A 57,671-nucleotide genomic window follows, 5' to 3' on the forward strand; every position below is an offset into this window, starting at 1 on the left:
AGCCGCGGGCGGGCTCAGGGCCCCATCGGGCGCAGGCGCGCGTAGAGCGCCTGGTCATGCACGGTGCCGTCCTTGACGGCGCTGCGCCGCAACAGGCCCTCGCGCTGGAAGCCCGCCTTCTCCAGCACCCGACACGACGCGACGTTGTCGGCGAAGGGCAGCGCGAACAAGCGGAGGAAGTCGCTGTTCGCGAAGGTCCAGGATGAGAACGCGTCGAGCGCGCTGCTGACGATTCCCCGGCCCCACAGCGACTGCCCGAGCCAGTACCCCACCTCCGCCGAATAGCACTCGATGTCCTTGCCGGGAATCAGCCCCATGGAGCCCACCGCGGCGCCGTCCACCTCGATGGCGAAGTCCGTGGGAGGCAGCACGGCTCCCGCGTAGCTCACCCACCCCGCGGCATCCTCGGCCGTGTAGGGGTGGGGAAACCGGTCACGGAGGTTGCGCCACACCTCGCGGTTGTTGGCGTGCTGAACCAGGGACGCCTCGTCACCGCGTCGCCAGGGGCGCAGGACACAGGGACCACACTCGATGCGAAGCGGCAGGGACATGGGGGGAATACGATTCCAAGAGCGTCGTGTTGCCTCAAGGGAATAGACGCGCCACGCGCCCTGGAGCGGCCAAGCGGGCATGACGCGCGGCCGCTGTCCGATTCGTGCAAGACGCGCGCGGAAGCCATGGAGAGACTCCCACATCCACGCTCCTTCCCAGGACATCCGATGCTCATTTCCGCCAAGGACGCCGCACGCCGGTTCTACCCGCGGCTCGAAGAAGCCATCCACTCCGGCGACTTCAGCCTCCTGGATGACGTCATCCAGCACGACGCCATCGACCATCATCCGGACCCCGACATGAAGCCCGGGCGCGAGGGCATCAAAGAGGCCTTCGCCGGCTTGCGGACCGCGTTTCCCGACGTTCGCTTCGTGCTCGAGGACCTGGTCGCGGAGGGTGACAAGGTCGCCTGTCGCGTCCTGACCCGAGCCACCCACCTGGGACCCTTCATGGGATTCGCGCCGACGGGACTCCCGGTGGCCTACACCGTCCTCGACCTGCTGCGCTTCTCCGCCGACGGCCGGCTGCTCGAACGTTGGGGGCTCGTGGAAGAGTCCCACCTGCGTCAGCAGCTCGCACGCGCCCCGCGCCGCTGAGGCGAATCGCAACAGCATGCCGGCAACCGCGCCCCCAGGGCGCTGCGTCAGCACACCCTCAGGGGCTTGCCTGACAAAGCGCACCGGGGCAGTTCGAGGGGCTCAAGTCCCCTCCCCGCCAACGATTGGCCTCGGCCGAGCTATCGTCGCTTGAGCTTCGCACGATAGGACACGTAGCGAGGAGTGACACCGCTCTCGGGCGTTGCTCCCGGTGGCAGGAACCCGAGCTCCAGCTCGGACGTCTCCAGGGCCTCTTTCTTGAGCGCGGAGCCTCGGATGACCACCTCGAGAATCAAGGACTTTTCTCGCGGCGAGAGCTTCTTGCCTCCCATGAGCTTGGGAAACTTCTGGGCGAACTGCGGAACGTCGTAGATGGCGATGTCTGGTGAGAATGGCTTCGATGAGGTCGCATTGGTCACGGGGTTGTACAGCTCCCCTCCAGCGGTCAGCTTCACGTCGCCAATCACAGGCATACTCGTCGGCGGTGCATCCGTGGGTTCGACGAGCCACACCAGCCTACGGCCTCCCGAAGCGGTGCTATGCCGTGTCTGACGCTCAGCCTGGGTCAGCTCCGTGACTGACAACAGGGTCACTTGGGCGCCTTCCAGGAACCCCAGATGCGCGAAGGCGACAGTACACTCGGAACCGCCTGCTAGTGCCCCCACCAACGAGTTCGAGCCCGACGGGCGCCTGGAACAGGTGGCTGCTCGAACACCCATTGGGGACGCGAGGCCCATGTCCAGCGTCCTTCGCGGCTGGCGGCTCACCGCCTGAAACGCGCGGTTCACCGACGCCTGACGGGGCTTCGCAGATATGCCCCGCGCGGGGCGGAGGGCTCGGGAATCCTCCCTCTCGTCGCGGGGCGGCTCGACGTCCCGCTCGAGGAGCCTCCTTCGCATGCGACTTCCCCGTTCCCTACTCCTGCTGGCCCTCGTCGTTCAGTGGGTCCTTCCCGGAAGCATCGCCAGTGCCCAGACGCCACGAGGCTCTCGGGCCCAGCGTCATTCACGCGTCGACGCCATCTTCTCGCCATGGATCGGCAAGGCCACGCCCGGCTGCGCGGTGGGTGTCTCTCGCGACGGCGTGGTGGACTACGCGCGGGGCCACGGCATGGCGAATCTGGAATACGACGTCCCCCTCACGCCGCGCTCCGTCTTCAATCTGGCCTCTGTCACCAAGCAGTTCACCGCGTACTCCATCGGGCTGCTCTCACAAGACGGCAAGTTGTCGCTGGACGACGACATCCGCAAATACCTGCCGGAGATACCCGACTACGGCAAGACCATCACCATCGCGCACCTGATGCACCACACCAACGGGTTGCGCGAGCAGGGTCAGTTGCTGAGCCTTGCCGGCTTGCGCGGCGACGACCTGAACACCGAGGCGGACATCCTCGAGGTGCTGACCCGGCAACGCGGTGTGAACTTCGAGCCGGGGACGGAAATCCTGTATGGCAATGCCGCGTACACATTGCTGGCGGTCATCGTGCACCGCGTCTCCGGCAAGCCCCTGCGGGCATTCGCCGACGAGCGGCTCTTCAAGCCGCTCGGAATGACCGACACCGGGTTCCAGGAAGACCACAACGCGGTCGTTCCCAGGCGCGCCATGGGCTACTTCCCCCGCGAGAGCGGCTGGGGAATCAGCATGCCCAATAACGACCACTACGGCGCCAGCAATCTGCTCTCCACTGTCAGTGATTTGCTGAAGTGGGAGCAGAACCTGCTCGATGGGCGCGTCGGCGGGCCGGCCTTGAAGGCGCTGATGCAGACCTCCGGCAAGCTGAACAATGGCACCGAGACGCGTTATGGCGGTGGCTTGCATGTGGCGGAGCATCGCGGTCTGCGCACGGTGCGACATGACGGCACGGGTTCCGGCTTCCGCACGGAGGCCGTCCTCTTCCCCGACCAACGGCTGGCCATCGTCGCGTTGTGCAACAACGGCTCGATTGCGGTCACGGACCTCGTGTGGAAGGTGGCCGAGGTGTATCTGGGTGACCTCCTGAAGGACACCCTGCCGCCCGCCGTTGCATTTCCGGAGGCGGAGCTGTCCGCGCTCGCCGGCAACTACTGGAGTCCCCTGACGGATGAAGTCGTGCGACTGGAGGTCAAGGACGGAGCGCTGCGCGAGGTCGGCATGCCCAAGGCCTTCGTCCATATTGGCGATGGCGCGTTCCGCCCGGGCGAGTCGACGCATGTCTGGCGCTTCGTGGCGCCGACGCCCCAGGCCCCACGCGAGCTGCGCATCCGGGATGCCTGGCCTACGACGAGGGACTTCATCCGCCTGAGCGCGCCCATGCCCACGCCCCCAGACCTGGCGGCGTTCGTCGGCCAGTATCGCGGCGAGGAGGTCGCCATGACCTACACGGTGCGCATCGCGGACGGAAAACTGGCCGTGCGCTGGCCCCGTCGGGACGAGGTCGTGCTGGAGCCCGTGGGTGGGGACCGGTTCATCGGCTCGCTCGGAGCGGTGACCTTCACACGGGCGGCCTCCGGAGGCGTGGATGGATTGCTGGTCAGCAGCCGACGCCTGCGCCGGTTTCGCGCGGAGCGGATGGAGGCACCGCGACCCACGGGGGCGGCTCGCCAGGCTTCCGGCCCTTGAACAGAGGAGCCCTGGCCGGGCCACTTCGCTCGAGGCTCAGGGCCGTCCCGCGCGGTCCAGGATGGGCACGAGCACCGCGGCCAGGTCTCCCAGCACATTGATGCTCCCCGTGACGTAGCGGCCCGTCGCGGGGACATGGAGCATGAAGCTCTGGTAGCCCGCCGTGCCGCCCAGATGCCCGACGGCGACAACGCCTTGGGACTCGAGCCGCATCACTCCGAGCCCGTAGCCGACCAGTCGGGACTCGGGGTCGGGCGCCGATTGGAACGCGACCATGGCCTCCAGCGTCTCCGTGCGCTCGAAGAGCGCACCAGCGCGCAGCTTCTTCCAGAAGGTGAGGAGGTCGGAGACGGTGGTCACCAGGGCGTGACCGCCAGAAGCCCCGGCCATCGACGGGTCGACGACGGTGAGGTCCGCCAGCGCACCGTCGAAGGGAACGTAGCCACGCGCGCAGGGCGCCGGGCAGTCCAGGTCTCCCGGCTCGGGCACGCGTGTGTGGGAAAGCCCCGCTCGCTCGATGACCCGCTCTCGGACAATCTCGCGCCAGCTCCGGCCTTCCGCGGCCGAGAGGATTTCGCCGAGGAGCACGTAGTTGGTGTTCGAGTAGCCATACTGGGAACCGGGAGGGAACGCCGAGGGCCGCGCTCCGGAGATGCCGAGAATCTCCTCGAGCGTCCAGCGGTGCTCCGGGTCCGCCATGATGGCCATGTTCGTCTCGTCGGTGACCCACTCCGGAATACCCGAGCGGTGAGCGAGCAGCATGGCCACGGTGATGCCCCCCGCATTCTCGATACGGTCCGTCACGCTCGCCGGCAGTCGCTCCGTCAGGGTGTCATCCAGCGCGAGCGTGCGCCGTTCGACGGACTGGAGCACCGCGGTGGCGACCAGGCTCTTGAGGATGCTGCCCGCACGGAAGCGGTGCTGCGCGGACATGGGCTGATTCCGCTCAACGTCGGCGACGCCAGCGACACCCAGCCACATCGGGCCTTTGTCCGAGGCAACGGCCAGCGAGACCCCAGGCGTCACGCCCTTGGCGACGGCGTCCTCGAGAATGGCTTGAAGGTCCGCGTGCAGCGTCGTGGGTTCTTCTTCGTCGTCGCCGCAACCACTGACGGCTCCGGCCAGGGCGAGGAACAGGACGAGGGAGAGCGAGGTGAAGCTCGGCCGTCGCGCGGGCCCCTGTTCGAGTGAATCACCGTGGCGGACTTCGAGACTCCGGGTGTGGATGTTCATGCACAGGGAACACCGCTCGGCTGCGGAGGTGTCACCCCCCTCTCTGAGGTCGAACATGACAAACCCAATCATGGACCGGGAGAATCCTGACTCATGCAGGGTAGAACCTACCCTGCCAAGGAATTGCTAACACCTGCCATCCAGCCATCACATACTGAAGCCAGCCACATCCCTCCTCCATTTCAGAAAGGCCCGCCACGTGACATACCCGGCCCTGGCAGACCTACGCCCTCGTCTCGCGTCACTCCTGGCTTTCATCCTCATGGCTCTCGGCTGCGGTGAACCCACCGTGGTCGCGCAAGCGGATGAACACCTCGGCTCGAAGCCCCAGTCGCTCAGTTCGGTGCGGGTGACCCAGGCCCTGGCGGCAGGGGCCTACCACTCACTGTTCCTGAACAAACATGGCGAGGTCTGGGCCTGGGGACAGAATGGAGCCGGACAGCTTGGCACGGGGGCCACCAGCAGCACCGCCCAGCCAACTCTCGTCCATGGAATTCCTCCCATCAAGGCGCTGGCGGCTGGAATTGCCCACTCCGTCGCGCTGGATGTGAGCGGCAACGTCTGGGTCTGGGGACAGAATGCCAACGGGCAGGCGGGGCTCGGCAGCACGGGAGGCAGCGTCCTGATTCCGACGCGCGTCGCCGCGCTCTCAGACATCCAGGCCATCGCCGCCAACGGCAACTACTCCCTGGCGCTGAGCGCCGATGGGCGGCTGTGGGCGTGGGGGCAGAATACTTCTGGCCAGATAGGCACGGGGGCGACGAGCGCCGCGGTCGCCACGCCCGTGGTGGTCCCCCATTTGCCGACCCTCCGGGTCATCGCCGCTGGCATCAATCACGCGATGGCGTTGGATGCGGATGGCGGGGTGTGGGCCTGGGGCCAGAACACCTTCGGTCAGGTGGGCACTGGCGCGACCAGCGCCACCGTGTTGTCGCCGGTGTTGGTGACTGGAATTCCCCGCGCGACCGCCGTGGCGGCGGGATCGGGGCACTCCCTCATCGTCGATGCGCAGTTCGGTAACGTGTGGGGCTGGGGGCAGAACAACTTCGGACAGGTGGGCACCGGCATCGCCTCCACGTCGCCCGTCCTGGCGCCCACGCCCGTCAGTGGAGTCTTCGCCGTCACGGCGCTGGTGGCCGGACACAACAGCTCCTTCGGCATCATCGGTAACGGGGTGGCGATGGCCTGGGGCCACAATGCCTCCGGCCAGCTCGGCAACGGCACGACGACCCATAGCGCCACGCCCGTGAATGTCGCGGGCCTGTCGGACGCGAGGGCCCTGGCGGCGGGGGCCCAGCACGTGCTGGCGGTGCGGCCCGGATGCCCGGTGTGGGCCTGGGGAAACAATGGCCAGGGGCAGCTGGGCACGGGCAGCACCACCCCTTCGACGTCGGCGGCGCCGGTCTCCACGACGCTGACCCAGACGTTCTACTTCGACGGCGATCAGGACGGCTTCGGGGACGAGTTCCTCACGGAGCAGGCCTGTGAACCCTCCCCTGGCTTCGTCCAGGAAATCGACTGCAATGACTACATGTCCACCACCTACCCCGGCGCACCGGAGGTCTGCAACGGGACGGACGACAACTGCGACGGGGAGGTGGATGACGACAATCCGAGTGGAGGCGAAAGCTGCGCGACCGGCCAGTTGGGGGTCTGCGCGACCGGCACCACGGCCTGCACCGAGGGCAACGTGGTGTGCCAGCAGAACCAGTCCGCCTCCGAGGAGCAGTGCGATGGGCTGGACAATGACTGCGATGGCTCGGCGGACGACGGCAATCCAGGCGGTCTCGCGGCGTGCACGACGGGCGCCGAGGGCGTCTGCGGCGCGGGAGTGACGTACTGCACGCACGGCGCCATCGAATGCGCGCCGGTACAGGGGCCCTCGACGGAGTCCTGCGACAGCCTGGACAACGATTGCGACGGAACCATCGACGAGGGGGTGAAGACCACCTTCTACCGTGACGCGGACGGAGACAGCTTCGGCAGTCCCAGCCAGACCACTCAGGCCTGCTCGGCGCCCGCTGGCTACGTCGCCAACGCCAGCGACTGCGACGATGGAAATGCCGGCACCCGGCCTGGCGCCTCGGAGACGTGCGACGGCGTGGACAACAACTGCGACGGCACCGCCGACGAAGGGGCGAAGACCACGTTCTACCGTGACGCGGACGCGGACGGCTTCGGCAGTCCGAGTCAGACCACCCAGGCCTGCTCGGTCCCCGGCGGCTACGTCGCCAACGCCAGCGACTGCGATGACGGCAATGCCGGCACGCGGCCCGGAGCCTCGGAGGTGTGCGACAGCGTGGACAACAACTGTAACGGCACCACCGACGAAGGGGTGAAGACCACCTTCTACCGTGACGCGGACGGCGACAGCTTCGGCAGCCCCGGACAGACAACCCAGGCCTGCTCGGTGCCCGGCGGCTACGTCACCAACGCCAGCGACTGCAACGATGGCAATGCCGGCATCCGCCCAGGCGCCTCGGAGGTGTGCGACAGCGTGGACAACAACTGCAACGGCACCACCGACGAAGGGGTGAAGACCACCTTCTACCGTGACGCGGACGCGGACAGCTTCGGCAGCCCCAGTCAGACGACCCAGGCCTGTGCGGTGCCCGGCGGCTACGTCACCAACGCCAGCGACTGCGACGACGGCAATGCCGGCACCCGGCCCGGAGCCTCGGAGGTGTGCGACAGCGTGGACAACAACTGCAACGGCACCACCGACGAAGGGGTGAAGACCACCTTCTATCGTGACGCGGACAGCGACAGCTTCGGCAGCCCCAGCCAGACCACCCAGGCCTGCTCGGTGCCCGGTGGCTACGTCGCCAACGCCAGCGACTGCAACGATGGCAATGCCGGCATCCGCCCAGGCGCCTCGGAGGTATGCGACAGCGTGGACAACAACTGCAACGGCACCACCGACGAAGGGGTGAAGACCACCTTCTACCGTGACGCAGACGGCGACAGCTTCGGCAGCTCCAGCCAGACCACCCAGGCCTGCGCGGTGCCCGGCGGCTACGTCACCAACGCCAGCGACTGCGATGACGGCAATGCCGGCACCCGCCCCGGAGCCTCGGAGGTGTGCGACGGCGTCGACAACAACTGCGACACCCTGGTCGATGCGAATCCGGGAGGATTCGTCTGCGCAGCTACCGACCTGCCGCTCGTCGCCACTGGAGCTTCGCACTCCATCGTGGTGCGCCAAGATGGCACCGTGAGGGCCTGTGGCCGAGTCAGTGACGGACAACTCGGCGATGGAATCATTCCCCGAAGCTTGACCCCCGTACAGACACGGAATTTGACCGGCGTCGTCGCGCTCGCGGCGGGCGACGCACACACCGTCGCCGTGCGACAGGACGGCACCGTCTGGGCGTGGGGCTACAACACCACCGGTTGGCTTGGAGATGGAACGAGCGGCTGGCGCTCGTCACCAACACAAGTGCAAAACCTCTCCGGCGTCACGGCCGTTGCCGCCGGCCTCCGTCATACCGTGGCACGTCGACAGGACGGCACTGTCTGGACATGGGGCAGCAACAACTATGGCCAACTCGGAGATGGGACAGGCTCCGGCCGGCCCACCCCCGTACAGGTCCAGAACCTGACCGGCGTCACCATGATTGCCGCGCACTGGAACCACACCCTGGTACTCAGACAAGATGGAACCGTCTGGGCATGGGGCGACAACTACTACGGTCAACTCGGTGATGGAACGACAACCGAACGTCCAACGCCGGTGCAAGTCCACACCCTCTCCGGCGTGACAGCCATTGCTGCTGGCTGGGAGCACAACATGGCGTTGAAAGCGGATGGCACCGTATGGGCTTGGGGCGACAACGGCGACAACCAACTCGGCGACGGGACGACCATCGACCGCCTCACACCCATTCAAGTGCCTGGCCTGTCCGGAGTCACCGCTCTTGCCGCGGGCTGGCGTCACTCCATGGCACTGAAGGCAGATGGCACAGTGTGGACCTGGGGTTCCAACTTCGATGGCCAACTCGGCGACGGGACGGGCACCAGCCGAACGACGCCGGTGCGAATCCAAGGATTGTCCGACGTGAGAGCTATCGCAACAGGCGCAAATCACAGCCTGGCACGGCGACAGGACGGTACGACCTGGACATGGGGTGACAACGCCTATGGCCAAATCGGCGACGGGACGACCACGGACCGCTCCGCACCGGTGCGGGTACAGGGGGTGTCCAGCATCATGGTCCTCGCCGCGGGAAGGGAGTACTCCGTCGCACTGAGACAAGACGGAATCCCCTGGGCCTGGGGCAACAACGTAGATGGACAACTCGGGGATGGATTCACGCACTGGCGCACGCACTTCGTCCAGGCGGCTGGGCTGACCGGCGTGACGACCGTTGCGGCGGGCGACGACCACTCCCTCGCGCTGCGGCAGGACGGCACGGTGTGGGCCTGGGGCTCCAACGCATTCAGCAGTCTGGGCGACGGAACAGGCATTGACCAACCAACCCCCGTGCAGCTCCAGGGCCCGTCTGGCCTGACAGCCATCACCGCGGGCCGCTGGCACAGCGCGGCGCTGAGAAATGACGGCACCGTCTGGGCCTGGGGTCTTGACGAGACTGCGTCCGGTTGGCGTCGCACGCCGACGCAAGTGCAGGGCTTGTCGGGAGCGACAGCCATCGCCGCGGGTGACTCGCACACCGTGGTGCTACGGCAGGACGGGACCGTCTGGGCATGGGGCTATAATGGGTTCGGTCAGCTCGGCGACGGGACGAAAACCAACCGCTCCTCGTCCGTACAAGTCCAGGGAGTGTCCAGCGTGAAGGCCATCGCTGCGGGCAATAGACACACCGTGGCGCTGCGTCAGGACGGCACCGTTTGGACCTGGGGCTACAACATCGACGGGCAACTCGGCGACGGAACAACCATCAACCGTTTGACGCCAGTGCAGGTGCAGGCTTTGTCTGGCGTGGTCGCCATCGCAGCCGGCGATTCGCACACCGTGGCGTTACGACAAGATGGCTCGCTCTGGGCATGGGGAGAGAACTTCTCGAGCCAGCTCGGCGACGGCACGACCACCGGTCGCACCACCCCGGTCAAGGTGCTGGGTGTTCACGGTGTCATCGCTCTTGCGGCGGGTCACAATCACACCGTGGTCATGAGGCCTGACGGGACGATCTCGACGTGGGGAACCAACGGCTATGGCCAGCTCTGCGACGGGACGATCACCTCCAGGTCCACACCCGTCCACGTGCCAATCCCGTGAGGACCGCCCCGTCCTCACTTCGGTCCTGAACAGGCGGGTCGACACCTCGGTCGACGTCGGACCGCCTGCCGTACGGGCGAAGGGACTCTCGCTTCAGTGACATGAGGGGCGCCCGTGAAGTCGCGGGCGCCCTGAATGTCCTCGGCACGCTGGCCCGCGCGAAGAACGGACAGGTCTCCACCACGACGCACGGAGCCTCGCGATAGAAGCCAGGGCATGTCGCGAACGTATGAGGAACTGGAAGCCGAGGCCGCGAGTGCCTCCGTGGAAGGCTGGGACTTCTCCTGGCTGAACGGTCGCGCCACCGAGCAACGCCCCTCCTGGGGCTATCAGCGACAACTGGGTGAGCGAATGGCCCGTGCCTCCGCCGCGCTCGATATCCAGACCGGCGGTGGCGAGGTGCTCGCGGGTGTGCCGAAGCGGCCTCCCCTCACCGTGGCGACCGAGTCGTGGCCACCCAATGTCGCGAAGGCAACAAAGCTGCTGCACCCGCTCGGCGTGGTCGTCGTCGCCGACTCCGACGAGCCGCCCCTCCCCTTCGCCGACAGCGCCTTCGACCTGGTCGTCAGCCGCCACCCGGTGACGACGTGGTGGACGGAGATTGCCCGCGTCCTCCAACCCGGCGGAACCTATTTCTCCCAGCAGGTCGGCCCCGCCAGCGTCTTCGAGCTCGTGGAGTTCTTCCTCGGCCCCCTGCCCGCCGAAATCCACCGCAGGCGCCACCCCGACGACGCACGTGCCCAGGCGGAGTCCGCCGGACTCCATGTCACCGACCTGCGGCTGGAGTCCCTGCGCACCGAGTTCTTCGACATCGGCGCGGTCATCTACTTCCTGCGCAAGGTCATCTGGATGGTCCCGGACTTCACCGTCGAGCGCTACCGCCCCCAGCTCCGGGCCCTCCACGAGCGCATCCAGCGCGACGGCCCCTTCGTCGCCCGCACGACACGCTTCCTCATCGAGGCACACAAGCCCAGCACATCCTCCAACAGGTAAGGATTCAGGGACGGACGTCGCCACGGACCTCTGGCGATAGGGAAACGGGGCAGGTCATTTACACGCCCAGTGCGAATTGGCGATATTCCAGAGAAGTCCTGATAGTCAGACCTATCTGGACTCAGACCGCGAGGCGCACATGTCCCGGAAGAGTGCATTGGTTTCAGGCAGTTCCTTCGTCCAAACAACGCTCCTGCTGCTCACCCTGAGCGCGAGCCCCGTGTATGCGGCGGGCACATTCATGGGGGCGTGGGACCTGAATGGAGATGGCACGCTGGAGTCCGTCTACAACAACCTGAGCTACATCGAGGTCCAACAAACGAATGGCGGCAATCGCACGTACCCCATCTCGACGGGCGCCTGGACGTTCCTTCAGGCGACGGACATGGATGGCTCGCCGGGCGCCGAGCTGGCCTTCAACGCGGGAAACCTGGTCCGGGTCATCACCCACCGGACCGCGGCGACACGCGACTATCCCATCTCCGGCGGGGCCTGGGCTCCGATTGGCTTCAGCAACATGGATGGACTCGCGGGCCAGGAGCTGGCCGTCAACGCGGGGAGCTTCGTCCGGGTCATCACCCACCGGCTCTCGGCGACACGCGACTATGCCATCTCCGGGGGCGCGTGGACGCCGCTGGGCTTTCATGACCTGACCGGCGACGGAGCGACTGAACTGCCCATCAACACGGGTGCCGCCATTCGAATCATCGACCACCAGGCGTCAGGGACTCGTGACTACCCCATCTCCAGCGGCACCTGGGCGCTGATGGGCGTCGCCGACACGAATGGACAGCCGGGCGCCGAGTTGATCATCAACAACGTCTCGTACGTGAGGATCATCCGGGACGCCAGCCGCGCCACGCGGGACTACCCCATCGCCGGATTCTGGACCCTGCAGATGATCGCCAACATCGATGGCCTGGCCGGGGACGAAGTCGTCATCAGCACCAGCTCCTCCACCAAGACCATCTACGACGCCCAGGGAATCATCCGCTAGTCATTAACGAGAACATCCGGCGGCACCGGCGCGGAGGATATCCAACCCCCACGCCGGGCCGCCGGTGTGACCTGCACCGCGGCTTCGGACCTCATCTCCGTCCGGAGAGAGATGAACCTCAGGGGCGCTGCTGCGCGAGCATCCAGCTCAACACCTTCGGGTCCTGGTAGACGCGGTCCCAGATTTCATGGCCGCCGTCATGAAAGAGGGTGAAGAGCACCGGGCGCTCGGGAGGATTCCCATTCGCATCCTGGGCCGTCTGGCCGTCGACCCAGTCCCACCGCCCCAGTGCCGGGCGGAAGAACGCGGTCTGCGCCCGAGGCGGATAGGTGTACGTGTCCATGACGGTTCCCGTGGCCCCCATGGCCTGTCCCAGCCGGGTGAACCATTCGCGTGTCCCCGAATACGAGACGGGGTCGTTGATGGCGTGTGAGCCCCAGACCGGGAGGTTGGCGTCCACCATGGCCTGCGCGCGAGCGGCGGAGGCGCCGTAGCCTCCGTTGCACACGGGAACCGCGGCCGCCAGCTTCGCGGGGAAGCTCTGCGCATAGGAGAACGTGCCCGCGCCGCCCATGCTGAGGCCCGTCAGGTACACGCGCTTCCTGTCCACCTTGTACGTCGACAGGATTCGCTCGATGAAGGGGTTCAGGCTGTCCAGGGCCTCCTGGTCGTTCCAGTAGCTGCTGGTGCTCGTCTGGGGCGACACGAGGATGAAGGGATAATCCTTCCCGTTCTTGTCGATGTACGACTGGAGCCCCATGTTCCGGACGCGCTTGAGCTGGTTGGTGCCGCCGTCGCCTCGCTCACCCGCGCCATGCAGGAAGATGACGATGGGCCAGTTCGTGGCCGCGTTGTAGCCCGGCGGCAGGTACACGACGTAGCCATAGTTCCCCGGGAGCGTGCTCGTGGTGTCCCTGTAGATTTCAGTGGTCGTGCCTCGCCCGGTGCTGGCGGGCTCCACCCGCACCTTGGTGCGTGAGGTGGCCGTGGCCCCCTGGTCATCCGTCACGAGCAGGTCGAACTCGTAGAGCCCCGCCACCAGGCCCGAGGCCGTGGCGGTCAGGGTGCTCGCGCCCGTCAGCGTGGCGGTGTTCGGCCCGGAGAACTGGGTCCACTGCCGGGAGACCACCGTTCCGTCCGAGTCGCTCGCCGTGCCGGTGAGCTGCGCGGACGACGTGGGCAGCACCACCGTCTGGTCCAGGCCCGCCGAGGCCGTGGGAGGCACGTTGGCGGGCGGGCCCACCGGCGCGCCATAGATGACGATTTCGTTCGACGCTCCGTACATGGTGCGCGCGAAATGGATGTAGCGCGTGCGCTGGCCCACGGGCACCAGTTGCCACGTCTCCCACAGGGTGGTGTTGATGGTGAAGGTGGAGGTCCATGCACCCGGCGTCCCCACACGGAAGGAGACCGAGCCGTTGTGGTCGTACGTGTCGAACACGCCGACTTCCGTCACGTCGTGGAGCTGGCCCAGGTCGATGATGAAACCCATGGGGTACTGGGTCTCGTTGTAGACGACGTTGCCCCAGGTCGTCGCGGGCTTGAAGGTCGAGCCCGCGCGCGGGTCACCTATCAGCGCCTGCTCGTCGTAGAGGTTTTGATAGACGCCCAGCGTCGGGCGGACTCCGTCCGGTTGAACCATCGCCGGAGCGATGACCAGCTTCTGTCCCACGAGCGGCGAGGCACTGGAGGAGAGTGCCTGCTCGGCGCCACCGTCCTCGGGAACTCCACATCCGACCAGCAACACGCCCAGCGAGGCGAAACCACGCATCCATACGTCACGAAGCCGCGAACGAATCACAGAGCCTCCTCATTCAGAGATGGTGAGGAAGACAAAGCAATACTGACTAATCATGAATGTCCAGATTAATCAATTTCTGATGTTCTTGTTCTTCGGAAGGCACCGTCTGCCCCGGTAATTCGTGGTCATTCCGCAACCATATTGCTGTGGTATAACATATTCTCTTGACGAGACGGCTCTCCGACCTCCCGGGACCTCCCGGCCACAGCCGAGAGGTCCCTTGGGATGCCCGCAGTGACAGCTCAGCAGGTCTTTCTGATGAGCGCCTGACAGTGCTTGATGGCCTGGGCGATGGTGCAGCCGGTGGCCGTGCAATGCGGCCGCCCCGTGTTCGGATGTCTGCAGTAATTGAGCACCACCCAGCAGGCGAGGTTGTCCTCGTCCACGCTCATATTGGCGACTTCGGCGTCCGGAGCCTGCTCGCCCGGCTCAGCCGTCCGCTGTTCGATGACCAGCTCGCGACCATCCTCGGTGGTCATCACCTGGCCGGTCTCCGGCAGGCTCGCCTCATCGGTGCCACAGCCGACGAGCGGCATCGTTGCCAGGAACATTCCCAGGAGCAGCTTCTTCATGGTCAGGCCTTTCTCTTGGACGAGAGGACGCCCCACGGGCGCCACCGGAGGTTCGGATGAAATCCGGCCTTCGATGCCTAAACCGCGAAACAATAAAACACAAACACCATGACCCAATCGACAGACATGAGACATTCAGGATGTAGCATTCTGGCGGTATGAGCCAGGAGAGCCCAGACAGGTACCCCGCTCGCTGCGGGGAGAGCATGCGGGGTCTGGCCCCAACGACTCGGCACCGCGATGCGGGCGGTGCCGGAGGGAACAAGCGGGCCCGCCATGTTCCCCGCACCCGTCGGATGGGCGGACTCAGCCCTTCTGGGAGTTCGCGGGCGCGGAGGAGATGTCCGCGTCCTCTCCCTCGCCACCCACGGTGCCGTCCGCTCCGTAGGAGATGACGACGGGCCGGCCTCCCTCGTTGAGATACACGTAGTCGTTCTGCCACGGGTCCTTGGGGAGCTGCTCCAGGGTCCGACTCTCCACCAACGCGCCGAGCCCGGACTGCGTGTCTGGGAAGCGGCCCTTCTTCGAGTAGTGGAGCTTGAGCGCGGTTTCGATGGTCTTGATATCCAACGAGGCCCGGTCTCCCCTCGCCTCACCCAACGTCGGAATGACAGCCACCCCGACGGCCGCGGCGATGAGGCCGAGGATGGTGATGACCACCATGATTTCAATGAGCGTCATGCCGCGATTGCGACGGCGCTGCTGCCTGGACTTGTTCTGGTTCATGCCTGTTCTTCACCTCATGTGACGTAATGGCAGGCCCCCACCTCGCCACGCGTGTCGCCCTGTCCTTCGGCACCCTGGCTTCGCGCATGGCGCTGCCCTGAAGGGCCCTCTTCCGACCTCCGGCGTCGGGCCCGGGGGCCTCCAGTGCAGGCCACGTGCCGCCATGAAGTTCGTCAGGGCCGCGAGCCCGGTGGTTACCGCGTCGCCGCGAGGACCGCGGCCAGCCGCCGTACGCCTTCGTCGATCCGGTTCACGGGAATGCTCCCGTACCCGAGGACGAGCCCTTGGGGAGGTGTGGGGGCGGTGGAGAAGCGAGACAACGGATACACCGCGATGCCCTCCGCGTTCGCGGCGCGAGCGACTTCGTCGGCGTGCAATCGCTCGTCCCGGAACAGGGCACACAGGTGGAGCCCAGCCACCGATGGAGCGGGCTCCGCCCAGGTCCCCAGGTGGCGCTCGATGGCGCTCACCAGTCGATCACGGCGGGACTGGTACTCCTTCCGGGCCCGGCGGACATGCCGCGCCAGCAGCCCTTCTTCCATGAACCGCGCCAGAGCGGCTTGAGTCGTGAGGGGACTGTGCCAGTCCGTCAGGGCCTTGGCGGCTCGCAGCGCGGGACGAATCGAGGGCGGGGCTATCAGGTACCCCACCCGAAGTTCCGGCAGCAGGGTCTTGGAGAACGACCCCACGTAGATGACTCGCCCGCCTCGGTCCAGGCTCTGGAGTGGCTCCAACGGTCGGTCGTCGAACCGGAACTCGCTGTCGTAGTCATCCTCGATAATGGCTGCCCGACGACGTTCCGCCCAGGCGAGCAGCGCCATCCGCCGCGCCAGGGACATGGGCATGCCGAGTGGAAACTGATGGGACGGCGTGGTGTAGACCACCGCCGCGTTCTCCGGCAATGCGTCCACCTCCAGCCCTTCCGCATCCAGCGGCACCGGATGAACCCGCGCCCCCTGTGACTGAAACAGCAGTCGCGCCATGGGGTAGCCAGGGTCTTCCATGGCCACCACGGCGCCCGGCTCCCACAGGACGCGGCCGATGAGGTCCAGCGCCTGCTGGGTTCCGTTGGTGATGAGGATGTCCTCGGCTGTCGCCTGAATCGACCGGGCGACTCCTACATGCCGCGCGATGGCCTGCCTCAGTCGGAGCAGCCCGGAGGGCTCCTGGTAGAGCGCCTTGCGGTTCTCCGCTGAATGCAACTCCCGAGTCACCAGCCTGCGCCAGGCGGCGAACGGGAAGAGTCGCGCATCCGGAATCCCGGCGCGAAAGTCGAAGGCGGGTTTTCGCGCCGGGCGTTCCGGTCCCACGGTGACTCGGTCCCAAACGGGCAGAGGGCGGAGCCCCGTTCCGGACAGGGCGTTGCGTCGCTGTTCGGCTGGCGCTATCGGCGACCGAACGAAGGTGCCCGAACCCACGCGAGCGGAGAGGAAACCCTCCGAGGTCAGTCGTTCATAGGCGGCGGTGACGGTATTGCGCGAGACCTTCAGTCGGTCAGCCAGCTCTCGCGTGGGAGGAAGGTTGTCGCCACTTCGAATGCGCCCCTCGAGAATGGCATCCCTCAACTGGCGATAGAGCTGCGTGGCAAGCCCGTGTCGTCCGGAGACCGTCAAGTGGAGGTCCATCGCGGCCATCCTCATTGGACCCTTGGAAAGGGTCAATGTGTGGACACCTATGGGTCCACTGCGTCAGGAGCGTGGGTCCTCCGTTGAATCCAGAGTGCGGCCCGTGCCCAGGTTGCCCGGCGGTCGAACTCCTCCGCCCGCCACTGGGTGGAGACCATCGTCCCTCGGCCCTGGAACCGTCGAACCACTCGCACGTGGGGGGCCCAGCGCACGAAGCGTCGAAGGTCCTCTTCGCTCTTCCATACGGAAACCGACCCGGACCTTCGGCCCAGGACCTCAAACCACAACCACGTTCCCACCGCGCCCTCGAGCTGTGGCCAGGCTTGTCTCAGCTTCGAGCCCTCCCACCAGATCGCCGGTATGTCTCGGATGTAGGCAGCGGTGAATTCGGTCACGCTGATGAGTACCGGGCCCGGCGCTACCTGCGCACCCCCGGCCTTCCACCGACTTCTCCTCATGAGTCACTCCTCCTGATGGTGTTCCAGGGTGGAGGGCGGATTGGCTCTACTCAAGGGCCAATCCGGAGAAGAATGAAGGAGCCAATTGACGGCGTTCGCCAGCTCCGGCCCACAGGGCCCGCCGCTCAAATCAGCAACAGCGCCTTGCCGGTGATGCTTCGGGCCGTGAGCGCCGCATGGGCGTCCCCCGCCCGCTCCAGGGGGAAGGCCTGCCCGATGACCGGCCGCAGCCGTCCCGCCACGGCCAACGCCAGCGTCTGCTCCGTCAACCGCTGACGCTCCGGCAGGGGGAACTGGACCTGCTGAATGCCGCGCACCGAGATGTGCCGCCGCTCCGCCTCGGCCGTGTCGATTTCGGCGAACCCACCACCAGGTGCCCCGTGCGCGGAGAACTGTCCTCCTCGCGCCGTCACCCCGAAGGCCGTCTGGCCCAGCTCGCTGCCAGCGCCGTCGAACACCACGTCCGCGCCCCGCCCGTCCGTGGCGTCCAGCACCCGCTGGCCCCAGTCCGGCTGGGAGTAGTCCACCACGACGTCGGCGCCGAGCTCCCGGAGGAGCGCAAGCTTCCGCGCCCCCCGCGCCGCGCCGATGACCCGCGCTCCGGCCGCGTGCGCGAGCTGCACCAGCAGGACACCCATCCCTCCCCCCGCCGCGGTGACGAGCACCCACTGTCCCGGGCGAATCGCCGCCTTCTCCATCAGTCCCAGCGCGGTGGGACCATCGGACCGGAGCGCCGTCGCGTCGCGCAGCTCCAGCCCGTCCGGCACAGGGACCATCTTCCGCACCGAGACGACAGCACGCTCCGCATACCCCCCGCGCTCCTCCGTGTTGGCGATGACCCGCCGACCCACCCAGCCCGGGTCCACGCCCTCGCCCACCGCGCTCACCGTCCCACCCACGCCGAAGCCCGGCACGTAGGGCGGGTCAATCTTGAAGAACTCTCGTCCCCAACCTGTCCGAATCTGCGTCTCGACGAAGATGATGTCCGCGAAGGAGACCTCCACGAGGACCTCACCTGCCCCGGGCCTGGGCTCGGGCACCTCACGGGGTTCCAACACCTCCGGCCCACCGAACCTCGACACCTGGATTGCGCGCATGCGTTTCACCCTCCATGGCCGCGCGGACACGGCGGAGCCAGGCGGCGAGACACCATGTCCCGCCCGCCTGCCCGCTCGTGACTCGAACGCCGCACGCCAGGAAATCTGCGACTTCAAGTGCACTTGAAGTCAAGGCGAAGTGCGCGCATATCGAGGCATGGACGAGTCGCTCACGATTGGACAGCTGTCCCGGCGAACCGGCGTCGCGACCTCCGCGCTGCGCTTCTACGAGGAGCGGGGCCTCATCCACTCCGAGCGGACCTCCGCGCGCCACCGACGCTTCGCCAGGCCCGTCATCCGGCGCGTGGCGTTCATCGTCTTCGCCCAGCGCGTCGGGCTCAGCCTCGAAGAGGTCGGCCGGGAGCTCGCCAGACTGCCCGTCGACACCGTCCCAGGCCGACAAGACTGGGCTCGGCTGTCCGGGACGTGGAGTCAGCGCATCGACGAGCGCATCGCCGAGCTCGAGCGGCTCAAGGCGGGGCTGACAGGGTGCATCGGCTGCGGCTGTCTCTCATTGGACCGCTGCCGCTACGTGAATCCAGGAGACCGGGCCGCCGCACAGGGGCCCGGTCCACGCTTCTGGGTCAGGGCTCCGAAACACGAGCCACCGACCCAGGAGCGATGAAGCGGACGGCTACTTCACGCCCACCGCGGCCCAGCTCTCCAGCACCTTCGCGGCCTCGACGGAGTCCTTGCCGTAGAGGTCCTGCGCCGCCTTGAGCGTGGCCTCCTTCGCCTGGGCGAAGTTGGTCTGCGGCGTCATGTAGAAGCTCAGGGCGCGGGAGTAGATCTTCAGGCCCTTCTCGATGCCGATGCCGTCCTTCACCTCGGTGTTGGAGGTGCGGTTCTTGCCGCCCTCGGACAGCAGGAAGAAGGCGTTGTTGGCGATGCCCGAGTTGATGTGCACGCCGCCGTTGTCCTGCGAGCCCTTGTAGCGCTTGGAGTAGTGGTCCGGCGACATGCCGTCGCTGGACGGGTTGCTCAAGTCACGCAGGCCGTCGGTGGGGTCGCCGTTGTTCGGGGTGAACGTGTCCTCGCCCACCGTCCAGTCGAACTTGACCGCCTCGTTCTTCTGGCTCGCGTGCCACTCCACGCCCACGCCCATGATGTCGCTGAACGCCTCGTTGAGGGCGCCCGACTCGTTGCGGTACTCGAGGCCCGCGGTGCGCTCAGTCAGACCGTGGGTGATTTCGTGGCCCGCGATGTCCAGCGTGGTGAGCGAGCCGAACTGGTCGCCGTCGCCATCGCCGTAGTTCATCTTCTCGCCATCCCAGAAGGCGTTGGCGAAGTCGTTGCCCACGTGCACGTCGGAGATGAGCTTCTCGCCCTTGCCGTCGATGGAGTCGCGGCCGAGCACTTCCTTGTAGAAGTCGTACGTCGCCTGCGCGCCGTACTGCGCGTCCACCGCGTCCTTGGTGCGCGCGGAGTCGGTCGCCTCGCCCCAGACGTTGTTGGCGTCGGTGACGGGGGCGTGGACGCCGTCCTGCCTCGGGTCATCCGGGTTGCGGTTGAGCGCGTCACGCGTCAGCACACCGCCGCCGCGCGAGGTGTCCTCCAGCGTGAACGTGCCGTCCGCGTTCTTCGTGCTGCCGATCTCCACCTTGCCGCTGTACTGGGTGGTGTCGTCCGCCTTGCTCGCCGTGGGCTCCTTCGACGGCCCGGTGGGCGTCGTCGGCTCGGTGGTGCCCGCGAGGGAGGGTCGGGCGTGCGCAGGGTCCGCGCCGTGCGCGTGGTGACCCACGCCGCCCATCTGGTTGTACTGCTCCATCACCTTGCCGGTGTTCGCGTCGACCAGGTAGTGCATGCGGCGCGGGTCCTTGCCCGGGCCCACGTCCGTCGTGTTGCTCAGCTCCACGTGGTACGCCGCGCGGTACTCGCCGCTGGCATCCTTGAAGATGACGCGCTCGGAGACGGGCTTGCGGTCCGTCGCGCCGCCGAACTCCTTCTGGGCCACGGACAGCGCGTCCTGCGCGCTCAGCTTCGTGGGGCTCTTGCCCAGGCCCGCGGGGATGGTGGACACGTCGCCGGTGACGCTGTCGACCTTGCCCTCGCGCGTCAGGTGGCTGACCACCTGCTCACCGAAGACGGGGACGCCCTCGCTCTTGCGGTCCATGCGCACGTGCGTCATGCCCAGGTCGTCCTGCTCCACCGCGCGCGGCGCGAAGTCCGTGGCGTTGACGCCCGGCCTGCCGGCCAGCAGCTGCGACACAGTGGGCGCGCCCTGCTTCTGGAGGTAGTCCACCGTCGTCTGGATGGCGGCCTTGCTCGACTCGCTGTCCAGGGCCACGGGACCGGACTTCACCGGCGGGGCCAGCGGCGCGGCCGGCTTCACCTGCGCGGGACGCACCGGCGCCTCGAACGTGGAGCCCTCGGCGAAGCCCACGGCCTTGTTCTTCACCTCCGCGGTGACGGGCCGGGAGTCAGCGGGACGCGTGACGGGAAGCTTCGGGAGGTCGGCGCGAATCTTCATGGTGGGGGTGCCCAGAGGTTGAAGTACGGCTTGCGTAGGTATTCTCGATTCCTGCGAGCCCGGGTTGTGTCTCCGTAAGAGGAAACCGCACACACTTCCCGTCGGTGCACCCAACCCCTTGGAATCACTGCACTGGGACGGGCTGGAGGCGCGTGGGAGCGGGGCGGACCTGGGCCAGCAGCTCGTCCACGGACCACTGGTCGTCCGCGTGCTCGCCGTACTTCACGGCCAGTATTTCCCCCTCACTTCCAATGAGGAAGTCGGCGGGCAGCCCCAGCCGCCCTCCCGCGGGGAGCACCGGTGGGGCCGGATGCCGCCCGGTGAAGAAGTCCCCGAAGCCGTTGATGAGCGCCCGGAGGAGCCCACCCCAGACCCGAGGGTCCAGGAGCGCCCGGGGCGCGGCCTCCACGCCGTACTCCCGATAGAGGCGTCGTCGAGGATCACCCACGAGAGCGAACGGGAGGGCCCCCTCATAGGTGCGCAGCTCCTCCGCGCTCGAGTGGAAGACGACGACTTCCCGCACCCCCACCGCCTTCAGCTCCTCGTGGCGTCGCGCGAAGGAGCGCAGGTGCAGGTGGCAGATGGGGCACCCGGCGAAGCGCCGGAACTGGAGGTGCACCGTCATTCCCGGCTCGGGGATGCGGACCGTCCCCCCAGAAACAGTCTCCAGCTCCCTCGCGGTGAACCGCTCCCCCACGGACCACTTCCGGCCTTCCGTTCGCGCGGACATCTCTTCCTCCAGCGTAGGCGTACGTTGTACTCCTAAACTAAGAAGGTGCCCCTTACGCTGTCAATCGAATGCCCCGTCCCCGCTCGCTCACTCCGTCAGCCATCGCCTCCGCCGCGCTCACCGTCATCGACCGGGAGGGGCTGGACGCGTTGACCATGCGCTCCGTGGCGAGCGCGCTCGGCATGGGCACCATGTCGCTGTATCGCTACGTGGAGGGCCGCGAGGCGCTGGAGTCGCTGGTGGTCGACACGGTGATGCGCGACATCGAGCTCCCCGCCCCGTCGTCGAGCGCGCGGTGGACGACCCGGGTGATGGGGCTGATGACGCGCGTGCGGGAGGCGGTCGTCCAACATCCCGCCGTCGCGCCCCTGCTGCTCACGCGCCGCCACTCCACGGAGGGCACGCTGGCGTGGGGTGAGGCACTCTTGGGTCTGCTGACGGAGGGAGGCTTCGACGGCGCGGCGCGGGTCATCGCGTTCCGCACCCTGGTGAGCTACGTGTTCGGGGCCGTCCAGCTGTCGCACCTGGGCTCGCTCTCCGGCGACGGCACGGCCGCGCTCGCGGAGCTGGATGCAGCCACGTATCCGCTCCTCCGGGAGACCGCGCAGCGCGCGCGGCGCATCACACCGGAAGAGGAGTTCCGACGCAGCCTGGAGGTCATCCTGCGTGGACTCGAGGAGGCGGTGGCCCGCCGATGACGCGGGCTTCGCGCTCGCGTCACGGCGAGCGATGCGGCGCGGGTTCGTCGTAGGAGGCGTCGTTGCAGAGCAGGCAGCCCGTCTCGTGCAGGTAGACACGGTGCAGTTCGCACAGCCCGTTCTCGGGGGGCCCCTCCGGCCAGCGGTATTCAGGCGGTGGGGTGAGGCCTTCCCGGGGGAACTGCTCCACCATCTCGCGCAGCTGGCGCAGCAGGGGGAACAGCCGCTCCTCCACCGCGCCAGGGATGGAGGGCAGGTGCTCCCAGCCCTCCCGGTTCAGCGCCGCGTCCACGAGTTCGAGGAGGAAGCGCTTCTGCGTGGCGAAGACGTCCTCGGACTCGGACCACCCGAGCTCCGAGACGTCGAAGCCCACCATGCCCAGCCCCAGACGGCACTGGTCGCCCTCCACCACCCAGCGGGCCAGCCGCAGCTCCCAGTCCGTCCGGGCGCGCGGCATCACCGCGACCGCCAGGACGTTGAAGAGCACCGACAGCCGGACGTTGCTGACGTGGAGGCCAGGTGCCCCGGGCCCGCGCTCGCTGGTGATGAAGTCGCCCATGGGCGACACGCTACTTCGGGCTCAGGCGGCGCGAAGCGGCCACGGCTGGTTGCTCGGGCCGGCCTCCCAGTTGTTGTAGCGGCCATCCCAGTACTGGACGGTGAGCTTGGAGACATCCACGCCGTCGAGGCAGCCCAGGTTGATGGAGCGGAAGTGGCCGCCCATCTCCTCGACGAAGCCTCCGCCGTAGCACTGGATGCCGCAGTGCTTGCAGAAGCGGCGGTAGTTCTGGCTGTCACCCACCCGGTACTCGCCCGTCTCGCTCTCACCCTGGAGAACGCGGAAGGCACTGGGGGGCATGGAGGTCGTCGTCGTTCCCACCTTGGTGCAGACGGTGCAGTTGCAGCGGTTCACCGGCTCCGCGAGGTCGAACTCGGCCTCGAAGCGCACGGCGCCGCAGTGACAGCCGCCGACGTACTTCTTGAAGGTGGGGGACTTCTGGGGGGCGGTCTCGCTCATGGTGGGTTCTCCTCGGTGCGGCGTGTTGATGGAGGGAGTTATGAACCCTGCCAGTGACAGGTGTATGTCAGGTTTCCGCGAGGCCCCCTGCCTGCCGGGCCTGACGCAGGAGGTCGAGCAACTCCCCCTGTGCCTTCTGACGCCCCGGATTGTCCTTGGAGCCCAGCCCCTGGTGCTCCAGCCAGGCCGTCACCATGGCCTGGCTGGCCCCCCTGGCTCGCGCCCAGGCGTCCTCGGCGGAGTCGAAGTGGAGGTCGTTCGCCTGGAACAAGGCGAGCAGTTGCGTGGTGGGCGTCTCTGACATGGTGGACCCGGCTCTACGCCGCGCCTCACCTCACGGGCAACGTGGAATCACGCGCGCGAGCGGACGATGGCGCCCGGTGTCACTCCCAGGACCCGGCGCATGCACCGGGACATGTGGCTCTGGTGGGAGAAGCCCGCCTCCAGCGCGACCTGTCCCGTGGGCAGTTCCCCGCGCAGCAACAGGGTGCGGGCCCGCTCCACCCTCCGTTGAATCACGTACTCGTGGACGGGCAGTCCCGTGGAGCGCTTGAAGAGCGTCTTGAAGTGCGAGGCGCTGACACCCGCCACGCGCGACAGGCTCGCGAGGGAGAGGTCTTCCTCCAGGTGCGCCTCCACGTAGTCCGTGACTCGCTGGAGCTGGGACGCGGGGAGCCCGCCGCGCGCCTCGGCCTGGGTCCGGTACCGGGCCAGCAGTCGCGCCGCGAGCGCCAGCCCCAGGCTCTCCCGGTAGAGCAGCCCGTTGGGGAAGTCCGCGCGGGACTCCGCCTCCAGTGCCCAGGCGATGTGCTCAATCTGCTCGTCACGGAAGTGGTGGCGCGATTCCAGCCCCACCCGGTCCGGGTCCAGGCCCATGTCCTCGGCGGCCATCCGCAAGAGCGAGTGGGGCAGCCGCAGGTCCACCGCCGTGCTCGCATCGTCCTCCACCCAGGTGTCTGACACGCCGGCGGGCATCAGGCTGAGGTCGCCCCGCGTGCGCAGTGAGCGGATGCGGCTGGAGTGACAGGCCACCCGGACGGGGTTGCCGGAATGGATGCTGATGAAGTGGTCCGCGCTGGCGGCGTGCAGAAAGTCACCCACGGCCGTCACGCGCATCTCGACACCGAGGCTGATTCGAGGAGTTCGTCGCGCGTGCTCGCTCATGGCGCCCGAATATAGGGGCCACCGGCTTTTCGTGCTCCCGAATCATCCGCGCGTGCGCGACCCGCGCGGGGGCCGTCGGTATTCCTTTCCCACATCCAACACGAGGTGGCCGTCCGGTGGCGCTCGCCGCGCGGCCACGCCTCCAACCAGGCAGTCCGGAGTCATGCACATGGGCAGGTATTCAGGGAAGAAAGCAGTGGTGACCGGGGGAACGGCGGGCATCGGACTCGCGACGGTGAAGGCGCTGCTCGCGGAGGGCGCGGAGGTGCTGCTCACCGGGCGCAACGAGCAGGGCCTGGACGCGGCACGCAAGGAGCTGGGGCCCCGGGCGCACGTGGTGCGCTCCGACACCGCGAGCCTGCGCGATATCGACGCGCTGGCCTCGCTCGTGAAGGAGAAGCTGGGCGCGGTCGACTTCGTCCTCATCAACGCGGGTTACTCGAAGCTGCGCCCCTTCGACCAGGTGTCGGAGGCCGAGTACGACGAGACCTTCGGCATCAACACCAAGGGCGCGTTCTTCGCCGCGCAGCGACTGGCGCCTCACGTCCGCGAAGGCGGGGCGTTCGTCTTCACCACCTCCGTGGCGGACGAACTGGGTGCACCGGGCATGAGCGCCTACGCGGGCGCGAAGGCGGCGGTCCGCGCCTTCGTCCGCGTGCTCGGCGTGGAGCTTCTGCCCCGGGGCATCCGCGTCAATGCGCTGAGCCCCGGCTTCACTCGGACGCCGACGTTGGGCGTCACCGGCGCCACGCCCGAGGAGGTGGCGGCCTTCGAGAAGGAGGGCGAGGAAATCACGCCCATGAAGCGCATCGGCTCCGCCGACGAAGTGGCGCGCGCGGCGCTGTTCCTCGGCTTCGAGGCGACGTTCACCACCGGCGCGGAGCTGCCCGTCGACGGCGGCCTCTCGCAGTTCTGATTCGACCCAGGAGACACACGAACATGAAGCCCAACATCAGTGTCATCGGCGCGGGCCGCATGGGCTCCGCGCTCATCAAGGCGTTTCTTCGAAGTGGACATGTGACGACGGTCTGGAATCGCACGCGGGCCCGGTGTGAGCCCCTGGCCGCGCTGGGCGCTCGCATCGCGGAGAGCGTGCGGGACGCGGTGCACGCCGCCGACATCGTCGTGGTGAACGTGAATGACTACGACACCAGCGACCACCTGCTCCGTCAGGACGAGGTGACCCGGGCGCTGCGCGGCAAGCTGCTCGTGCAGTTGACGTCCGGCTCCCCTGCCCTCGCGCGCGAGCAGGCGGACTGGGCGGCTCGGCACGGCATCGACTACCTGGACGGCGCCATCATGGGCACGCCGGACTTCATCGGCCAGCCCGAGGGAACGCTCCTGTACGCGGGCCCCTCGGCGCTGTTCGAGAAACACCGGCCCACGCTGCTCGCGCTCGGAGGCAACCCCCAGCACGTGGGCGAAAACGTGGGCCATGCATCCGCGCTCGACAGCGCGCTGCTCGTCCACATGTGGGGTTCCCTGTTCGGCGTGCTGCAGGCCGTGGCCATCTGCCGCGCGGAGAAGCTCCCGCTCGAGACGTTGGCGACGTTCGACAAGGCCCTCGCCCCCGTCGTGGATGGCGCCGTGGCGGACGTGTTCGCCCGCGTCCAGCGGGACTCGCTGGGCGCCGACGAGGAGACCCTGGCGACGCTGGAGACCCACAACGTCGCGTTCCAGCACCTGCTGGACCTGTGCAAGGAGCGCGGCATCCACGACGGCATCCCCCGGGCCATGGATGCGCTCATCCAGGCGGCCCTGAAGGCGGGACACGGGAAGGACGACTTCGCGGTCCTCACCCGCTTCCTGCGCTGAGCCGGGCGCTCACCACGTGAGGTGGGTATTCCCGCCCCTGAGCGGCGTTCCGAAATTGGGAAGCCACTTCCCAGGGACGGGCAGCCCGGAGCGAGAGAACCCCGGGGCGTCACTCGACACGCCCTGGTAGAGGGATGGCGCAAGCCTTGCTTCGGAGGCTGGGCCACAGCCTTCGCCCCCGGAGGGGCCTTGTCCGACATCACCCAAGACCTTCGCCTCGCAGTGAGGATGCTCGCCAAGCACCGGGCGTTCACCGTCGTCGCGGTGCTCACGCTGGCGCTGAGCATCGCGGCCAACACCGCCATCTTCAGCGTGGTCAACGCGGTGCTGCTGTCGCCCCTGCCCTTCCCCGAGCAGGACCGGCTGGTGCTGGCCTGGACCCGGCTGCCGAGCCAGCCACGGTGGACCGTGGCGCCCGCCAACTTCCTCGACTGGCGTGCACAAGGCGACGTGTTCGAGGAGCTCGCGGCGTTCTCCCACATCGGCGTCAGCCTGTCCGGGGACGGAGCGCCCGAGCGCCTGCGCGGCGCCAGCGTGTCCGCCAACTACTTCCAGGTGCTCGGCGTGCGAGCGGCCCTGGGCAGCGCGTTCCAACCCGTCGCCGAGGAGACGGGGCCTCGCCACGTCGTGGTGCTGAGCCACGGACTGTGGCAGCGCCGCTTCGGCGCGGACCCGCGCATCATCGGCCGGGACGTGCGCCTCGAGGACCGCGACTACCAGGTCGTCGGGGTGATGCCGGAGCGCTTCACCCTGCCCAACATCGGACCGAAGACCTCCGCGCCCGCGGATGCGCCCGAGCTGTGGATTCCCGCGCCCTCGCACGACATCCCGCAGCTCGGCTCGGATGGGACGCTGGACCTCAGTCAGTCCCGAAGCACCACGTACCTGCGCGTGCTCGGGCGGCTGAAGCCCGGCGTGACGATGGAGCGCGCGAGCGCGGTGATGGGCGCCATCGCCCAGCGACTGGAGCAGGAGTACCCCGCGAGCAACGTCCACTCCGGCATCACCCTGGTGCCCTTGCGCGAGCAGATTCTCGGCGACGTGCGGCCGGTGCTGTGGGTGCTGCTGGCCGCGGTGGGGCTCGTGATGGCCATCGCCTGCGCGAACGTGGCCAACCTCTTCCTGGTGCGCGCGGCGGCGCGGCGACAGGAGATGACGGTGCGCGCGGCGCTCGGCGCGGGGCGCGGGCGGATGATTCGGCAGCTCCTCACGGAGAGCGTGCTGCTGGGCCTGCTCGCGGGCGCGCTGGGGCTGATTGTCGCCGTGTGGAGCATGGACGTCCTGCTGAGCCTGATACCGGCGGAGCTGCCCCGGCTCGACGAGGTTCGCGTGGACGCCCGGGTGCTGGCCTTCGCGCTGAGCATGTCGCTGGGCACCGGCATCCTCTTCGGCCTGTTGCCCGCGCTCCAGGCGTCGCGGCCGGACCTCGATGGCGTGTTGCGACAGGCGGCGGGCGGCAAGCTCGCGGGAGGCGGTCGCTCGCGCGGGGCGCTCGTCGTGGGCGAGGTGGCGCTGGCGGTGGTGCTGCTCATTGGCGCGGGACTGTTGCTGCGCAGCCTGTGGCGACTCCAGGACGTGGACCCGGGCTTCCGCCAGGAGTCCGCGCTCACGTGGACCCTGGCGCTGCCGAAGGAGAAGTACCCGGACGAGGCGCGACAGGGCGCCTTCTTCCAGCAGGTGGTGGAGCACGTGTCGATGCTTCCCGGCATCCGGAGCGCTGGCGCGGTGACGGACCTCCCGCTGGGGGGTGCCGACATCTGGTTCGACCTGGAAGTGGAGGGACGCGCGCCCGCGACTCCCGAGGAGCGCACGAGCGTGGGCTTCCAGGTCGTCACGCCCGGCTACTTCGAGTCGCTGGGCATCCCCGTGCGCCAGGGGCGGGACGTGACGAGCACCGACACCCGCGAGTCACAGCCAGTGGTGGTGCTGAACGAGACGGCCGCGCGGCTCCACTTCCCGGGGACGGACGCGGTGGGGCAACGCGTGCGCGTGGGGGATGCGAGCACGCCCTGGCTCACCGTGGTGGGCGTGGTGGGTGACGTGCGGTACGACGGGCCGACCCAGGAGACCCGACCGGAGGCATATCTGCCCGCGCTCCAGCGCTCGCTGTTCCTCATGTCGTTCGTCGCGCGGACGGAAGGCGACCCCATGGCGCTGGCCGCCTCGGTGCGCTCCGCCGTGGCGTCGCTGGACAAGGACCTGCCCGTGGGCGTGACGCGGACGATGGAGCAGCGCGTGACGGAGTCCACCGCGCGGCCTCGCTTCGTGTCCATGCTCGTGGCGGTGTTCGCCGTCCTGTCGCTGCTGCTCGCCAGCGTGGGCCTGTCCGGCGTCATGGCGTACACGGCGCGTCAGCGCACGCGGGAGATTGGCATCCGCATGGCGCTGGGCGCGCGGCCCTCGGACGTGCTGCGCATGGTGCTGAGCCAGGGCCTGCGGCTGGCGCTCGGAGGCGTCGCGCTGGGACTGGTGGGCGCCTGGGGATTGACGCGCGTGTTGTCCAGCCTGCTGTTCGGCGTCAGCGCCACGGACCCCGTCGTCTTCGGCTCGCTGTCGCTGCTGGTGGCCGTCGTGGCCCTGCTGGCCACCTGGCTGCCCGCGCACCGGGCCACCCGGGTGGATCCGCAAGTGGCCCTGCGAAGCGAGTAAGCGCTGAATCTCCAGCATTCGCCCGGGCCCCGGAGGACGAGGAGGCCCGCGGTGCTTGAGGCCCTGGGGGCGCTCGTTAGAGTGCCTCGCATGGCTGACTCCTTCGACCCCATCGACAGCGCCCGCGCGAACATGATTCTCGAGAGCCTCCTCGAGACGCCTTTCAGCGAAGACGACGAGCACCTCCAGTTCGCGCTGCGCCAGGGGGACCTCACGCACGAGGGTGACTTCGAGCTGGAGCCCAATGACGTCATCATCGTCGTGGGGAACCTGACCGTGACGGGCTGCCTCGCGGACCAGTTCTACAACGAGGACGACTTCTCCAAGCTCTACGTCATGGGGAACCTGCGCGCGCGGGACATGGTCTGCGGCTCGGAGGTGCGGGTGACGGGCAACCTCGAGGTGCAGAACGTGCTCTACGCCAACTCGTTCGACATGGACACGCTGGGCGTGAGCGGGAAGCTCAGCGCGAAGGTGTTCATCGAGGATGGCCACCAGGTGGAGTTCGGCGCGCTCGACGTGGGCGCGCTCATCTCCGACGACGAGACGTGGCGGGAGGTGAAGCCGGAGGCCGTCATTGGCGGTTTCGAGACGGTGCTCCAAAGCCACGTCCTCAGCGAGGACGGACAGCTCGTCCTCGGCGAGTCGCTCCATCAGGAGCTGAAGGCGGGGCGCTCCGTCCTGCGCTGAGCGGACCGAGCGCCTCGGGCCTGGCGCCTTTCACCGGAGCCGGGGAGCCGGGGAGCCGGGGAGCCGGAATGCCCGGCTCCAGGTGGGACGCTCACGGCGATTCAGGGAGCGTGTACTCGAACACGTAGCTGTGGGCGCCCTTGTCGTCGATTTGAATCTGCATCGAGCCGGAGAGCCCCTCGAGTTCGTCCGTTCCAGAGTCGGGGACGACGAGGATGGTGAGCTCGGACGCGCCGCGCGTCATGCGCCCGGTGTGATGGATGGAGAAGCTGCCCTTGCGCCCCTGGAGGCTTCCGGTGACGCGCTCCATCGCGACATAGGCGCCCGACTTGCCGTCATCCATCGTCGCGAGCATCTGCCCCACCCCCGTGCCCTCCAGCTCGCCGTGGTACCGCTTGTCGATGGACAGCCGTCCGATGGGCGATGCCGCCGAGCCCTCATCCGGGGCCATGGGCTTCACCTTGACGTCAAAAGGCCCTTGTACACGCTTCGTCATGTTCGTCTCGCTCCCTGTCCGTGGGGGAACCGTCGCCTGACTGCCCGCGCATCCCTGTGCGAGCACGGCGCCGAGCGCCCACGCCAACAACATCATCATCCCGGGCTTCATCATGCGCTGGCCCCTCATCGAGTGGCCCACCAGATACAGGTGCCTGTTCCGCGCCGATTGCAAAAACGCGACACGCCGACAGAATGCCCGCCGGTGAGCCGCCCTCGCATCGACGCGCCCCGTGGCGTCCTTCAGCGCCCCGCCCCCGAGGGCAGGATTGCGCACGAGCGCTTCGCTCCCTCCGCTGACCTGGAAGCGTTCATCCAGCACTTCTGGACGGTGCGCTGGGATTTGCGCGGCGAGCCGCCCCTGCTGGCGGAGACCCTGCCCCACCCCTGCGTGCACCTGGTGTTCGAGCGGGGACAGGCGCGCATCGCGGGCGTGCAGTCACGCCGGTTCCACCGCAGGCTCCAGGGACAATCGCGCGTGTTCGGCATCAAGTTCCGTCCCGCCGCCTTCCAGCCCTGGCTCAAGGCCCCGCTGTCGCGCCTCACGGACCGGACGGTGAGCCTGCGCTCCGTGTTCGGCCAGGAGAGCATCGCGCTCAAGGACGCCATCCTCGCGGAGCCGGACGTGCGGCGGTGCATGGTGCTGGCCGAGGACTTCCTGCGGCCTCGAATGCCCGCCATGCCCGAGCCGATTGCGCGGATGCGCGACCTGGTGGAGCGGCTCGCCGTGGACGCGTCCCTCACGCGGATGGAGCAGGTGGCGGCGCTCGCGGGGCTGGAGCCGCGCAACCTCCAGCGGCGCTTCAGCGCGGCCGTGGGCGTGAGCCCCAAGTGGGTCATCCAGCGCTATCGCCTGCACGAAGCCGCCGAGCAGCTCGCGCGAGCGGACGCGCCCGACATGGCGAGCCTCGCGCTCCAGCTCGGCTACTTCGACCAGTCCCACTTCATCCGGGACTTCAAGGCGCTCGTGGGACGCGCGCCCGGGCAGTACGCCGCGCAGGCCGCCGCCGCACGTGGGAAGCGCGCCTCGCGATAGGCGCGCGTCAACCCCCTCCAGGACAGCTCAGGGCTTCACGGGTTCCATCGGCTCGCTGGGTGAGGGCACGCGCCCGAAGCGGCGGAAGAGCACCGGCACCACCAGCATGTTGAGGAACGTGGAGGACAGAAGGCCCCCGAGGATGACCACCCCCATGGGGGCCTGTATCTCATTGCCCGCCTCGTCCCCCGCGATGACGAGTGGCACCAGCGCCAGCCCCGCGCAAAGCGCCGTCATCAGCACGGGCGCCAGTCGCTCCAGCGAGCCCTGCACCACGGCTTCCGCGAGCCCCTTTCGCTCCTCGGTCATCAGGTGCTCATAGTGGCTCACCATGAGGATGCCGTTGCGAGTGGCGATGCCGAACAACGTGATGAAGCCCACCAGCGAGGCCACGCTCACCACGCCGGAGGTGAGCGCCACCGCCACCACCCCGCCAATGAGCGCCAGCGGCAGATTGATGAGCGTGAGCAGCGAGTTGCGCACGGAGCCGAAGGCCACCACCAACAGCAGGAAGACGCCAACCACGACGCCCACGCTCAGCCAGCCGATGGTTCGCGTGGCCGCCTCGGCGCTCTCGAACTGCCCACCGTAATCCACGTAGTAGCCCGTGGGCATGGGCACCTCGCGGTTGATGCGAGCGCGCAGTTCCTCCACCACCGTGGACAGGTCGCGTCCCGCCACGTTGGCCTGCACCACCATCTTGCGCTGCACACCCTCGCGACTGATGGTGTTGGGGCCCGTTTCGCGCGCGAGGCTCGCCAACATCTTCAGCGGGATGCGGTGGCCCGTGGGCGTGTCGATGGGTGTCGCGGCGATGGCATCCAGGTCCTCTCGGGAGGCGTCATCCAGGCGCACGGCGATGTCCACCACGCGCTGGCCTTCCAGCACGGTGCCCACCGTCTCTCCAGCGAAGGCACGCTCCACCGCTTCAGCCACCTCGCCTGAAGTGAGTCCGTAGCGTGCCACCGCGTCCCTGTCCGCGCGGATGCCAATCTGGGGAATGTCCACCTGCTGCTCGATGGCCACATCCACCGCGCCCGGTGTGGCCTCCGCGACCTCCTTCACCTGCTCGGCCAGCGTGCGCAGCCGGTCCAGGTCGTCGCCATACAACTTCAACGCGATGTTGGCCCGCGTGCCGGAGAGCATGTGGTCGATGCGGTGGCTGAGCGGCTGACCGATGGTGATGATGACTCCGGGCACCTGCGTCAGCGCCTTGCGCAAGGCCTCCAGGAGCTGTTCCTTGCTCCGCGTGCCCCGGGAGAGGTCCAGCCCCACATCCACCTCCGCCGCGTTGACGTCCTGCGCGTGCTCATCCAGCTCCGCCCGACCGGTGCGCCGGGAGGTGGAGACGACCTCCGGGAAGGACAGCAGCACCTCCTCCACCCGCCGGCCCAGTCGGTCGCTCTCTTCCAGCGACGTGCCCGGCAGCGTGACGGCGTTGAGCGTGAGCGTGCCCTCGTTGAACTCCGGCAGGAACGAGCGCCCGAGGAACGGCACGACGGCGAGCGTGGCCACCAGCGCCAACCCCGCTCCGGCCAGGATGGCCCGGGGTCTCGCGAGCGCCCACAGGAGCAGCGGCCGGTAGCGCGCCTTGAGCCAGCGCAGGACGGGCCCTTCTTCCGCGCCCAGCGCCCTGGCCTTCGGCAACAGGTACGCGCACAGGGCAGGCGTGAGTGTCACCGCCACCACCAGCGACGCGGCGATGGCCACGATGTACGCCAGCCCCAGTGGCGCCAACATCCTCCCCTCCAGCCCCGACAGGAAGAAGAGTGGCAGGAAGACGAGGATGATGATCAACGTGGCGAAGACGATGGCATGACGGACCTCGATGGAGGCCCGGTAGATGACCTCCAGCGCGGGCCGCCGCTGGTCCTCCGGCAGGTGCTCGTTCTCCCGCAGACGCCGGAAGACGTTCTCCACGTCGATGACGGCGTCATCCACCAGCGCGCCGATGGCGATGGTGAGTCCGCCAATCGTCATGGTGTTGAGCGTCACTCCCAGCGCCTTGAGCGCCAGCACCGCCGCGACCAGCGACAGGGGAATGGCGGTCAGTGAGATGAACGTCGCCCGCGCGTTCATGAGGAAGACGAGCAGGATGACCGCGACGAGGATGGCGCCATCCCGCAGGGCCACCGACACGTTGCGCACCGCCACGGAGATGAAATCCGACTGCCGGAAGATGTTGCGTCCCACCACCATTCCTCGCGGCAGCGTCGCCTGCACCTCGTCCAGCACCGCATCCAGCCGCTCGGTCAGCGCGAGCGTGTTGGCGTCCGGCTGCTTCATCACCGCGAGAATGACAGCGGGCTCCGCGTTGGCGCTGCCCTCGCCGCGCTTGATTCGAGGCCCCACCCGCACATCCGCCACCTGCCCCACGGTGACGGGAACGCCGCCTCGCACCTTGACGACAGTGCCCGCGAGGTCCTCCACCCCTCGGGCCCGCCCCACGGCGCGCAGCAGGTACTCCTGTCCGCCTTGTACGTAGAACCCGCCGGAAGCGTTCTGGTTCGTGGTGCGCAGGGCGTGGGCCACCTGCTCGAAGGACACCCCCAACGCCTGCAGGGACTCCGGACGCAAGAGCACCTGGTATTGCTTCACCGACCCGCCGATGGGCACCACCTGCGAGACACCCGGGACCGAGAGCAGGCGTTTGCGCAAGACCCAGTCCGCCGCGCCGCGCGCCTCCATCATCTGCGCCTCACGGCCCGCCGCCTCCTTCGCCAGGGCCTCCGGCTTCCAGGAGACGGAGAGGAAGAGAATCTCTCCCATGACGGAGGAGATGGGCGCCATGGAAGGTGGAGGCACGTCCGCCGGCAGCTGCGCGGCGACAAGCTGGAGCTTCTCGTTCACCACCTGGCGCGCGGTGTGGATGTCCGTGCCCCACTCGAACTCCACCCAGACGATGGAGATGCCCACGCCCGACGCCGAGCGGACCCTGCGCACGCCCGTGGCCCCGTTGACGGCCGTCTCGATGGGGAACGTGACGAGCGTCTCCACCTCCTCGGGCGCCAATCCATGGGCCTCGGCGAGCACGGTGACGGTGGGCGCGGTGAGGTCGGGGAAGACGTCCACGGGCATGCTTCGGGCAACCTGGAAGCCCAGCACCAGCAGCAGCACGGAGGCGGCCACCACCAACAACCGGTTGTCGATGGACCAGCGAATGAGGCGATTCATCGGTGTCGTGCCTGAGAGGGAAGGGGCTTAGTGCTGGTGGCCGTGCTCGGGAATGGCCCCGGTGGCGGTGGACAACTTCAGTTCGTAGGCCCCGCGCGAGACGACGCGCTCGCCTTCCTTCACCCCGTCCAGCACCTGAACCCAGCCGCCGGAGCGAATGCCGGGGCGGATGGCGCGCTTGAAGAAGGACTCGCCGCCCTCCATGACGAAGACGGTGGGCCGGCCGTTGTCGTCCACCACCGCGGCCTCGGGGACGGCCAGGGCCCTCACGGTCTCCCCCGTGTAGAGCGTCACCTTCGCGAACATCCCCGGCTTGAGCGTGCCCTCGGGGTTGGGCAACTCGAAGAGCACGGGCACGGTGCGCGTTTCGGCATCCACCACGGTGCCGACAGCCACCCGGCGCCCCGTCTTCTCGTCCACCGTGAACTCGCGCGTGAAGCCCGCCACCGTGAAAGCCGCTCCCGGCGAGTGCTCCACCTTCGGAGCATCCACCTCGTACACCCTGGCCTCCAGCCACAGCCTTGAAGGGTTGAGGACGGACACGAGCCGGGTCCCTGCCTGCACCACCGCGCCGGGCGTCACGTCCGCGAAGGACACCACGCCCTCCAGCGGTGAGCGCAGCTCGAAGGCCGCGCCTCCCGCGCTCCCCGCGCCACTCTGGGTGCCGCGATAGAGGGAGAGTTGACGCTCGGTGGCCGCCACCTTCGCCGCCGCCACTTCGCGCGCGACCCGCGCCGAGTCGAGCTGCTTCTCTGGAAGCGCCTTCGCCGCGAACATCTCCTCCGCCCGCGTCACCTCGCGTTCGGCCAGTCCCAGCTCGGCCCGTGCCCGTGCCGCCTCCATCTCCACGGTGGCCAGATCCGTCGCGCCCGCCATCGCCGTGGGCGCGAGCCTCACCAGCACGTCCCCCGCCATCACCCGCTGCCCCAGGTGCGGCACCCGCCCGCCCACGAGGATTCTCCCCGCCACGGGCGCGGACAGCTCCGCCGCCTGTCCCGCCACGGGCTTCAATTCACCATGGGCGCGCACCCCGCCCTGGAGCACCCGGGCTTCGGCGGGAATCGTGGCGTAGCGGGTCTTCCACTGCTGCTCCTTGAGGAATGGCACCGAAGGCTCTCCCGCTGGCGCCTCGGGGGACGCGGTGGCCACCGCGTCGGCGAGGGAGGGATGCACCACCACCTGCCCGGCCTCCACCGTCCCGGACACCTGCTCTCCTTCGAGACGCAGCGTCAGCGTGGCCGCGCCGGGCTTCGTGGGCCGCACCTCGGGTTTGAAGATGCCGTCGCGCAGCAGCTTCTCCGCGACGAAGCGCTCCTCGGCGCCGTCCGCGTAGCGCAGCGTCGCCGTCACCTGGCCCTTCGTCACCACCCTGAAGCCCTCTGAGTCACGCGCGTCGGTGAAGTGCGCCACCAGCGGCGAGGGCTGTCCCACCACCAGCGCCGGGTACTCCATGAACAGCTCCAGGCCATCCTGGTAGGCGGTGACGGAGAGGCCCGGTCGCTCCGGCTCGGTGGAACTCGTGGCGCCGTGCGCGGCCCCCTCGCCGTGTCCGTGGGCGGCCTCACCCTCATGGGCATGGCCCGGGTCCTTGCAGGATGTGGCGAGCATGCATGCGAAGGCCAGGGAGAGAAGGTACGGGCGGCTCATGGCTGGGCACTCCGGGGTGCGGCGCCATCCCAGGCGCCCGAAAGAAGGAAGAGGTCGGCTTCGGCCTCGGCGACCGCGAGGGAGAGAGCCACGGCGGTCAGCCGCGCTTCGCGGGCGGTCCGCTCCGCGTCCACCAGGACGAGGAGGTCCGCACCGCCGCCCTGGTATGCCGCCTGGGCGATTCGGCGCAGCTCCTCCGCGCGAGCGAGCACGCCCTCCCGCTGCCGGGTCCGCCGCGCCCGCTGGCCCTCCACATCCTCCAGCACGGCGGTGAGCCGGGTGCGTGCGGCATGGATGAGCGCGGCCCGTCGGGCCTCGGCGAGCTGAAGGCGGGCCCGAGCCTGGGCCTCCTGTCCCTGCCTGCGGTCGAAGAGCGGCAACGGCAGCGCGAGGCCCACCACGTAGCCGCCGCCAGCCCCCGGCTGTCCCACGTTGATGAGCTGCCCGCCTGCGTTCACCGTGGGGTCTGGAACCCAGCCTCGCGTCGCCGCCTCGCGAGCTGCCTGGGCGCCCTGTGCCTCCAATTCCAGGGCCCGGACATCGGCGCGGCGCGACTCCAACTGGGCCAGGAGCTGTTCCGAGGAAGGCAGTACGCGCTCTGGAGCCAGCGGCCCCTGGAGATGAGGCAGGGACTGCGTTCCCGGGCCCAGAAGGGAGAGCGCCTGTGCCCGCGCGTGATGCTCGTCGAGCACCGCGCCACTCAAGCCATCCTCCACCGCCGCTGCTTCGATTTCGATGCGCAGCCGGTCGTAGCCGGCGGCATCGCCCGCCTGCTCCCGCACGACAATGACTTCCGCCAGATGCCTCAGGGAGGAAAGCGACTCCTCCATGATGAGCCGTCGCTCCTGGGCCGCCAGCGCCGCGGAGAAGGCGCGTACCGCCGCGTGACGCAGCTCACCCCGCGCTCTCGCGAGGGTTGCCTCGGAGGCCCGCGCCCCCCGGTTCGCGGCCTCTGCTTCCAGCCCCAGGCGCCCGGAGAGCACCAGCGGAATGGAGACGTTCACGATGTCCTGACTCGCCCTCGAGGCCGAGCCCGAGGTCGCCTTCTCCCGTTGCCACTCCAGCGTGGGATTGGGCCACCGCCCCGCGCCTGCCGCCGAAGCCCGCCCCGCCGCGGCTTCCGCTTCCGCGACCCGTCCTTCCAGGCTCCCGGCCTCCACCTGCCGCACGTACAGGGCTTCGGTCAGCGGCGTCTGGGCCGTGGCACTCCCCGCGATGAGCAGCCCCAGAATACTACCGGCGATAGTAGCTGCGGGCGAAGGAATGCGGAGCGTGCGCGTGGGCATGGCTGTCGTTCAGGAGAGGAAGTGGAGCGCGGTCTCCACCGCGTGGTGGAGGAAGGCCGTATGGACGAGAGCGAAGGCGAGCATCCCGGTCCCGACGCTGGTTGTGAGCAGGAGGGCATGGGAGGGAACGACCCGCCGCGCTTGTCCATTCAGGAGGAGCCGCACCCGCTGCTCCAGCGCCAGCCTCCCGAAGGCGGGGACTCCGGTCGCGGTGGACGCACGCCGCTGGAGCGTCGCCATCTTCACCAGGGCTTCAGCCACCACGGTGCCATCACCGACCGCGAGCACCGCCTCCGCGTCGCACGCCTCTTCCGCCGCTGTCTGGTAGGCGGAAGCGAAAACGCGCGCCAGGGGTGGTGGAACGAAGAGCCCCGCGAGGGACAGCAGCAGCGCCGCCAGCGGGTCCCTGCGCCGCAGGTGGGCTTCTTCATGGGCCAGCGCGGCCCGCAACTCGCCTGAGGCCAGGGCCCCCTTCAGGCTGGCGGACAGGAGGATGCGCCGACGGAACACCCCGGCCGCATGGCACAGCCGAGGTGCGCCCGGAACAGCGACTATGGGAAACGCTCCCGGCAGCAGGGCGCCCAGCGCCTCCAGCGCGGCAAGACGTCCACGGGTCCTCAGGATGCGCAGCACCAGCCCGCCCGAGCGGAACAGGAACGTGGCCAGCGCCAGCGCGCCCACCACCGCGAGCACCGGCCTCAACCCGGACGAGTGCAGAAGACACAGGTGGAGATGGTGGCCGTGGCTTTGACAGTGGTCATGACCCAGGCCCACCAACGCACCCAGCGAAGGCGCGGCGGCGGCGGCCACCACCGCCAGGGACACACCCATGGGTAGCGTGGCGAGGAGGAAGGCCCCATCCGCGCGGAGCGCCGGGCGCAGCCGGAGCACGGACGGAGGCAACAGGAAGACAGGGCCCACCAGCAACGAGGTCAGCACGCCCATCGTGGCCGCCACGGCGGCACACTCCAGCAGGAAGGCCAGGGCGGAAATCATCCTCGCCCCCGCCGTTCGGCGATGAGCTGCGCCAGCCGGTCGAGCAATGACTCATCCACTTCGGCCGCTGCGTCCACGAACGCCGCCAGCGCCGTCTCACCATGTGACTGGAGGATGTCTGTCGCCAATCCGTCCGCCAGCGCCTTCTCGAACTCGGGCTGGGTGAGCACCGGTGAGTAGCGCCACGCCAGGCCGTCCTTCTCACGCCCGAGCAGGCCCTTGCGATGCAGCCGGTCCATCGTCGTCATGATGGTCGTGTACGCCCGCTCCGCGCGACCCGTCATGCGGTCGCATACCTCACGGGCCGTAGCAGGAGAGCGTGTCCAGACGACCTTCATCACGGCTGCTTCGAGGGTGCCGAGGGGTTCCCAGGTGCGCTTCTTCACGAATGCATCTCTATCCGCCACCAGCTACTATCGTCAATAGTAACAGCCGGCTCCAGCCTCTGGATGAACCGGTCAGGAGGAGCCGTGTGGGTGTCTTCCCGTGTGAAGGGCGCGGTGCTTGGCCTTTCCGCCGCAGCTCTTTTCGGTGTCAGCGCGCCCGTGGCGAAGTTGCTGCTGCCCTCCAGCACGCCCTTGGTGTTGGCTTCGCTGCTCTACCTGGGCGGCGGGCTGGGGCTGACGGGGCTTGAAGCCCTGCGCCGACTGGGCCCGTCTGGCGTCAAGGGTCGCGAGGCGGGCATCGGGCGCAAGGACCTTCCCCTGCTGGCCGGTGTCATCCTCTGTGGTGGCATCCTGGGGCCGGTGCTGATGCTGGTGGGCCTGCAACGCATGTCCGGAGTGGCGGCCTCCCTCATGCTCAACCTGGAAGGCCCCTTCACCATCCTGCTGGCACTGCTCGTGTTCGGGGAGCACCTGGGGCGAGCTGGCACCCTCGCCGCGGGCTTCGTCATGGCGGGCGCGGCGGTCCTGGGGTTTCAGGAAGGGGAGCTGCACGGAGATATCATCGGTGTGCTTGCGCTGTCCGGCGCATGCCTCGCCTGGGCGGTGGACAACAACCTCACGCAGCGGCTGTCGCTCAAGGATCCGCTCACCCTCGTGCGCATCAAGGCCCTGGGCTCCGGCGCGTGCACGTTCGTCCTCGCCTGGATGACGGGCCAGCCCTTTCCCGGTGCCCATGTCGTGGGAGGCACGTTGGTGCTCGGCTTCGCGAGCTACGGACTGTCCATCGTCCTGGATGCCTATGCACTCCGACTGCTGGGCGCGGCGCGCGAAGCCGCGTACTTCGCCACGGCCCCCTTCGTGGGTGCCCTGGTGGCCGTGCCCCTGCTGGGGGAAAGGCTGCGGCCCCTGGACCTGGTCGCGGGTGGGCTGATGGCCACGGGCGTGGTGCTGCTGCTGCGCGAGCGGCATGGCCATTCGCACACGCACGCGCCACTGGCGCACGAACACGCCCATGTCCACGATACCCACCACCAGCACGCGCATCCTCCCGGCATGTCCACCGCCGAGCCCCACAGTCACCCCCACCACCATGCGCCTCTCACGCATGACCATCCGCATGTGTCGGACCTGCATCACCGCCACAAGCACTGAGAGCGGATGGGCCCGGTCAACGTCGCAACGTCACGGACGGTTACGTCATCAGCCTCGCGGTGGGTATCGCCGGCTGAATCCCCCCCAATGAAACAGCGAGGCGAGCGTGGAGTGCCCCTGCGCCACTCCCCGCCCGCCCCGCCTTGCTTCACGTCAAGAGAGCGCCGCCCCGGGTGGCGGTCTCCCTCGCCGTCACTGGAACAGCAGGCAGTAGGTGTCGAGCTGGTAGAAGTCCGACGGCACGAACGGCGCCCACGTCTGCCGCACGAAGTAGAGGTGACGCCCGTCCACGCTCAGCGAGGGGTGGAACTCGTCCTTCTCCGTGTTCACCGCCGGCCCCAGGTTGATGGCCTTGGTGAAGCGCCCCCCGATGTTGATGCTCGCGTACAGGTCTCCCAGGCCGTGGCCCTCCGGACGGTTGAGCGAGGCGAAGATGAGCACCCGGCCGTCCGCGGAGATGTGCGAGTTGTACTCCCAGTAGTCCGGGCTGTTGACGCCCGTGCCCAGCTTCTCCGCGGGGGCGTAGCCGGGGCCGCGGCGCTCCGAGCGGTAGATGTTGAAGTCCGAGTCGAACGTGCCGCTGGCGAAGTACACCGTCCCATCACGCGTCGCGCTGACGTAGAGCTCCTGGCGGTCCGAGTTGACGTTGGGGCCCAGGTGCTGCGGCGCGCCCCAGCTTCCATCCGCCTGCTTGTGCACCACCCACAGGTCCGAGTCCGCGCGCTCCTCGGTGCCCGTCACGGGACGGGTGGACGAGAAGAACAGCGAGTTGCCGTCCGGCGTGAGGAACGGGTCGGTGTCCAGGTACGTGCCGGAGAAGGACACCAGCTGTCCGGGGGTGAAGTGGCCGTTCACCTTGTGCGTCTCGTAGATGGCCTGGAACGGCGCCTCCGCCGCATCCACGTGGTAGTACGCCGTGTTGCCGTCCGAGGAGAAGGTGAGCCGGTACTCCGAGCGGTCCGGGAGGGAGACCTCTCCCGGCGCGAACATGCTGCCGCCCGCGGGGCAGGTCAGGAACCGCAACGACTCGCTGGACACCTCTTGCGCGCCGAGCGCCTCCGCCACCTTGGCGGACTCAGGCTCCTGCGCGGCGCACGCCATCGTCATGGAGGACATGGCGACGAAGAGGCCAAGAGACCACGACTTCCCAGGGGTGAATCGATTCATGCGACGTCTCCTTGTGTTGGAGACACAGTCGCCCGACCTCCCGAGACTCGCGATGGAGTTGTGACGAACGGTGGAGGTCCTGGGGCCAACGGTGGAATCGCCGCCCCACCCCGCTCAGGAGGGCAGGTCCAGGGCCCGCTGGAGCCTGGCGCGGTAGCTCCGGCCGGACGTCAGCTTCGTGCCATCCCTCAGTGTCAGCACGAACTCGCCCGGGGGCAGTGGCTCCACTTCCTCGATGCGGTCCACGCGGACGATGAGCGAGCGGTGCGCACGCACGAAGTCCTTCGGGTCCAGCTTCGCCTCCAGCGCGTTCATCGTCTCGCGCGCCAGGTACGACTGCTTGCCCAGGTGGACGGAGACGTAGTTCCCCTCCGCCTCCAGGTAGTCGATGTCCTCCACGCGAAGAAACCGCATGCGCCAGCCCACCTTGGTCACCAACTTCGTCGCGTAGGGCTCCGACGTGGGAGGCAGGCGCTGCGACAGCGACTCGAGCCGCTCGATGAGGTCCGAGTCCAACTCCATGGCCCCGGTGCGGCGGCGCTCGCGCACCCGCGCGAGGCTGAGACGGAAGCGCTCCCTGTCGAACGGCTTGAGCAGGTAGTCGAGCGCGTTGGCCTCGAACGCCTGCACCGCGAAGTCCCTGTGCGCCGTCACGAAGATGACCGCCGGCTGCTGCTCCTGGGCCACCGCGCGCAGCACGCCGAAGCCGTCGGGCTCCGGCATCTGCACGTCCAGCAGCACCAGGTCCGGACGCTCCCTGCCAATGGCGGCGATGGCCTCCACACCGTCGCGACACTCGCCGATGACGGCCATGTCCGACTCGTCCGCGAGCAGCTCCTTCAGCCGCTCCCGGGCCAGCGGCTCATCGTCGACGATGAGCACGCGGATGGGCGGAGTCATGTCGCCGGCTCCGTCCGGAAGGGAATGGCCAGGGACACCAGCGCCCCACCCTCCGAGCGTCCGCGCAGCTCCAGCCGGTGGTCCGGACCATAGAGCTGGACCAGCCGCTCCCGCGTAATCCACAGGCCCTTGCCGCCTCCCGAGGGCCTGGGCGCGGTCGCCTCGCGCAGCCCGACGCCGTCGTCGCGGACCTCCAGGAGCAGCGCCGAGCCCTCACGCCGGGCGGACACCGTCACCGTACCCGGGGCGGAGCGCGGGGCGATGCCATGCTGGATGGCGTTCTCCACCAGGGGCTGGAGCAACAAGTGCGGCACGTGGGCGCCGAGCGTGTCCTGCTCGATTTCGTGCTTCACCTGGAGCCGGTCCGTGAAGCGCACGCCCTGGATGTCCAGGTAGAGCTGGAGGGTGCGCAGTTCGTCCCGCAGCGTCACCTCCTCGCGGCCCGCGGCATCCAGCGTGCCCCGCAGCAAGTCACTGAGCCGAGCAATCATCCGCTCGCTGCCCATCGGGTCCCGGTGCACCAGGGCAGAGATGGAGTTGAGCGTATTGAAGAGGAAGTGCGGGTGAAGCTGGGACTTGAGGACGTGGAGCTGGGCGCGGGCGAGCTGGGTGTCCCGAAGCCGGAGCTGCTCGGCGTAGTAGATGGCGTGCGCCACACCGAGGAGCGTCAGGTAGATGAACGGGTTGTAGAGCAGCGCGTGCTCGAGGACGGCCGTGTAGGCGGGGGGCGCGTCGTACCAGTGGAAGTACGGGTCCAGCGAGTAGATGACGGTGGCGCGGAAGAACGAGACGGCGAGCGCGCCGCCCACATGCAGCGCCAGACGGGAGCGCCAGCGACGCCGCTCGAAGGGGAAGCGCAGGCCGTAGTACACGACGGCGATGGTGACGGGCGCCCACAGCGCGGTGGCGAAGCCATCCGTGAGCAGCGCATGAGCCCAGGACACGCCCCGCACCGAGTGCGCCTCACTGGAGGCGGCAAGCCCCTGCAAGGTCCAGTAGGCGAAGGCCGCCACCCACAAAATCCAACCGCGTCCGCGTGACATGCCACCCAAGGTACACGGACTCGCGTCGGCTTTCACATCCACGCCGGTCTCCCCTCTGAAGGCCAGGCTCGCGGGCCCGAGTGAGCAGGCAGGTCAGCCCCGTGACCGGGGGCGATTGAAGGATGTCGGACGGAGTCCATCTCCGCCTGACTTCCCTTTATTGCGGCAATCAAGTGACAATAGACACATGTCACTTTTCCGTACGCTCTTCGTCTCGCTCGCCGTGGTCCTCATGGGGTGCTCCGCGTCGTCCGATGACTCGGGAACGGAGGACCCTCCAGACACGGGGTTCATCGAGGTGGCCGGCGACGACGCGGGAACGCAAGACGCGGGGACTCAGGATGCGGGCCCGCCCGATGCAGGTGGAGGGCCCACCGACAGCCTCGCGGGGCTGACCCGCATCGCCAGCGCCGAGTACCAGTTGTTCTACCTGGTGAACGGTCGGGTGTTGGGCATCGGCTCCAACCGCGCCGGGCAGCTCGGCGTCGGCCATGCCAACCCATACAACCAGGTCCCGCCCGTCGACATCGCCCTGCCCGCGGAGCTGCGTTTCAAGGACGTGGCGGGCGGCGGTTTCCAGAGCGTCGCGCTCGATGTCCAGGGCCGCGTCTGGACCTTTGGACAGAACCTCTACGGCCAGCGGGGCGACGGCACCACGAACGACTACCCCAACCGCACGACGACGCCGAACAACGGCCAGCCGTACCTCATCCTCCAGGACTCCACCGGCGCGACGTTCGACAACGTCATCGCGGTGCGCAGCGCGCTGCTGTTCAACATGGCGCTGAAGGCGGACGGCTCCGTCTGGGTCTGGGGCATGAGCGGCAAAGCGATTGGAGACACGTTGGGCATCGCGGGAGACGGCAACAGGGAGCCGCGCAACATCACCCGGCCCGTGCGCGTCCCGCTGCCGCAGGGCGTGCGAATCACGAGCTTCACCACGAACGACAGCAGCATCTTCGCGCTCGATGACACCGGCAAGGTCTGGGCCTGGGGCGGCAGCGCCGCCGGTGAGACCTTGGGCAGGGGCAACAACCCGGACTATGCGCGACCGAATTCGTTGAACATCCCCGCGCGCGTCAAAGAGCTTGCCGCGGGAGGAGGCCAGTGGATCGTCGCGCTCGACGAGAACGGGAGCCTGTGGGGCTGGGGTATCCAGGGGACGTACCTGGGGCTCGGCCCACCGCAAGGCGATTGGTACCCGGTGTCCACGCCCGTGAAGTTGTCATTCCCGGAGTTCGGTACGCACAAGGTCGTCCACGTCTCCGCGAGCGGCCACGTCACCCACGTGATTCTGGACGACGGCACGCTGTGGGGCTGGGGCGACAGCGCGATGGGCGAGGTGGGCAACGGGGTGATGCTGGACTTCGCCACCTATGACCCGCCGTACAGCTGGAATTGGGACAAGTACCAGAAGATGGTCTTCCGTCCCGTTCAGGTGGCCCCGGGCGTCACCTTCACGGCCCTGCACAACACCGCGCAGTCGTTCTACGCCTACGCCACCGCGACGGACGGCACCATCTACTCCTGGGGCCGGAACAAGACGGGCGTGCTGGGCAACGGCGTGCGGCCCACGGGTGACGTGGCCGGCCGCCCCGACAGTTGGAACGTGGCCACCGCCACGCCCGTGCCCGCGCACCTGCTGACCACGGGCACCGACACGCCGTCGAAGTAGCGCGCGTCGTCAGCCGGTCAACACCACGGCCAACCCGTGGGAGAAGGGCTGGGCGGAGGCGAAGCGGGGTGTCACCGCCCAGCTTCCGTCCGGGCGCAGGTAGCCGAACTTGCCGTCCTGCTTCACGGCGGCCAGCCCTTCCGAGAACGTGCCATTCACCGCCTGGAAGCGGGGCTCGATGACCAGGGCCCCCTTCCGGTCGATGAAGCCATAGGCGCCCTTCTGCTTCACGGGAGCGAGCCCCTCGCGAAACGCGCACTCCGTCAGGCTCGTGTCCCAGTTCGAGAAGCCAGGCTCCAGCACCCAGGCGCCGGACTCGTCCACGAAGCCGAACTTCTTGCCCTTCACGACCAGCGCCAGCCCGTCCGAGAAGCGGCCCATCGTCTCGAAGTCGAAGCTGGCGAGGCACTGGCCCTTGGGGTCGATGAGCCGGCTCTGCTCTGCCTTGGGGCGCTCCTTCAAGACGACGTGTGCCTTGCCGTCGAAGAAGGGCCGGGCGAGTCCACCGCCGAACCCGTCCAGCACCACCTCGCCCTTCCGGTTGAGGTACGAATCGGAGCCCTTCGCCCCCGCGCGCATCACCGGCGCGAGCCCCGAGCCGAAGCGCCCCACGTTGACGTAGGTCGCCCCGGCCACGACGTACTTCGTGAAGTTCGCCTTGAACTCCACGGGCAACACGAGCTTGCCCTTCACGTCGATGAAGCCCGCGTCCGTCAGGGCCAGTCCATCGCTGAAGCCGGTGAACGCACGCTTCACGTCCAGCGCCCGCTGGCCCTTCACGTCGATGAAGGCCCAGCCGCCCTCCACGGGCATGCGAGCGTGGCCTTCGTTGAAGCTGAAGGGCGTGCCATGGGGGCTGGGGATGACCAACTCCCCCTTCTTGTCGATGAAGCCGTAACGCGTTGTCACGGCGCGGACCCTATCCTCCGGGCCCGCGCCCGTCGACGCTCAGGGCCGCGTGCAGGAGCGTCCGCCGCCCGCGTGATACATGAGGTCCTGATAAACGGTCTGCGCGAGGATGGGCGTCTTGCTCTCCAGGCGCTGGACGGTGACACCGTTGCGCTGGAGTTCGAAGACAGGCGTGGTGCCGGGGACCAGCGCCGCCTGGAAGGCCGTCACTCCCGCGCTCGTCACATCCAGCGTGCGCACGTCGGTGCCCTGGGTGATGACCAGCCGGCCCGGCTCCTTGAGGAAGGCGAGCAGCTCCACCTGGTTGGACGCGGCGACCCCGCCCCGCAGCTTCATCACGCGCGCCGTCTGCTTCGCGGCGTTGAAGGGCGCATCCGTGCGGTGCCGGCGGTGCGTGTAATAGAGCGTGTCGCGGACGATGGTGGGCCGCTGACCCGTCTTGAACCACGCGGTGTAGTACGCAATCCAATCCATGATGACGTAGCCGCGCTCCTGCGACGCCGTCATCCACGATTCGCCGTAGTCGGTCAGCGTCAGCAGGGTGACCCAGTCCGCGTCGCCTTCAATCGCCTTCTCGAACTGCGAGCGGAACGCGAGGCTGTTCTGCGCCTCCCAGTACACGCGGCTGCTGTTCTCGCTGTCGGTGAGCTTGTGGCGCACGTCCTCGAACGCGACGGGGGACATCCACTTCTTGCCTCGGCGGTGCGACTCCACGCTCCAGCGGCGCATGTTCTCCGCGGACTGCGCGGTGCGCTCGCCCCACGTGGAGAAGCCCGTCACCAGGGGGTTCCACTCCGCGTACTTCGTCACGTCGCCCGTGTACGACAGGAGCGGCCAGAAGGTGACCTGGATGTTCTGCGCCGCCAGCCGCGTCTTCAGCTCCGTCCACCAGGCCACCGACTTGCGCTCGGGGTTGAAGGTGGCGAGGACGATGGCGCCATCGAGCTTGTGCACGGACGGGTGATTGGCCACGGAGGCAATCATCGACACCAGTCCATCCGTGGTGCCCGCGGCCTCGGTGGGGAAGTCCGGACTGAGGACGATGCGGAACTCCGGGTCCACCGCCGCCGCCGCGGCGAGCATGACGGTGAGCTGGTTGTTCCGCGTGTCGGACGAGACGCGGTACGGGTGCTCGTAGAGGAAGCCATCCATGCCGGAGGCAATCGCGCGGCGCACCTCCGTCTCGAAATCACGCTGCCGCCACGCGCTGTCGGCCCAGGGGGCGCGGGGCAACGGCCGGTCCCTCATCAGTCCACCGATGTTGGCGTACTCGCCGTTGCGCGACTCGGGCGTCATCCAGCCCGTCCAGTAGTCCGACGCGGGCTGCGCGTTGTCGATGGAGATGGGGAAGATGGGGTAATAGAAACCGAAGACCTTCTTCGGCGCCGCGCGCAGCGCCGCCGTCGTCGGCATGTCGAACGGGTAGCACGCGGAGATGGGCGTCGGCGCGGTCGTCAGCGTGGCGCTCAGCTCCAGGTTGAAGCGCGCATCGGACGTGTTCGCCGCGGACTGGTGCAACTCCACCGCGAGGACGTTCGTCCCCGTGCGCAGCGCCGCCACGTCGATGGCCTGACTCATCCACGTCTGCTCTTCCGCGGGCAACGAGACGGTGGCGGGCGCCAGCGTGCGGTAGCCCACCGTTCCGGCGGGCAGGTTGCTGCGGAAGACCTCCGTGCCGTTCAGGTAGACGATGGCCCCGTCATCCCGCTGCAGCCGCACCAGCAGCTCGCTGACCCGCGCCGCGTCCGCGACGGTGAAGGCGTGCCGGAAGTACGTGGTGATGTGCTTGTTCGTCGCGTTGGAGCCGTAGGAGACCGCCGTGGACAGGTCCGTCTCCGCGTAGCCCAGCGGCGAAGCACCCGCGGGCCAGGCCGCGTCGGAGAAGCCCGTCGCCGACCACGTCGTGCCCAGGTCCACGCCCGTGTCCAGGTAGCGCCACGACGCGCCCGTCGCGACGAGCACCGTCGCGAGTGAAGGCGCGGCGGCGGCGGCCAGGTCCGCGTCCGGCGTCGTGGGGAGCGCGCCCACTTCGGGAGCGCCGTCTCCAGAGGGAAGCGACTCGTCAGGAGCGCCTCCCGCGCAGGACATTGACAGCAGGGGCGCTAGCAGGAACGCGGCAAGCCGCGCCCTCGGAAAATCCATCGGGATGCGCATCGATCGACCTCGAGAGGCCCTTCGCCCGGGGGGACGAAGAGAGGGGGGTTATCCCCGAGACACAGGAGGTCTCCGGATGGCGCAGACAATCCGGATGTCTTTCGCGTTTTACCTGTAAGTCCTTGAGCCGAGCGGACCGTTGGAGCGAGGCCCTGGCCGGGGCTCACGTCACGGCAGCAGCTCTTCCTTCTTCAGGAGTTTCTTCGCGAGCGTGGTGTAGGACCACTCGCCCTCCTCATCCACCAGCCCCTTGTGGAGCAGCTTGCCCAGCTTGGGACCGATTTCGCTGGAATGGCCCACGAGGTGCTGCGGCGCGCGCACCTTGTCGATGGCGTCCTCGCGGTCATCCGAGACGACGAGCCGGGCGGACAGCGTGTCCGCGTAGGCGGAGTAGTCGCTGTAGTAGGTCCACGCCACACCCTGGAGGGCGAAGTCGCCCAGCACGACAATCTCTCCGTGGAAGAGGAGGTTGTTCGCCTTGAGCGAGCCTCCGACAAAAAGCAGCGAGTAGTCGAAGCCCTCGTGGATGATGTTGCCCTCCACCACCAGGTCTCCCGCGACGAGCAGGCGGCCCTGGTCCTCGATGATGAGGTTGCCCTTCACGGTGACGCTCTTCGCATCGAGAAGCTGGTCCTGTCCCTCGGAGATCCTCAGGTCCGTGGTCACCTGCTTCACTTCGGCCGAGGGCGACAGCTTCGCCTTGAGCGAGGCCCGCTTGGCGGCCGAGCCAGCGTGAGCGTGGAGCGAGGGTTCCTGGAGCAACTTTTCGAAGAGCGTCATGCTTCCAGGCTAGGAGTCCGCCCGGCTCCTGACGAGTGGAATGTCCTGGCCAAACCTCCATGAGAAGCCTTGGCCGCCTGGCTCCGGGTATACTGGGAGCTTCGGCCGGGAAAACGGTGTGAGGTCCGCGTGGCATTGACCAGGACTGTCCGGTGGGTTTCGACGCTCTGGAGCGCGGGTGCGCGGGGCGTGGCCGCCCAGGGAGCGCTGCTCGCCTGCGCGCTGCTCTTCGCCCAGACGGCGGGTGCGCAGACGACGGAGGACCGGGCCTACGTTGGCGTCACCTTCGCGCGCGGCACCGAGATTGGCTCACAAGGCGGCAGACTGGATGAGCGCAAGCAGTTGGAGCTGCGCCTCCCTCTCCCGCCCGTGTTCCTGGGCCGCACGGTGCTCGTGCCCTCCTTCGGCTACGAGACGCGCTTCATGGGGCTGGAGCAGCACGGCCCGCTCGCGGACGTCGCCGAGGAGAAGCTGGGAAGGCAGTTCCATCGCTTCCAGCTCGGACTCACGCTGATTCGTCCGCTCTCACCCCGGTGGATGCTGGTGACGGGCGCGGTGGCGAACACGCGCACGGACTTCAAGAGCTCCTTCGACTTCGGGCTGGACACCTCGTGGGCGGGCTTCGCCATGGCGAACTACCTGATTGGAGGAGACCCGGACGTGCGGCTGACGTTCGGACTGGTGGCGCTGTATCCGTTCGACGCCACGCCCGTCGTCCCCATGATTGCCTTCGCGTACCGCAAGGGGCCGTACATCCTGGAGGTGGGCCTGCCTCGGCTCGCCATGTTGTACAAGGTGGGCGACGGGCTGGAGCTGGGCATCACCGGCATGTTCGATCAGCAGGTCTTCCGTTCTCGCATCCCGTATGACGAGCAGGGCCCCAAGCCGCACTACATCCGGGAGACGGCACTGCGCTTCGGCCCCACGGTGAATGCGCGCCTGGGCAATGGAAACCTCTGGGTCAGCTCGTCCATCGGGCTCGACTTCCTGAACGACTACGCGCTGCTCGACAAGGACCGGGACCGGGTGGAGCTGGGGTTGCTCCAGTCCACGGGCCCGGCGCCCTATCTCCGGGTATCGCTCGGCTGGCGTCCTCCGCGTCGCCCCAGGGAAGCCATCCGGCCCGTCGGCGGTCCGCCGGAGCGGGCCGCGCCGCCGGGCAACTCTCCAACGCTCATCCGATGAAGGGCGTGAGCGCCTTCAACCAGACAACGACGGCGGCGGCGCCCGCATCGGGCACACCGAGCGCCCTGCTCCCCAGGTAGCTGGCGCGTCCGAGCCGAGGCTGCATGCGCGCGGTGGCCTCCGCGCCCTGCTCACCCTCGAGCACCGTCGCGGCCCAGGCCCCGGCGGTCGACCTTCCGGCCTTCAGCTCTCGCGCGAAGGCATCGGCGGCGGGCTTGAGCGCATCGAGCATGGTGCGGTCTCCGGGCCGGGCTCCGCCGAGCTGCGCCACCGCGTCGACGGCGAGGCCGAACGCGTCCGCCCAGGCGGGAGCATCGGTGGAGCCCTCGGAGAGCCGACGCGCGGCGCGCAGCAGCGCCGTGGCGTAGAACGGCCCCGAGCTTCCGCCGATGGCGCGCCGCAGGGCATCACCGATGGACGTGAGGGCTCGCGAGGGATTCGTCCAGGAGGACTCGGGCAGGGCGCGAATCGCCGCCGCGCCGCGCGACAGACTGAGGCCCAGGTCCCCGTCTCCCGCCGCGCTGTCGAGTTCCGTGAGGCGTGTCTCGCTCGCCTCGAAGGCCGTGGCCACGGCGAGCGCGGCCTCCTTCACGCGCTCCATTCCCGGTTGACGTGCCTCCTGGCTGGGAGGTGTGAGCGGCGTGGCGGGGACGGAACGCACGGGCCGCTCGGGTGCGAGGCGGCCCTCCCCTCCCCATGCGGGTGCGGTGGTCTTCGCGTCGAGCCGGGCGAGGCGCGAGTCGTCCAGCTTCAGCACGGACAGCGAGCAGCCCGGCATCTCCAGCGCGGAGAGGAACGTCCCGGTCCAGGCCCGCTCGACTCGCAGGCCGCGCTCGCGAAGGAGCGTGAGGGCTCGACGCGTGACGATGGCCAGCTCCATCGGTGGAGTGCCACCCAGTCCATTGACGAGCAGGGCCACCGGGGTGCGTGCTTCGAGGTTCCGGTCCTCGATGATGGTGGAGAGCAACGTGTCCACCAGCACATCGACCTGTTGGAGTGGGGCGCGTCGCACGCCCTGCTCACCGTGGATGCCCAGGCCCAGCTCGATTTCATCGTCGCCCAGCGTGAAGCCAGGACGGCCCGCCGCGGGAACGGTGCACGGGCCGAGCGCGACGCCCATGGTGCCCAGCTCCGCCGAGGCCGCCTGCGCTTCACGGAGCACGTCCTTCAGGGACAGGCCCGCAGCCGCGGCGGCGCCCGCGATTTTGTGGACGAGCACGGTGCCGGCGATGCCGCGACGTCGCGCGGGTTCGACGGTGTCGCGCAGGGCGACGTCATCGGCGACCACGACGACCTCCACGGGGATGCCCTCCGCGCGGGCCAGCTCGGCGGCGAGGCCGAAGTTGAGCCGGTCACCGGTGTAGTTCTTCACCACGAGGAGCGAGCCCGCGGGGCCGGACACCGCGCGGATGGCGGTGAGCACGGCGTCCGTGCTCGGTGAGGTGAACACGTCCCCGGCGACCGCCGCGTCGAGCATGCCCGCGCCCACGTAGCCCGCATGCGCCGGCTCATGCCCGCTGCCACCCCCCGAGATGACGGAGACCTTGCGCTGCCGGGGGTCAGCCGGCGTGTCGGCGCGGATGACCACCGTCTCGTCGTCGAGCAACACCTGCCCCGGAGCGAGCGCGACGAATCCCTCCAGCATCTGCCTCACGACGGCCCTGGGCTCATTGACGAGCTTCTTCACCGGTTCCTGCTCCTTGGCTGCGGCGGACGGCCTGAACGGCGGGAGTAAAGCACGGGCATACCGGCACGGCGTCGGGAGGAGCGGCATGACGGGGGCGCCCGCGTCGGAAACGTCCGACAGCCATCGCCACGCCGCATGACGCGCGCGTCCGACAGCGACGGAGGCGAGCCCCGGCAGGCAAACCCACACCCAGGGCCCGCCGCTCCACACTGAAGCCTCGGCGGCAACGACAGGCTCGGTGCGCGTCACCGCACGACACTTGCGCCCGACGGCGACGAAGGAGAGCCCTGGCACGCAAACCCACACCCAGGGCCCGCCGCTCTCCATTGAAGCCTCGGAGGAAACGAGAGGCACGGAACGCGTCACCGCATGACGCTCGCGCCCGACGCCGACGGAGGCGAAGCCTTGGCATGCAAACCACACCCAGGGCCCGCCGCTCCCACTTGAAGCCTCGGCGGAAACGGCGGACATGGTGCGCGTCACCCACCTTCGCGCTTCCTCACGCGCGTCGGCGACGCAACCACAGCGCGAGCCCCATGAGCCCCATCAACGTGATGGCGCCCGTTCCCCCACGCGTGCCGCAACCGCCGCAGCCCTGCTCCGCCTCGGCGTCTGCCTCCAGCGCCTTGAACGGCTCCGCGTCCCCCATGCCCGTGGCGTCAAGACACCCTGGCCCCGAGCCCGCGTCCGTCGGTCCCGTTCCACCATCCGTCCCGCCGCCCGTCGCGCCTCCCACCTGCCACGCCAGGAGCTGGCCCGGGTACAGGCTGAGATTCACACCAGACACGACGCCTCGGCTCACCCGGTCCACGATGGGCTGCGTCTCCCCGGGCAGCGTGATGGTCACGCCCTGCTTCGACTGCATCGACGTGTTCACCACCGCGTAGAAGTTGCCCTGCGCCGAGACCATCTTCCGCACGACGACCTCCGCGTCCGACGCCGCGCCGGTCACCACGGTGCTCGGCAGCGCGGGCAGCGCGAGATACGCCGCATGGAAGGCCCGCGTGTACTCGGGGAAGCCACGGCTGATGGACGAGGCTTCGAGATATCCCAGCAGCGTCGGGTCCCCGTTGGCCACCGCGCGCGCCTCGGCCAGCATGGAGTACGGCCCCTGCCGGTCCACCGACATGGAGAGGTAACCCCACAAGCCCCCCATCGGCCAGTTGCCATAGCGCTCGTCCGCCGTGTCCTTGGCGTAGTCGCCCTTGCCGTCGTCCTCGTTCAGCGGGAAGTGGTGCACCATCGCCAGACCGGACGCGGTGCGGAAGCGGTTGAGCAGAGCGCTGTCCGCCACGCTGTAGAGGCGATTGAATGGATACGTCAGGTAGACGCCCTCCGACGTCTTGTAGCGGTCCGGGTCCGCCGGCGGGAAGCTGTTGAAGGGCTCGCCCCAGCTGCGGTTCAGGTGCTCGGTGGGCGGCAGCTCGTCCGAGGTGAGGGCCTTGCGGTACGTGCCGTCCTGGAGGAACGCGGCGGGCTCGGTGGGGGGATAGCGGTACTGACAGCAGCGGTCCGTGGCGTCACCCGGCGCGCAGCACCCCTGGTTGTCGATGACGGACCATGCGGCCGGATCGTCCGTGACGGTAACCGCCATGTCCGGCAGGTCTTCCGGCGTGGGCAGCCCCTCTTCCGGATACGGAGTGAAGAGGACCTGCGCATTCGCCACGCCGTTCTGCCGGAGATAGTCGCGGATGGCCTCCAGGAAGGTGCGCCGCTTGCCGAACCACCACGCGTAGTACTGCGCCCGCAGCGTGACGTTCGTCTGGAGCATGGGGCGCGACACGCTCTGACCCGTGTCGCTCGAGAACCGGCCCAGCGCCTCTGGCGCGAAGCTCACCGGCAGGTCCGTGGGGCGCGTGCGGAACCACGCACCCAGGAAGTTCACCTGGCTCTTGAAGTGGAGCACCGTGGCGTCCATCAACTTCTTCACGTCCGCCAGCGCATCCGGGTCCGACACATCCACGCAGTTATCGTCCGCCCAGTAGATGGGCGAGTAGATGTCCCCGTCCCGGTCGAACAGCGGCTTGCACCGGCGCTGCTCACCCAGCGGCTTGAGCCCACACACCGGCGGCTGCTGCCAGGGCTCGATGCAGGTGTGCCACTTGGAGATGGACTTGCAATCGGAGTCCTGCACGCACGACGTGCTCGTGTAGACGCGCTCACCGGAGATGGCACCGGTGTATTCGTAATAGGGCAGCACGGAGAACCCGTTGGCCGCCGCGCGAGACACCGCCGTGGCCCACAGCGTCGGGTCCCTGGGCTGCACGTACCACGGCGGCGCGGAGAACGAGTCCGCGTCCCAGCCCTCCGTGTAGCCAAACTCCATCAGGTCGTGCCCGTACGTGTCGATGCCGAGGAACTTCGCCTGCTTCATGCGGTAGTCGAACCACGTGCCGGGCGAGGTCGCGGGCTGACAGTCCGTCTCCGAGCCCTGCGCGCAGATGGCCGTGTCGTCGTTCATCTCCTCCCGCCAGAAGACATGCCTGCGAGGCAGCGGCGCGGGCGGATAGTTGATGGCCAGGTCCAGGCTCGCGGGATTCGGGACCTCGAAGAGCCGGATGCGAGAGACGGCCGTGCCCTTGTCCGTGGGTGAGCCATGGCGCGCGAAGTGCCCCACGGAGACCCAGAAACCATTCGCCGGTCCCTCGGGGCGCCGGGTGTCCTCCACGTTGCGCTGACCGACGATGGGCGCGAAGCGGTCGTGCAGGTAGAAGAACTGCCGGAACTGCTGCCACTTGCGCGACAGCGGATACTTGAGCGACTCCGGATTGGGATAGGCGTACTGCTCCCGGAAATCGCCAATGGACGTGCCGGTGCTGATGCCCCGGAACTTGTCGGCGCCCTTGTTGGCCACCCCCATCAGTCGCGACTCGTCATCCGGGTACTCCACCACCAACAGGTAGGCACGTCCGGCCTGGAGCCCCTTGCCCGCCCCCAGCTTGTAGGAGAAGGACTTCGCCCGCGGCCCCATCGTCATCGCGCGCACCGGACGCGTCACCCCGTCCAGCGTGAGGGAGCGAATCGTCGAGGTGCTGTTGGCGCCGTGGATGACGGGATGTGGATCCGCGGGGTCTCCGCAGTTCACCTCGTCAATCAGGGGAAGCATCCCGAAGGGTGCCCCCGCGTCCACCAAGGGTTGTCCCAGGGCGGTGGAGGACAACCCCAAAACGAGCAGGCACAGCGGCAAACACGGCGCACGAAGCACGCGAGACTCCAGGAGGGGGGGGCCGGAGCGGCCAGTCATCCCGGAATATCGTCAATTCAGATACAATAGTTTCCGGATGGGCGGACAATCCGGCGATTCACACCACCCTGAGTCAATTGCTACTGAGTTGAAATATTGACGCGGGAGTCCGGGGGCCACGACAATTCGTGAATCACGAAGTCTCGTGGCACAGCGTCACGAACGCGCGGTGCCGCTCAGCGGACCTTGATGCCCAGCACCTTGAGTCGGGAGGCCAGCGTCGTGGGAGCCAGGCCCAGCAGCTCGGCGGCTCCACCCGGGCCGTACACCTTGCCGCCCGCCGCCGACAGGGCCGCCTTCAGGTTGCCCTTCTCCCGGCGGCGCCACTCCCGCTCGGTGAGGAAGGAGGCGGTGCCCCCCGTCATCGGTTGGCGGCCCTCCGGAAGGGCCTGGTCCAACCGCAGCCTCCCACCGCGCGAGAGGATGACGGCGCGCTCCAGGACGTTCTCCAGCTCTCGGACGTTGCCGGGCCAGTCGTAGCGCTGGAGCGCCTGCACCTGGGCCTGACTCATCCGGGGCACGGGAACCTTGAGCCGTGCGGAGACACGTTCGAGGAAGTGCTCGGCGAGCAGCGGGACATCCTCCAGTCGCTGACGCAGCGGCGGCACCTCGATGGGGAAGACGCTCAACCGGTAGTAGAGGTCCTCGCGGAACCGCCCCGCCGCCGCCTCTCCCTTCAAGTCCCGGTTGGTGGCGGCGATGATGCGCACGTCCACCTTGCGCGTGACGTCCTCACCGACGCGCTCGAACGAGCCCTCCTGGAGCACCCGCAGCAACTTGCCCTGCAGCTCCAGGGGAATCTCCCCCACCTCGTCGAGGAAGAGCGTTCCCCCGTCAGCAGCCTGGAAGCGGCCCGCCCTGTCCCGGTGCGCTCCCGTGAAGGCCCCTCGCACGTGGCCGAAGAACTCGCTTTCGAACAGCTCCCGGGGAATGGAGGCGCAGTTGACGCGGATGAGGGGCCGCTCCCGGCGAGGGCTCTGCTCGTGGATGGCACGGGCGATGAGTTCCTTGCCCACCCCCGACTCCCCGAGAATCAGCACGCTGGCCGTCGTGGCCGCCACGGGCTGAATCTGCTGAAGCACCCGCCGGAGGGCACCCCCGCGGCCCACGATTTCTCCGAAGGAGAGCGCGTCCTTCACTTCTTCCCGCAGATAGTCGCGCTCCAGTTCGAGCTGCCCTCTCAGCCGAGCCACCTCCTCGAAGGCCCGCGCGTTGGAGAGGGCCACCGCCGCATGGTCCGCGAACGCACGCAGCCACGAGAACTCCGAGCGCCCCAGCTTGCGGCGGCTGAACACGGCCAGCACCCCGAGCACCTCGCCCCGGAAGACGAGGGGCTGGGCCGCGAAGCTCTGGATGCCCTCGCGGCGCGCCCACTCCCGCCGCACCAGCCAGTCCGCATCTCCGGAGGCGCACTGGAGGAGGACGGCCTCTCCGGTCGCCCCGACCTGGCCCACCTTGCGCACGCCCAGGGGAAAGCGCCGGAAGGCTCCCTCCAGACCTGACCACGCCTCGTCGCTCTTCCGGGAGCCCCCCGCGCTCGCCGCCAGATGCAGACACCGGGAGGTGTCCGGACACTCGGCGCGCATGGGACACGTCCCACAGAGGTCACCCGGCGCGATGAGCCAGATGCGGCCCAGCGCCACATCCGGCTGCGCGGCGAGCCCCTGGACGATGCGCGCGAGCAGCAGGTCCACCGAGCGGACCTGGGCCATGGCCAGGGAGATGGACTGGAGCGCCTCGGCGTACATCGCTCCTGCTTACCCAGGCGCGCCTCGGGTCGCCACGACTTCTCGTCCACCCCGAGATTTCGTGGTGACGAACAATGGATTCGCCCTGGTTCAGTCCAGCGTCAGCAGCGAGCGCGGCGAGGGCACGGGGAGTGCAATGGGTGGAGGCTTCACTTCCATGGGAGGCCCTGCTTCCCATCCCAAGACAGGAGCAGGACATGCCCTCCCCTCTTCGCCCGCCCTTCACGCGGGAGACGGCCCGCGCCAAGGTCCAGGCCGCCGAGAACGCGTGGAACAGCAGAGACCCCGAGCGGGTGGCGCTCGCCTACACGGAGGATTCCGAGTGGCGCAACCGCACCGAGTTCTTCCGGGGGCGCGAGGCCATCACGGACTTCCTGCGGCGCAAGTGGGCCCGGGAGCTGGACTACCGGCTGATGAAGGAGTTGTGGTGCTTCACCGAGTACCGCATCTCCGTGCGCTTCGAATACGAGTGGCACGACGCCACGGGGCAGTGGTTCCGCACCCATGGCAACGAGCACTGGGAGTTCGACGCCGAGGGACTGATGCGCCGCCGAGACATGAGCGCCAACGACATCCCCATCCTCGAGGTGGAGCGGCGCTACCGCTGAGTCCCGCCAGCGGGTCCACCGCCTCTCAAGGCACTGGCACGGAGGGAAGCCGCCAGTGCTGGAGGACGGCCAGCATCCTCAAGCCGAAGCAGGCCACGGCGCCCAGGCGCGCCCGAACGTCAGACGCCGTCCAGGCCGAGCTCGCGGATGCGGCGCTGGAGCGCGCGGCGGGAGACCTCCAGGCGCTGCGCCATCTCATCGACGTCACCCGCGCACTCATGAAAGCACCGGGTGAGTTCCTCGGGGCTCACTTCGCCCGCGGACCTCAGGAGCGTGCTCTTCTCGATGAGCAGGTAGACGGAGGACCGGGAGATGCCCAGCCTCACCGCGGTCGCCTGGAGGTCCCACCCACTGGCGCGCAGCGCCGCCAGCAACTCCTGCTCCCCCACGTCCGACGGCCGCCGACGGATGGACACTCCCGGCATCAAGGTCCTCCCCAAGGCATCCACGTCGGCCCAGCGCAAGGCAGGCTCTGGAAGCGCGCGTCCCCCGACGGGTGTGGTCGCGGAGTCGAGCAGCTGTTCCAGGTGCGCTTCCACGCGCAGTTGGGAGAGCCCCCGGCTCCCAATGACGAGCTGCCGGGTGACGTTGTGCAACTGCCGCACGTTGCCGGGCCACGCATAACGCAGCAGCCGCGCCACCAGGGACGCGGGCAGCCAGGGCTCGCCACGGATATCT

At 68.4% G+C, this 57,671-nt stretch carries 46 protein-coding genes (1 of these 46 only partly in view); 16 read left to right on the forward strand and 30 right to left on the reverse strand.

Annotated features, from left to right (window positions below):
* Positions 1–14: 14 nt before the first annotated feature.
* Positions 15–551, reverse strand: a complete 537-nt coding sequence (locus HUA75_RS23095; RefSeq protein WP_174456427.1) for a GNAT family N-acetyltransferase — start codon at positions 549–551, stop codon at positions 15–17.
* 168 nt (positions 552–719) lie between these two features.
* Here HUA75_RS23095 and HUA75_RS23100 point away from each other — a divergent pair, with 168 nt between their 5' ends.
* Positions 720–1,148 (forward strand): ester cyclase, encoded by a 429-nt coding sequence (locus HUA75_RS23100; protein WP_174462753.1) that lies wholly within the window; start codon positions 720–722, stop codon positions 1,146–1,148.
* A gap of 140 nt (positions 1,149–1,288) precedes the next feature.
* Here HUA75_RS23100 and HUA75_RS23105 read toward each other — a convergent pair whose 3' ends face one another.
* Positions 1,289–1,615 (reverse strand): hypothetical protein, encoded by a 327-nt coding sequence (locus tag HUA75_RS23105; protein WP_217446237.1) that lies wholly within the window; start codon positions 1,613–1,615, stop codon positions 1,289–1,291.
* A gap of 430 nt (positions 1,616–2,045) precedes the next feature.
* On the opposite strand from HUA75_RS23105, the gene HUA75_RS23110 reads away from it, so the two are divergent.
* Positions 2,046–3,749, forward strand: coding sequence for a serine hydrolase (locus HUA75_RS23110; RefSeq protein WP_174487643.1), 1,704 nt, complete (start codon positions 2,046–2,048; stop codon positions 3,747–3,749).
* A gap of 36 nt (positions 3,750–3,785) precedes the next feature.
* Here the strand turns inward: HUA75_RS23110 and HUA75_RS23115 are convergent, their stop codons facing one another.
* Positions 3,786–4,982 carry a serine hydrolase gene (locus HUA75_RS23115; RefSeq protein WP_174487644.1) on the reverse strand — a complete coding sequence of 399 codons (1,197 nt, stop codon included), beginning with the start codon at positions 4,980–4,982 and terminating at the stop codon, positions 3,786–3,788.
* A gap of 289 nt (positions 4,983–5,271) precedes the next feature.
* On the opposite strand from HUA75_RS23115, the gene HUA75_RS23120 reads away from it, so the two are divergent.
* The 3 genes from HUA75_RS23120 (at position 5,272) to HUA75_RS23130 (ending at position 12,208) form a co-directional block, all read left to right on the forward strand.
* Positions 5,272–10,218: a MopE-related protein gene (locus tag HUA75_RS23120; RefSeq protein WP_217446238.1), complete on the forward strand. Its 4,947-nt coding sequence runs from the start codon at positions 5,272–5,274 to the stop codon at positions 10,216–10,218.
* Positions 10,219–10,434: 216 nt separating this feature from the next.
* Positions 10,435–11,211, forward strand: a complete 777-nt coding sequence (locus HUA75_RS23125; protein ID WP_174487646.1) for a class I SAM-dependent methyltransferase — start codon at positions 10,435–10,437, stop codon at positions 11,209–11,211.
* Between the two features lie 139 nt (positions 11,212–11,350).
* Positions 11,351–12,208, forward strand: coding sequence for a hypothetical protein (locus HUA75_RS23130; protein WP_141643929.1), 858 nt, complete (start codon positions 11,351–11,353; stop codon positions 12,206–12,208).
* Between the two features lie 118 nt (positions 12,209–12,326).
* On the opposite strand, the gene HUA75_RS23135 is transcribed toward HUA75_RS23130, so the two are convergent.
* The 5 genes from HUA75_RS23135 to HUA75_RS23155 all read right to left on the reverse strand — a co-directional run bounded on the left by HUA75_RS23135 (position 12,327) and on the right by HUA75_RS23155 (position 18,487).
* Positions 12,327–13,979: an alpha/beta hydrolase-fold protein gene (locus tag HUA75_RS23135; RefSeq protein WP_174487647.1), complete on the reverse strand. Its 1,653-nt coding sequence runs from the start codon at positions 13,977–13,979 to the stop codon at positions 12,327–12,329.
* Between the two features lie 272 nt (positions 13,980–14,251).
* Entirely contained in the window at positions 14,252–14,581 is a 330-nt protein-coding gene (locus HUA75_RS23140) for a hypothetical protein (RefSeq protein ID WP_174487648.1), read from the reverse strand.
* 306 nt (positions 14,582–14,887) lie between these two features.
* Positions 14,888–15,307, reverse strand: a complete 420-nt coding sequence (gene gspG, locus HUA75_RS23145; protein WP_174456432.1) for a type II secretion system major pseudopilin GspG — start codon at positions 15,305–15,307, stop codon at positions 14,888–14,890.
* A 194-nt stretch (positions 15,308–15,501) separates the two neighbouring features.
* The gene (locus HUA75_RS23150; protein WP_174456433.1) at positions 15,502–16,932 is read right to left on the reverse strand and encodes a PLP-dependent aminotransferase family protein; all 1,431 of its coding nucleotides are present in this window, start codon (positions 16,930–16,932) and stop codon (positions 15,502–15,504) included.
* 583 nt (positions 16,933–17,515) lie between these two features.
* Positions 17,516–18,487, reverse strand: coding sequence for a zinc-binding dehydrogenase (locus HUA75_RS23155; RefSeq protein WP_141643924.1), 972 nt, complete (start codon positions 18,485–18,487; stop codon positions 17,516–17,518).
* Positions 18,488–18,644: 157 nt separating this feature from the next.
* Between HUA75_RS23155 and soxR the strand changes: the two genes are divergently transcribed.
* Positions 18,645–19,112, forward strand: a complete 468-nt coding sequence (gene soxR, locus HUA75_RS23160; RefSeq protein WP_141643923.1) for a redox-sensitive transcriptional activator SoxR — start codon at positions 18,645–18,647, stop codon at positions 19,110–19,112.
* 9 nt (positions 19,113–19,121) lie between these two features.
* Here soxR and HUA75_RS23165 read toward each other — a convergent pair whose 3' ends face one another.
* Entirely contained in the window at positions 19,122–20,957 is a 1,836-nt protein-coding gene (locus tag HUA75_RS23165; protein ID WP_174487649.1) for a M4 family metallopeptidase, read from the reverse strand.
* A 124-nt stretch (positions 20,958–21,081) separates the two neighbouring features.
* Positions 21,082–21,687 carry a peroxiredoxin-like family protein gene (locus HUA75_RS23170; RefSeq protein WP_174456436.1) on the reverse strand — a complete coding sequence of 202 codons (606 nt, stop codon included), beginning with the start codon at positions 21,685–21,687 and terminating at the stop codon, positions 21,082–21,084.
* A gap of 68 nt (positions 21,688–21,755) precedes the next feature.
* On the opposite strand from HUA75_RS23170, the gene HUA75_RS23175 reads away from it, so the two are divergent.
* Entirely contained in the window at positions 21,756–22,385 is a 630-nt protein-coding gene (locus HUA75_RS23175) for a TetR/AcrR family transcriptional regulator C-terminal domain-containing protein (protein ID WP_174487650.1), read from the forward strand.
* Between the two features lie 19 nt (positions 22,386–22,404).
* Here HUA75_RS23175 and HUA75_RS23180 read toward each other — a convergent pair whose 3' ends face one another.
* The 4 genes from HUA75_RS23180 to HUA75_RS23195 form a co-directional block, all read right to left on the reverse strand.
* Positions 22,405–22,944 carry a hypothetical protein gene (locus HUA75_RS23180; protein ID WP_141643919.1) on the reverse strand — a complete coding sequence of 180 codons (540 nt, stop codon included), beginning with the start codon at positions 22,942–22,944 and terminating at the stop codon, positions 22,405–22,407.
* 21 nt (positions 22,945–22,965) lie between these two features.
* Positions 22,966–23,403, reverse strand: coding sequence for a GFA family protein (locus HUA75_RS23185; protein WP_141643918.1), 438 nt, complete (start codon positions 23,401–23,403; stop codon positions 22,966–22,968).
* Between the two features lie 67 nt (positions 23,404–23,470).
* Entirely contained in the window at positions 23,471–23,707 is a 237-nt protein-coding gene (locus HUA75_RS23190; RefSeq protein ID WP_174456439.1) for a hypothetical protein, read from the reverse strand.
* Positions 23,708–23,754: 47 nt separating this feature from the next.
* Complete coding sequence (locus tag HUA75_RS23195) at positions 23,755–24,519, reverse strand: AraC family transcriptional regulator (RefSeq protein WP_254627717.1); 765 nt, start codon at positions 24,517–24,519, stop codon at positions 23,755–23,757.
* Between the two features lie 217 nt (positions 24,520–24,736).
* Between HUA75_RS23195 and HUA75_RS23200 the strand changes: the two genes are divergently transcribed.
* The 4 genes from HUA75_RS23200 to HUA75_RS23215 all read left to right on the forward strand — a co-directional run bounded on the left by HUA75_RS23200 (position 24,737) and on the right by HUA75_RS23215 (position 29,721).
* Complete coding sequence (locus HUA75_RS23200; protein ID WP_174487652.1) at positions 24,737–25,483, forward strand: SDR family oxidoreductase; 747 nt, start codon at positions 24,737–24,739, stop codon at positions 25,481–25,483.
* A 23-nt stretch (positions 25,484–25,506) separates the two neighbouring features.
* A complete protein-coding gene (locus tag HUA75_RS23205; RefSeq protein ID WP_174487653.1) occupies positions 25,507–26,382 on the forward strand; it encodes an NAD(P)-dependent oxidoreductase in 876 nt (291 codons plus the stop codon).
* 189 nt (positions 26,383–26,571) lie between these two features.
* The gene (locus tag HUA75_RS23210) at positions 26,572–29,031 is read left to right on the forward strand and encodes an ABC transporter permease (protein WP_174487654.1); all 2,460 of its coding nucleotides are present in this window, start codon (positions 26,572–26,574) and stop codon (positions 29,029–29,031) included.
* 90 nt (positions 29,032–29,121) lie between these two features.
* Entirely contained in the window at positions 29,122–29,721 is a 600-nt protein-coding gene (locus HUA75_RS23215) for a hypothetical protein (protein ID WP_174487655.1), read from the forward strand.
* A gap of 91 nt (positions 29,722–29,812) precedes the next feature.
* On the opposite strand, the gene HUA75_RS23220 is transcribed toward HUA75_RS23215, so the two are convergent.
* Positions 29,813–30,331 (reverse strand): DUF3224 domain-containing protein, encoded by a 519-nt coding sequence (locus HUA75_RS23220; RefSeq protein WP_254627718.1) that lies wholly within the window; start codon positions 30,329–30,331, stop codon positions 29,813–29,815.
* Between the two features lie 90 nt (positions 30,332–30,421).
* Between HUA75_RS23220 and HUA75_RS47965 the strand changes: the two genes are divergently transcribed.
* On the forward strand, positions 30,422–31,252 hold the full coding sequence (locus HUA75_RS47965) for a helix-turn-helix transcriptional regulator (RefSeq protein ID WP_174456446.1): 831 nt from the start codon (positions 30,422–30,424) through the stop codon (positions 31,250–31,252).
* 27 nt (positions 31,253–31,279) lie between these two features.
* Here the strand turns inward: HUA75_RS47965 and HUA75_RS23230 are convergent, their stop codons facing one another.
* From HUA75_RS23230 to HUA75_RS23250, 5 genes are read right to left on the reverse strand one after another with little or no spacing between them, the layout of a single operon-like run.
* Positions 31,280–34,426 (reverse strand): efflux RND transporter permease subunit, encoded by a 3,147-nt coding sequence (locus HUA75_RS23230; RefSeq protein WP_174487656.1) that lies wholly within the window; start codon positions 34,424–34,426, stop codon positions 31,280–31,282.
* Between the two features lie 27 nt (positions 34,427–34,453).
* Positions 34,454–36,073, reverse strand: a complete 1,620-nt coding sequence (locus HUA75_RS23235; protein WP_174487657.1) for an efflux RND transporter periplasmic adaptor subunit — start codon at positions 36,071–36,073, stop codon at positions 34,454–34,456.
* Positions 36,070–37,359: a TolC family protein gene (locus tag HUA75_RS23240; protein WP_174487658.1), complete on the reverse strand. Its 1,290-nt coding sequence runs from the start codon at positions 37,357–37,359 to the stop codon at positions 36,070–36,072. Before HUA75_RS23240 ends, HUA75_RS23235 begins: the two co-directional genes overlap by 4 nt.
* A gap of 9 nt (positions 37,360–37,368) precedes the next feature.
* Positions 37,369–38,355 carry a M56 family metallopeptidase gene (locus HUA75_RS23245; protein ID WP_174487659.1) on the reverse strand — a complete coding sequence of 329 codons (987 nt, stop codon included), beginning with the start codon at positions 38,353–38,355 and terminating at the stop codon, positions 37,369–37,371.
* Positions 38,352–38,762 carry a BlaI/MecI/CopY family transcriptional regulator gene (locus HUA75_RS23250; protein ID WP_371746174.1) on the reverse strand — a complete coding sequence of 137 codons (411 nt, stop codon included), beginning with the start codon at positions 38,760–38,762 and terminating at the stop codon, positions 38,352–38,354. Before HUA75_RS23250 ends, HUA75_RS23245 begins: the two co-directional genes overlap by 4 nt.
* A 69-nt stretch (positions 38,763–38,831) precedes the next feature.
* Here HUA75_RS23250 and HUA75_RS23255 point away from each other — a divergent pair, with 69 nt between their 5' ends.
* Positions 38,832–39,893, forward strand: a complete 1,062-nt coding sequence (locus HUA75_RS23255; protein ID WP_174487661.1) for a DMT family transporter — start codon at positions 38,832–38,834, stop codon at positions 39,891–39,893.
* Positions 39,894–40,085: 192 nt separating this feature from the next.
* Here the strand turns inward: HUA75_RS23255 and HUA75_RS23260 are convergent, their stop codons facing one another.
* From HUA75_RS23260 to HUA75_RS23270, 3 genes are all read right to left on the reverse strand, one after another.
* Positions 40,086–41,060 carry a PD40 domain-containing protein gene (locus tag HUA75_RS23260; RefSeq protein WP_141643909.1) on the reverse strand — a complete coding sequence of 325 codons (975 nt, stop codon included), beginning with the start codon at positions 41,058–41,060 and terminating at the stop codon, positions 40,086–40,088.
* Positions 41,061–41,174: 114 nt separating this feature from the next.
* On the reverse strand, positions 41,175–41,960 hold the full coding sequence (locus HUA75_RS23265; RefSeq protein WP_141643908.1) for a LytTR family DNA-binding domain-containing protein: 786 nt from the start codon (positions 41,958–41,960) through the stop codon (positions 41,175–41,177).
* Entirely contained in the window at positions 41,957–42,973 is a 1,017-nt protein-coding gene (locus HUA75_RS23270; protein ID WP_246137276.1) for a sensor histidine kinase, read from the reverse strand. The genes HUA75_RS23265 and HUA75_RS23270 overlap by 4 nt, the downstream gene beginning before the upstream one ends.
* Positions 42,974–43,190: 217 nt before the next feature.
* Between HUA75_RS23270 and HUA75_RS23275 the strand changes: the two genes are divergently transcribed.
* On the forward strand, positions 43,191–44,678 hold the full coding sequence (locus HUA75_RS23275; RefSeq protein ID WP_174487662.1) for a hypothetical protein: 1,488 nt from the start codon (positions 43,191–43,193) through the stop codon (positions 44,676–44,678).
* Between the two features lie 9 nt (positions 44,679–44,687).
* On the opposite strand, the gene HUA75_RS23280 is transcribed toward HUA75_RS23275, so the two are convergent.
* The 3 genes from HUA75_RS23280 to HUA75_RS23290 form a co-directional block, all read right to left on the reverse strand.
* Positions 44,688–45,587, reverse strand: a complete 900-nt coding sequence (locus tag HUA75_RS23280; protein WP_371746175.1) for a WG repeat-containing protein — start codon at positions 45,585–45,587, stop codon at positions 44,688–44,690.
* A gap of 39 nt (positions 45,588–45,626) precedes the next feature.
* Complete coding sequence (locus HUA75_RS47970) at positions 45,627–47,615, reverse strand: endo-1,3-alpha-glucanase family glycosylhydrolase (protein ID WP_217446240.1); 1,989 nt, start codon at positions 47,613–47,615, stop codon at positions 45,627–45,629.
* Positions 47,616–47,909: 294 nt separating this feature from the next.
* Positions 47,910–48,521 (reverse strand): hypothetical protein, encoded by a 612-nt coding sequence (locus tag HUA75_RS23290; RefSeq protein WP_141643672.1) that lies wholly within the window; start codon positions 48,519–48,521, stop codon positions 47,910–47,912.
* 129 nt (positions 48,522–48,650) lie between these two features.
* Here HUA75_RS23290 and HUA75_RS23295 point away from each other — a divergent pair, with 129 nt between their 5' ends.
* The gene (locus HUA75_RS23295; protein WP_174487664.1) at positions 48,651–49,706 is read left to right on the forward strand and encodes a DUF6268 family outer membrane beta-barrel protein; all 1,056 of its coding nucleotides are present in this window, start codon (positions 48,651–48,653) and stop codon (positions 49,704–49,706) included.
* Here the strand turns inward: HUA75_RS23295 and HUA75_RS23300 are convergent.
* The 3 genes from HUA75_RS23300 to HUA75_RS23310 all read right to left on the reverse strand — a co-directional run bounded on the left by HUA75_RS23300 (position 49,696) and on the right by HUA75_RS23310 (position 56,385).
* Positions 49,696–51,393 (reverse strand): dihydroxyacetone kinase family protein, encoded by a 1,698-nt coding sequence (locus HUA75_RS23300; RefSeq protein ID WP_174487665.1) that lies wholly within the window; start codon positions 51,391–51,393, stop codon positions 49,696–49,698. The genes HUA75_RS23295 and HUA75_RS23300 overlap by 11 nt on opposite strands.
* Before the next feature lie 499 nt (positions 51,394–51,892).
* Positions 51,893–54,598 carry an MYXO-CTERM sorting domain-containing protein gene (locus tag HUA75_RS23305; RefSeq protein ID WP_174487666.1) on the reverse strand — a complete coding sequence of 902 codons (2,706 nt, stop codon included), beginning with the start codon at positions 54,596–54,598 and terminating at the stop codon, positions 51,893–51,895.
* Between the two features lie 215 nt (positions 54,599–54,813).
* Entirely contained in the window at positions 54,814–56,385 is a 1,572-nt protein-coding gene (locus tag HUA75_RS23310) for a sigma 54-interacting transcriptional regulator (RefSeq protein WP_174487667.1), read from the reverse strand.
* Positions 56,386–56,582: 197 nt separating this feature from the next.
* Here HUA75_RS23310 and HUA75_RS23315 point away from each other — a divergent pair, with 197 nt between their 5' ends.
* Positions 56,583–56,993 carry a nuclear transport factor 2 family protein gene (locus tag HUA75_RS23315; RefSeq protein WP_174487668.1) on the forward strand — a complete coding sequence of 137 codons (411 nt, stop codon included), beginning with the start codon at positions 56,583–56,585 and terminating at the stop codon, positions 56,991–56,993.
* A 119-nt stretch (positions 56,994–57,112) separates the two neighbouring features.
* Here HUA75_RS23315 and HUA75_RS23320 read toward each other — a convergent pair whose 3' ends face one another.
* Positions 57,113–57,671, reverse strand: the 3' end of a protein-coding gene (locus HUA75_RS23320) for a sigma 54-interacting transcriptional regulator (protein ID WP_174487669.1). The gene runs 1,082 nt beyond the window's last position; the window shows 559 of its 1,641 coding nt (coding positions 1,083–1,641); the start codon falls outside the window, past its right edge; it ends in the stop codon at positions 57,113–57,115.

The organism is Myxococcus sp. CA040A (assembly GCF_013336725.1).
Classification (GTDB): Bacteria; Myxococcota; Myxococcia; order Myxococcales; family Myxococcaceae; genus Myxococcus; species Myxococcus llanfairpwllgwyngyllgogerychwyrndrobwllllantysiliogogogochensis.

Excerpts from the sequence above, each read along its gene's own strand:
- HUA75_RS23275 (WP_174487662.1), top strand. The coding sequence starts at position 43,191 with ATGTCACTTTTCCGTACGCTCTTCGTCTCGCTCGCCGTGGTCCTCATG.
- HUA75_RS23175 (WP_174487650.1), top strand. The coding sequence starts at position 21,756 with ATGCCCCGTCCCCGCTCGCTCACTCCGTCAGCCATCGCCTCCGCCGCG.
- soxR (WP_141643923.1), top strand. The coding sequence starts at position 18,645 with ATGGACGAGTCGCTCACGATTGGACAGCTGTCCCGGCGAACCGGCGTC.
- HUA75_RS23220 (WP_254627718.1), bottom strand. The coding sequence starts at position 30,331 with ATGATGAAGCCCGGGATGATGATGTTGTTGGCGTGGGCGCTCGGCGCC.
- HUA75_RS23155 (WP_141643924.1), bottom strand. The coding sequence starts at position 18,487 with ATGCGCGCAATCCAGGTGTCGAGGTTCGGTGGGCCGGAGGTGTTGGAA.
- HUA75_RS23170 (WP_174456436.1), bottom strand. The coding sequence starts at position 21,687 with ATGTCCGCGCGAACGGAAGGCCGGAAGTGGTCCGTGGGGGAGCGGTTC.
- HUA75_RS23185 (WP_141643918.1), bottom strand. The coding sequence starts at position 23,403 with ATGAGCGAGACCGCCCCCCAGAAGTCCCCCACCTTCAAGAAGTACGTC.
- HUA75_RS23100 (WP_174462753.1), top strand. The coding sequence starts at position 720 with ATGCTCATTTCCGCCAAGGACGCCGCACGCCGGTTCTACCCGCGGCTC.
- HUA75_RS23095 (WP_174456427.1), bottom strand. The coding sequence starts at position 551 with ATGTCCCTGCCGCTTCGCATCGAGTGTGGTCCCTGTGTCCTGCGCCCC.
- HUA75_RS23125 (WP_174487646.1), top strand. The coding sequence starts at position 10,435 with ATGTCGCGAACGTATGAGGAACTGGAAGCCGAGGCCGCGAGTGCCTCC.
- HUA75_RS23200 (WP_174487652.1), top strand. The coding sequence starts at position 24,737 with ATGGGCAGGTATTCAGGGAAGAAAGCAGTGGTGACCGGGGGAACGGCG.
- HUA75_RS23265 (WP_141643908.1), bottom strand. The coding sequence starts at position 41,960 with ATGACTCCGCCCATCCGCGTGCTCATCGTCGACGATGAGCCGCTGGCC.
- HUA75_RS23240 (WP_174487658.1), bottom strand. The coding sequence starts at position 37,359 with ATGCCCACGCGCACGCTCCGCATTCCTTCGCCCGCAGCTACTATCGCC.
- HUA75_RS23245 (WP_174487659.1), bottom strand. The coding sequence starts at position 38,355 with ATGATTTCCGCCCTGGCCTTCCTGCTGGAGTGTGCCGCCGTGGCGGCC.
- HUA75_RS23140 (WP_174487648.1), bottom strand. The coding sequence starts at position 14,581 with ATGAAGAAGCTGCTCCTGGGAATGTTCCTGGCAACGATGCCGCTCGTC.
- HUA75_RS23260 (WP_141643909.1), bottom strand. The coding sequence starts at position 41,060 with ATGAATCGATTCACCCCTGGGAAGTCGTGGTCTCTTGGCCTCTTCGTC.
- HUA75_RS23205 (WP_174487653.1), top strand. The coding sequence starts at position 25,507 with ATGAAGCCCAACATCAGTGTCATCGGCGCGGGCCGCATGGGCTCCGCG.
- HUA75_RS23215 (WP_174487655.1), top strand. The coding sequence starts at position 29,122 with ATGGCTGACTCCTTCGACCCCATCGACAGCGCCCGCGCGAACATGATT.
- HUA75_RS23180 (WP_141643919.1), bottom strand. The coding sequence starts at position 22,944 with ATGGGCGACTTCATCACCAGCGAGCGCGGGCCCGGGGCACCTGGCCTC.
- gspG (WP_174456432.1), bottom strand. The coding sequence starts at position 15,307 with ATGAACCAGAACAAGTCCAGGCAGCAGCGCCGTCGCAATCGCGGCATG.
- HUA75_RS23235 (WP_174487657.1), bottom strand. The coding sequence starts at position 36,073 with ATGAGCCGCCCGTACCTTCTCTCCCTGGCCTTCGCATGCATGCTCGCC.
- HUA75_RS23110 (WP_174487643.1), top strand. The coding sequence starts at position 2,046 with ATGCGACTTCCCCGTTCCCTACTCCTGCTGGCCCTCGTCGTTCAGTGG.
- HUA75_RS23230 (WP_174487656.1), bottom strand. The coding sequence starts at position 34,426 with ATGAATCGCCTCATTCGCTGGTCCATCGACAACCGGTTGTTGGTGGTG.
- HUA75_RS23310 (WP_174487667.1), bottom strand. The coding sequence starts at position 56,385 with ATGTACGCCGAGGCGCTCCAGTCCATCTCCCTGGCCATGGCCCAGGTC.
- HUA75_RS23130 (WP_141643929.1), top strand. The coding sequence starts at position 11,351 with ATGTCCCGGAAGAGTGCATTGGTTTCAGGCAGTTCCTTCGTCCAAACA.
- HUA75_RS23195 (WP_254627717.1), bottom strand. The coding sequence starts at position 24,519 with ATGCGCGTGACGGCCGTGGGTGACTTTCTGCACGCCGCCAGCGCGGAC.
- HUA75_RS23190 (WP_174456439.1), bottom strand. The coding sequence starts at position 23,707 with ATGTCAGAGACGCCCACCACGCAACTGCTCGCCTTGTTCCAGGCGAAC.
- HUA75_RS23315 (WP_174487668.1), top strand. The coding sequence starts at position 56,583 with ATGCCCTCCCCTCTTCGCCCGCCCTTCACGCGGGAGACGGCCCGCGCC.
- HUA75_RS23165 (WP_174487649.1), bottom strand. The coding sequence starts at position 20,957 with ATGAAGATTCGCGCCGACCTCCCGAAGCTTCCCGTCACGCGTCCCGCT.
- HUA75_RS23115 (WP_174487644.1), bottom strand. The coding sequence starts at position 4,982 with ATGAACATCCACACCCGGAGTCTCGAAGTCCGCCACGGTGATTCACTC.
- HUA75_RS23290 (WP_141643672.1), bottom strand. The coding sequence starts at position 48,521 with ATGACGCTCTTCGAAAAGTTGCTCCAGGAACCCTCGCTCCACGCTCAC.
- HUA75_RS23135 (WP_174487647.1), bottom strand. The coding sequence starts at position 13,979 with ATGCGTGGTTTCGCCTCGCTGGGCGTGTTGCTGGTCGGATGTGGAGTT.
- HUA75_RS23150 (WP_174456433.1), bottom strand. The coding sequence starts at position 16,932 with ATGGACCTCCACTTGACGGTCTCCGGACGACACGGGCTTGCCACGCAG.